Below are 57,671 nucleotides of genomic sequence, written 5' to 3' on the forward strand. Positions count from 1 at the left end.
GGCACTTTACCGGGTGGGGGGTATGCAGGCAATTGGCAGGGGAGTTTGCAGTGGTTGTACTGGCCCCATCGCGAGCAAGCTCGCTCCCACAGGTGTTGTGGCCACTGAAGATCCACTGTGGGAGCGAGCTTGCTCGCGATGACGATGTCACGGACGACACCGTTCCCATAAAAAAACCCGCACCTCTCACAAGGCACGGGCTCTTTCACAGCAGAGACCGATCAACGCTCGAGCAGAATCCGCAGCATGCGACGCAGCGGTTCGGCCGCGCCCCACAGCAACTGGTCGCCGACGGTGAAGGCACCGACGAATTGCGAGCCCATGTTCAACTTGCGCAGACGACCCACCGGTACGTTCAAGGTGCCGGTGACCTTGGTCGGGCTCAGCTCCTGCATGCTGATTTCGCGGTTGTTCGGCACCAGCTTGACCCAAGGGTTGTGCTGGCTGATCAGCCCTTCGATGTCGGCGATCGGCACGTCTTTGTTCAACTTGATGGTCAGCGCCTGGCTGTGGCAGCGCATGGCACCGATACGCACGCAGATGCCGTCCACCGGGATCGGGCTCTTGAAGCGACCGAGGATCTTGTTGGTTTCGGCCTGGGCCTTCCACTCTTCACGGCTCTGGCCGTTCGGCAGTTCCTTGTCGATCCACGGGATCAGGCTGCCGGCCAACGGCACGCCAAAGTTCTCGGTCGGGTACGCATCGCTGCGCATCGCCTCGGCGACCTTGCGATCGATGTCCAGGATGGCACTGGCCGGGTTGGCCAGGTCATCGGCGACAGCGGCGTGGGTCGCACCCATTTGCTTGATCAGTTCACGCATGTTCTGCGCGCCGGCCCCGGAGGCCGCCTGATAGGTCATGGCACTCATCCACTCCACCAGACCGGCCTCGAACAGGCCGCCCAGGCCCATCAGCATAAGGCTGACGGTGCAGTTGCCGCCAATGTAGTTCTTGGTGCCCGCGTCCAGTTGCTGGTCGATGACCTTGCGGTTCACCGGGTCGAGAATGATCACGGCGTCGTCCTGCATGCGCAGGCTGGAGGCGGCGTCGATCCAGTAACCCTGCCAGCCGGCTTCACGCAGTTTTGGGAAGACTTCGCTGGTGTAGTCGCCACCCTGACAGGTCAGGATCACGTCGAGGGTCTTGAGCTCGTCAATGCTGTAGGCATCCTTGAGCGCACCGGTGTCCTTGCCCACGGACGGGCCCTGGCCACCGACATTGGAGGTGGTGAAAAACACCGGTTCAATGAGATCGAAATCCTGCTCTTCCAGCATTCGCTGCATGAGCACGGAACCGACCATGCCGCGCCAACCGATCAGACCTACACGTTTCATCGCAACTACACCTATACAAAAGTGGGCCACCGTCGAAGCGGTGGGCCGCAAAGATTACAGATTACGCAACGCGGCGACTACTGCATCGCCCATTTGCTGCGTACCGACTTTGGTACAACCGGTCGACCAGATGTCGCCCGTGCGCAAACCTTGATCCAATACCACACTGACCGCCTTCTCGATGGCATCAGCCGCGTCATTGAGACTGAAGCTGTAGCGCAGCATCATCGACACCGACAGGATGGTTGCCAACGGGTTGGCAATGCCCTGCCCGGCAATGTCCGGCGCCGAACCGTGGCATGGCTCGTACATGCCTTTGTTGTTGGCATCCAGGGAGGCCGACGGCAGCATGCCGATGGAGCCGGTGAGCATCGAGGCTTCATCGGACAGGATGTCACCGAACATATTGTCGGTGACGATCACGTCGAACTGCTTGGGCGCGCGCACCAGTTGCATGGCAGCGTTATCGACGTACATGTGGCTCAGTTCGATGTCCGGGTAATCCTTGGCCACCTGCTCGACCACTTCGCGCCACAGTTGGCTGGAAGCCAGGACGTTGGCCTTGTCCACCGAGCACAGTTTTTTGCCGCGCACCCGCGCCATATCAAAACCGACCCGGGCGATACGGCGGATTTCGCTCTCGCTGTACGGCAAGGTGTCGTAGGCCTGACGCTCGCCATTATCCAGCTCACGGGTGCCGCGCGGGGCGCCGAAGTAGATACCGCCGGTCAGTTCACGGACGATGAGGATGTCCAGGCCCGAAACGATTTCCGGCTTCAGGCTCGAAGCGTCGGCCAGTTGCGGGTAGAGGATTGCCGGACGCAGATTGCCGAACAGGCCCAGTTGCGCACGGATCTTCAGCAGGCCGCGCTCAGGACGGATGTCGCGTTCGATCTTGTCCCATTTCGGGCCGCCCACGGCGCCCAGCAGTACGGCATCGGCGGCACGCGCGCGATCCAGGGTTTCATCGGCCAGGGGGACGCCATGCTTGTCGATCGCAGCGCCGCCGATCACATCGTGGCTGAGTTCAAAGCCCAGGCCGTACTTGTCGTTCGCCAGCTCTAGGACCTTGACCGCTTCGGCCATGATTTCCGGGCCAATACCGTCGCCTGGGAGAATCAGAATCTGCTTGCTCATGTTTTCCTCGTTTGCTCTGTCGGCCCGCGCTTGGACTGGCCGGAAAAAGTGCTATCGCTCGGCCCACAGCACCAGTACGTCTGTACTGAACGAACCATCGGCCTCAATCTCAAAATATTCACGCACCTCAACACCCATCGATCGCTGCAGCTCACGGATCGCCCCACGCATCACTTCGGGGGTGCGCATGCGCTCGACCCACGACTGGTACTCCAGGCGCAGACGCTGGCGCGTGGTGCTGCGGGTATGCAACCCCGCCTCGCTGACCTGGCGCAACCACTCGCCGGCCGAATAATCGCGAACATGGCTGGTGTCACGCAGCACCTCAACGCTTTGCAGGTACGTGTCCAACAACGGCATGCCGGGTGACAGGACATCAATGAACGCCGCCACTCCACCCGGCTTGAGCACCCGGCGCACTTCCCGCAGCGCCAAGCCCAGGTCGCTCCAATGATGCGCCGAATAGCGGCTGAACACGAAGTCGAACTCAGCGTTAGCGAACGGCAGGCGTTCGGCGGCGCCGCACACCGTGGTGATGTTACTCAGACCACGATCCGCTGCCGCCGTAGCTACAACGTCAAGCATTGGCTGGGACAGGTCGTAGGCCACCACTTCACCGGCCAGCGGCGCCACATGGAAACTCACGTGCCCAGCGCCGCAGCCCAGGTCCAGCACACGGGCCTCGCCGCGCCCGGCAAGCTCAGCCTGCAGCAGGGCGAACTCAGTGCCCTGGGCGTGCACAGCACTGCTCAGATAGGCCGAAGCCTGTTCACCGAATTGCTTTTGTACGACCTGACTGTGGGCGGTGCTGGTCATGGGATGTCCTTATGGTTTTTTATTGCCTGGGCGGACCCCATCGCGAGCAAGCTCGCTCCCACAGGGGATTTATGGTGTTCACAAAACACCTGTGGGAGCGAGCTTGCTCGCGAAGGGGCCAGCACTGACGACATCAATCTCAGATCAATCAAGCATCCCGAAACAACCAAGGCTGGCTCGCCCGGTGCTTGGCCTCGAACGTGGCAATCGCCTCGCCGTCCTGCAAGGTCAGGCCGATGTCGTCCAGACCGTTGAGCAGGCAGTGCTTACGGAATGCATCGATCTCGAAACGCAACACCTTGCCGTCAGGACGGGTCACGGTCTGGGCCGCCAGGTCGATCTGCAGTTGATAGCCGGGGTTGGCCTCGACCTGCTGGAACAACTCATCGACTTCAGCGTCGCTCAGGATGATCGGCAACAAGCCGTTCTTGAAGCTGTTGTTGAAGAAGATGTCGGCGTAGCTCGGCGCAATGATGCTGCGAAAGCCGTACTCTTCAAGGGCCCATGGCGCGTGTTCGCGACTGGAGCCGCAGCCGAAGTTTTCGCGGGCCAGCAACACGCTGGCGCCTTGGTAACGTTCGGCGTTGAGGACGAAATCCTTGTTCAACGGGCGCTTGGAGTTGTCCTGGTACGGCTGGCCCACATCCAGGTAGCGCCACTCGTCAAACAGGTTCGGGCCGAAGCCGGTGCGCTTGATCGACTTCAAAAACTGCTTGGGGATGATCTGGTCGGTGTCGACGTTGGCACGATCCAAAGGCGCGACAAGACCAGTGTGCTGGGTAAAAGCTTTCATGCTGCGCTCCTTCAGATCAATTCACGGACGTCGACGAAACGGCCGTTGACGGCGGCGGCGGCGGCCATGGCCGGGCTGACCAGATGCGTACGGCCACCGGCGCCCTGACGGCCTTCGAAGTTACGGTTGGAGGTGGAGGCGCAATGCTCGCCCGACTCCAAACGGTCCGGGTTCATCGCCAGGCACATCGAGCACCCAGGCTCACGCCATTCGAAACCGGCCTCGAGGAAAATCTTGTCCAGACCTTCGGCTTCCGCCTGGGCCTTCACCAGGCCCGAGCCTGGCACCACGATGGCCTGCTTGATGGTCGAGGCGACTTTGCGGCCCTTGGCGATCACCGCCGCTGCGCGCAGGTCTTCGATCCGCGAGTTGGTGCAGGAGCCAATGAACACACGGTCCAGCTGAATGTCGGTGATCGCCTGGTTGGCGCTCAAACCCATGTATTTCAGGGCGCGGACGATGGAGTCTCGCTTGACCAGATCCATCTCCTTGGCAGGATCGGGCACGTTCTGGTCCACGGCCAGGACCATTTCCGGGGAAGTGCCCCAGCTGACTTGCGGCTTGATTTGCGTCGCGTCGAGTTCGACCACGGTGTCGAACTGCGCGTCGGCGTCGGAAACCAGGTCTTTCCAGGCTTGCACCGCCATGTCCCACTCGGCGCCCTTGGGGGCGAACGGACGGCCCTTGACGTACTCCACGGTTTTTTCATCGGCGGCCACCAGCCCGACACGAGCGCCGGCTTCGATGGACATGTTGCAGATGGTCATGCGCCCTTCCACGGACAAATCGCGGATGGCGCTGCCGGCGAACTCGATGGCATGGCCGTTACCACCGGCGGTGCCGATCTTGCCGATCACGGCCAGGACGATGTCCTTGGCAGTCACGCCAAACGGCAGCTTGCCCTCGACGCGCACCAGCATGTTTTTCATTTTCTTGGCGACCAGGCACTGGGTAGCGAGCACGTGCTCGACCTCGGAGGTGCCGATGCCGTGGGCCAAGGCGCCAAACGCACCATGGGTGGAAGTATGGGAGTCGCCGCAGACCACGGTCATGCCGGGCAAGGTCGCGCCCTGCTCCGGGCCAATGACGTGGACGATACCCTGGCGCACGTCATTCATCTTGAATTCAACGATGCCGTATTCGTCACAGTTATCGTCAAGGGTCTGAACCTGCAAGCGCGACACCTGATCGGCAATGGCTTCGATGCCGCCCTTGCGCTCCGGCGTGGTCGGTACGTTGTGGTCCGGGGTCGCGATATTGGCATCGATGCGCCACGGCTTGCGCCCGGCCAGACGCAGGCCTTCGAAGGCTTGCGGCGAAGTCACTTCATGGATGATGTGACGGTCGATGTAGATCAGCGCCGAACCATCGTCGCGCTGCTTGACCAAATGCGAATCCCAGAGCTTGTCGTAGAGCGTTTTGCCGGCCATCAGACGGTTCCTCATCAGCTTGTTTCTATGCCCCGGGTCTTGAGTGAATCAATAACCCCTTGGCTTGTGAGGCTGATCTTATGAGGCTACATTAAATAACTCAAATTCATATTTTTCATGCTTTGCATAACCATTTGGAATTCGACCAGGACGACCATGGACCTCGCCAGCCTTAACGCCTTTATCGCCATCGCCGAGACCGGCAGTTTCTCCGGCGCCGGTGAACGCCTGCACCTGACCCAGCCGGCCATCAGCAAGCGTATCGCCGGGCTGGAGCAACAGCTCAAAGTGCGCCTGTTCGATCGGCTCGGTCGAGAAGTCGGCCTGACCGAGGCTGGACGAGCCCTTCTGCCACGGGCCTATCAGATTCTGAACGTGCTGGATGACACCCGCCGCGCCCTGACCAACCTGACCGGTGAAGTGACCGGACGCCTGACGCTCGCCACCAGCCACCACATCGGCCTGCATCGGCTGCCACCTCTATTGAGGGAGTTCACCCGACGCTACCCTGAGGTGGCGCTGGATATTCAGTTCCTCGATTCGGAAGTGGCCTACGAAGAAATTCTCCACGGCCGGGCGGAGCTGGCGGTCATCACCCTGGCCCCGGAACCGCACACGCTGGTACGCGCCACGCCGGTGTGGGACGACCCCCTGGATTTCGTGGTGGCGCCGGAACACGCGCTGTTGGACAACGGCCCGGTCAGCCTGGCAGACATCGCCTTGCATCCGGCGGTTTTCCCCGGCGGCAATACCTTTACCCACCACATTGTTCAACGCCTGTTCGAAGCCCAGGGCCTGACGCCGAACATCGCCATGAGCACGAATTATCTGGAAACCATAAAAATGATGGTCTCCATCGGCCTGGCCTGGAGCGTCCTGCCGCGCACCATGCTCGATGAACAGGTGGCACGCATTCCTTTGCCGGGCATACAGCTCAGTCGCCAGCTAGGCTATATCTTGCACACCGAACGGACGCTGTCGAATGCTGCACGGGCTTTCATGTCCTTACTGGACGCACAAATCGATCTGCCAGGGAAAAGGGCATAGGTTGTGCTACTCCTATAGAGCCGAAACGCCTGCGCCCAACGCCCAAAATTGCCCAAGGCTCGCGAGATAATGCCCAAGTCCGCTGACCAGTTCCCGCCCCTGCCGCGCATTCAGGCGCTAGACCCGAAACGGTCCGAGCAAAGCTGGGACAGTGCCCCACAGTTGCTGGCCGCCCTGAACGGCGCGCGCCTGGGAGCCTGGTCGTGGGACATTGATACCGGGCGGATCAGTTGGTCACGGGGCACCCAGGCGCTGTTCGGCTTCGATCCGCGCCAGCCATTGCCGGCGGATGTGGACTATCTGGACCTGTTACTCCCCCAAGACCGAGCAAAGGCCATCCGCGCCTTTCATGCGGCTGTGGCCGGTGCGCCGCTGGAACAGGCCATGCACCATCGCATCGTCTGGCCCGACGGCAGCCTGCACTGGCTGGAAATCAACGGCAGCGTATTACCCGACAAACACGGCCGCCCGCGGATGATCGGAGTAATCCGGGAGATCACGCACCAGCGCGAACGGGAGCAGGCACTGCGCAACTCGGAAAAACGCTTCGCCACGCTCTTTCACCTATGTCCGAACATGGTGCTGCTGACCCGCCAGGAAGACGGGCTGATCATCGAGGCCAACCAGTATTTCGAAAGTCTGTTTGGCTGGCCGCTGCACGACATCATCGGCCGCACGACGCTGGAACTGGGCCTATGGGTCGACCCCGGACAGCGGGCAAAACTGGTTGAGATCATCAAGGCCAACGGCGAAATGGCGAGCATGGAGGTGGAACTGCAGGCCAGCAATGGTCAGATCCACAGCGGCCTGCTCAGCGCCCAGAAGGTCGAGCTGGAAGGCCAGCCTTATCTGCTGAGCACCTTCCTCGATACCACCGAACGCAAACTTGCCGAACAGGCCCTCAAGGACAGCCAGGAACGCCTCGATCTGGCCCTCGATTCGGCGCAACTGGGCACCTGGGACTGGCATATTCCCAGCGGCATGCTCTACGGCTCGGCCCGGGCGGCGCAGCTGCATGGCCTGGAGCCCAAGCCGTTCCACGAGTCGTTCGATGCGTTTTTCGAAGGGGTGCCCGATGACGAGCGCAACAACATGCGCAACGCCTACCGCAGCCTGCGGGAAGGCCCGGCGGGGAATTATCAACTGACCTACCGCGTACAAATGCCGGACGGCAGCGCCCGATACCTGGAAAGCCGCGCACGTCTCTATCGTAATGACGACGGCAGCCCGCTGCGCATGGCCGGTACCTTGCTGGACATCACTGACCAGGTAGAACGCGAACAGAGCCTGGCGGCGTCGGAAGAAAAATTCGCCACCCTGTTCCAGGTCAGCCCCGACCCGATCTGCGTTACCCATCAGGAAAGTGGCCGGTTCCTCGAAATCAATTCCAGCTTCACCCAGACCTTCGGCTGGTCAGCCACCGACGTGATCGGCCTGAGCGCCGACGAAATCGGCCTGTGGGATGCCTCGGGGAGCAGCCTGCAACGCATCGAAAGGGTGATACGCGAGCGCTCCCTGAACAACGTGGCCGTCGTCGTCCACCATAAAAACGGCCAGCCGCTGACATGCGTGATTTCCAGTCGCCAGATCAACGTCGGCAACCAGCCCTGCATCGTCACCACCCTGCGGGATATCTCCCAGCAGCAGCGCTCCGAGGCGGCCCTCAAGGCCAGCGAGGAGAAATTCGCCAAGGCTTTCCATTCCAGCCCTGACGCCATCACCATCACCGAACGCGACAGCGGCCGCTACCTTGAAGTCAATGACGGCTTCTGCCGCCTGACCGGCTACCGCGCCGACGAAGTGATCGGGCACACGGTCTACGAGGTCGGTATCTGGGCTGAAGAAAAACAACGCATGGCCTTGCTGGCCGAACTGGAGCTCAAGGGCCGGGTGCATCACCAGGAAATGCTCGGGCGCAATAAACGCGGAGAGATCCTCACGGTGGAGGTCTCGGTCGAACCCATCATGCTCAATGAAACGGCCTGCCTGCTGCTGACCGCCCGGGACGTGAGCCTGTTGCGCAATGCCGAAGCACAGATCCGCCATTTGGCCTATCACGACCCGCTGACCAACCTGCCCAACCGCGCCTTACTGATGGATCGGCTGAGCCAGCAGATCGCCTTGCTCAAGCGCCATAACCTGCGGGGCGCCCTGTTGTTTCTGGACCTGGACCACTTCAAGCACATCAACGACTCCCTGGGCCACCCAGTGGGCGACACGGTGCTGAAAATCATCACCGCACGCCTGGAAGCCAGCGTGCGCCTGGAAGACACCGTGGCGAGGCTGGGCGGCGACGAATTCGTGGTGCTGCTCAGCGGCTTGGAAGGCACCCGCAGCGCAGTCAGCCAACAGGTACAGAACCTGGCCGACACTCTGCGCGAATTACTGTCGGAGCCGATGTTTCTCGATGGCCAACGGTTGCAGGTCACGCCGAGCATCGGCATGGCGCTGATTCCCGACCATGGCTCCACCCCCACCGACCTGCTCAAGCGCGCCGACATTGCGCTGTACCGCGCCAAGGATTCGGGGCGCAACACCTCGCAGATGTTCCACACCACCATGCAAAAAGCCGCCAGCGAACGGCTGCGCATGGAAACCGACCTGCGCCAGGCCTTGGCTCGCGGGGAGTTCAGCGTACATTTCCAACCTCAGGTCGACGCCCGGGACAACCGCATCATCGGCGCCGAAACGCTGGTGCGCTGGCATCACCCCGAATTGGGCGCCCAATCACCGAATGAATTCATCAAAGTGCTGGAGGACAGCGGGCTGATTCTGGAAGTTGGCACCTGGATTCTCGATGAAGCCTGCAACGGCTTCAAACAACTGATCGCCAAGGGCAAGATCGATCCGCTGCAATTCAGCCTGTGCGTGAATATCAGCCCACGGCAGTTCCGCCAGAGCGACTTCGTCGAGCGCATCGAAAGCTGCCTCGCCACCTATGGCCTGCCTTACGCCATGCTCAAGCTGGAAATCACCGAGGGCATCGTGATCCAGAACCTGGACGACACCATCGCCAAGATGCGTCGCCTGAAAAAATTGGGGGTGAGCTTCGCCATGGACGATTTCGGGACCGGTTATTCGTCGTTGACCTACCTCAAACGTCTGCCAGTGGATACCCTGAAAATCGATCAGTCATTCGTGCGCGACGCCACCAGTGCCCCCAACGATACCGAAATCATCCGCGCCATCGTCGCCATGGCCCGCAGCCTTGAGCTGGAGGTGATTGCCGAAGGTGTCGAGACGCAGGAACAACTGAGCTTCCTGCAGGGGCTGGGTTGCCATTTGTACCAGGGCTACCTGCACAGTCGGCCGTTGCCGCTAGACGCGTTTGAGCGACTGCTGCCCTGACAGAGGAGCCAGCAATGAGGGCTCCACAATGAAAAAGGGCGCCAATGGCGCCCTTCTTCATTAGTTGCGATGCATCAGTTTTGCAGCGCGGGTTGTTGCTGCGCCCCGTTGATCGGGATGCGCTTGGCTTTCGCCTCTTCCGGGATCACTCGCAACAGGTCGATGCTCAACAGACCGTTGCTCAGGCCGGCGGATTTGATCTCGATATGATCGGCCAACCGGAAGGACAGCTTGAACGCACGCTGGGCGATACCCTGGTGCAGATAGGTCACGCTGTCGTTGCTCGCTTCGCGCTTACCACCGCTGATGGTCAGCACACCTTTTTCCACTTGCAGGTCCAGGTCGTCTTCCTGGAACCCGGCGGCGGCAACCACGATGCGATACTCGTCATCGCCATGTTTTTCCACGTTGTAGGGTGGATAGCTACTGCCCGGTTCGTTGCGCAAGGCGGTTTCGAACAGGTCGTTGAAACGGTCGAAGCCCACCGAGGAACGGAACAGAGGAGCCAGGGAAAATGCAGTACTCATGATTCAAATCTCCTGAAAAGTTCAGCAAGGTTTTTTGTCTCCGCGACCCGAATTCGGCATCGCGTAATCCCTATCTAGGGACCGCCAAAAACTTTTCAAGAGGTTGTTTTGAAATTTTTTTCAGGCCGCTTCGGTGCGCTGCACGCCCAGCAAATGGCCTACCGCGTCCAGGTCGGTTTCCCGGCGCAGGGCGGTAAACAGCTCCACCGCTTCGGGATAATTGCGAGTCAGCATCGCCAGCCACTGCTTCAACCGGCCGGGCGCCTGGCGTGGGGTCAATTGCTCGACCACCTGCACCCAGAAGTCCTGGAGCATGGGTTGCAACTCGGCCCAGGACAGCTCGATCACCTCTTCACCGGCCCTGGCCGCAGCGATCTGCCGGGCCAGATCAGGACGGGAAACGAGGCCGCGACCGAGCATGATGTCTTCCACACCACTGATCTCGCGGCACCGGCGCCAGTCTTCAACGCTCCAGATATCGCCGTTGGCGAATACCGGGACCTTGACCACATCCTGAACCCGTGGGATCCACTCCCAGTGGGCCGGTGGTTTATAGCCGTCGGTCTTGGTCCGCGCATGCACCACAATGTGCGCCGCGCCACCTTCGGCCAATGCCGTGGCACAGACCAACGCCCCATCCGGGCTGTCGAAACCCAGGCGCATCTTGGCGGTAACGGGAATGTGCCTGGGCACCGCGCGGCGCACGTGCTCGACAATTTCGTTGAGCAGCTCCGGCTCTTTGAGCAACACCGCCCCACCCCGTGATTTATTCACAGTCTTGGCCGGACAGCCGAAGTTCAGGTCGATAACCTGCGAACCCAGCTCGCAGGCCAATGCGGCGTTCTCCGCCAGGCACACCGGATCGGAACCCAGCAATTGCACCCGCAGCGGTACGCCGGCAGCGGTCCGGGCACCGGTCAGCAGCTCAGGGGCAAGCTTGTGGAAATAGGCCGGTGTGAGCAGACGGTCATTGATGCGAATGAACTCGGTCACGCACCAGTCGATACCGCCAACACGGGTCAGAACGTCCCGCAGGATGTTGTCAACCAACCCCTCCATGGGCGCCAGGGCAATTTGCATGGAAAAACACACTCAACGAAAAACGTGCGGCAGTTTACCGGATTTTGCCCACAACATCGGAATTCACCACCAATCCCCTGTGGGAGTTGAGCTTGCTCGTGATAGCGCTGGGTCAGCTTGCATTGATACCGAATGTGCGGCCGTCATCGCGAGCAAGCTCGGCTCCCACACTGGATCCCGCGTGTTCACAGATTCTGCATCCACCACAGATCCCTGTGGGAGCGAGCTTGCTCGCGATAGCGCTGGGTCAGTCTATGAGAATGCCGGATGTCATCAGCGCAGGACCATAACCCTCGATGAACTCCGGCGGCATGCGCTTGGGCCTGCCGGTGGACAGTTCAATGCAGACAAATGTGGTCTGGGCCCGCAATAACGTGGTGTTGTCGCTGGGGCGAATCAGCTGGAAATGCCGATTCATCTTCAATCGCTGATCCCAGTCGACGATCCAGGTAGCCAGTTGCAACTCGTCACCTTCGTAGGCCGCCGCCAGGTAATCGATCTCATGACGCACAACCGCCATGGCCCGGTCCAGCCGCCGATACTCCACCAGATCCAGCCCCAGGCGCTGGGAATGGCGCCAGGCACAGCGCTCAAGCCAGGTGACGTATACCGCGTTATTGGCGTGGCCCAGCCCGTCGATGTCTTCAGCATTTACTTGAAGATCAATAATGAACGGCGTTGCCCGATCCCAGCCCATGCCCCTCTCCCAGTCGAATTTGGTGGGGGCCAGTGTAACGGATCCGAGCTTGACCGCCATCGCGGCCAAGCCTTGCTCCCACAGATCAAGCCGATTGCCGTGCTTGCAGACTGCGCCCGGCCAGCAGGGATAACACGCCATCAATGACGCGAGGATCGGCCAGCACCCGCTGGTGGCCGCCCTGCGGCAAGCGCAGCAAGCGGCTGTCGAACCAGGCTTCGTGAATCAGTTGCGATTCCTTGACCGAAACGAAGGTGTCGTCCTCGGCATGGACAATCAGCCCGGGCACGTCCAGTTGGTAATGGGCGACATCCATCCTCGAAGCCGGCATGCCCACATCGTTTTCCACTTGGCGAATGAAGGCCGATCGCGCCTTGGGCGGCAGCCCCATCATCCGGGCGAACCCACGCAGCACGCCAAGAATGCGCGCAGGCGCCGCAATGCTGACCAGAGTCTCGGTCCGCAACCCCAGCTGAACCGCGAGCATGGCACTGGCACCACCCATGGAATGCCCAACCACGGCTTGCAGAGGTGGTAACTCCGCCGCGGCTTCGAGCATGGCCCTGGCAAACAGCAGGACATTGGCCTCGCGCCCAGGTGAGCGGCCATGGGCCGGGCCGTCCAACGCCACCACCGTGTAGCCGGCACCTACCAGCGCCGTGATCAGCGCGGCAAATTGCGTGGGTCGCCCTTCCCAGCCATGCATCAACAAGACGGTCGGACCTTTGCCCCAACGCAAGGCGGACAGACCGAAGCGTAAGGTGATGCGCTCGGAGGTCGCCAGCAATGGCAGCTCCCAATCCCTTGGCGGCAAGTCCCGGGGACGCATGAACAGCGATCGCATCTTCTTCGCCACCAGGCCCGGAGCCACCCATCCCAGCGTGCCATTGACGCCACGAATCCAGCTAAACCTGTTCATCGCTCATCTCCAGGGCTTGCGCCTTAGCTCATCGCACCGCCGACTTGGCAGCGCGCAGCAACCGATCCGATAACTCTCCCGGGCCCAACGCTCGCGCCAAGGCCAGGCCGCCGACCATCAGGGCAATGTCAGCCAAGGCCTTGTCGGCGTCTTCCGGGCTGGCCGCCAACTGCGCAACCATCAGCTCAATATGCTCATTGAGCACCTCACGAAACTCATCCGGCAGCCGCCCGAGCTCGCCGACCGATGCCGGGATCGGGCAGGCCAGATCGGTGGTATCACGGTGCTTGCGCGACAGGTAGAACGCGGCTGCCAGGGTTCGCCGCTCCTCACCGCTCAGCTCGGCATCCATGTCAGCGATCAAGCCACGACGCTGGCTGAGCAGTTGCTTGAATGCCTCGAGCATCAAGGCATCCTTGCTTTCGAAGTGGGCATAGAAGCCGCCCACTGTCAGCCCGGCGGCGCCCATCACTTCGCCGACACTCGGCTCGGCCGGACCCCGCTGAATCAGCGCAGCACTGGCGGCCTTGAGTATGCGTTCGCGGGTTTGCGCTTTTTTATCGCTCATCGTTACCTCCGAATATTACGACTGAAATATTATCCATGTAATAATTTTCCGCAAGCGGAAATTTTGACCGCTGGTCAGAAGCATCGTTAAAGGAATTGAAGATTGGCCGAACGCCAGACAAACAAAAGGGCCATTCAAGAATTGAATGACCCTTATAAAATCCCGCAGAGCGGGTAATCGTGGCGTCCCCTAGGGGACTCGAACCCCTGTTACCGCCGTGAAAGGGCGGTGTCCTAGGCCACTAGACGAAGGGGACACAAACCTTCTAACTTGATCAGCGCTGAGAACTGATCGATTCAAGGTCGGTGTGGCCAAACCTTGAACCTGTAATTGGTGGAGCTAGACGGGATCGAACCGTCGACCTCTTGCATGCCATGCAAGCGCTCTCCCAGCTGAGCTATAGCCCCGGATTTTTCGCCTCGCGGCGGAGCGACATCTTGCAACATCGCTTCTGTAAAACTGGCGTCCCCTAGGGGACTCGAACCCCTGTTACCGCCGTGAAAGGGCGGTGTCCTAGGCCACTAGACGAAGGGGACGCAAACCCTTCTATACAACTGATCAACGCTGAGTGTTGATCGCTTCAAGACCGGTGTGGCCAGGCCTTGAAGTGTAAATTGGTGGAGCTAGACGGGATCGAACCGTCGACCTCTTGCATGCCATGCAAGCGCTCTCCCAGCTGAGCTATAGCCCCTCATCGCTGAGGACGGGGCGAATCTTAAGGGCGTATCCGAGGGCTGTCAAATTTATTTTCAACAAATTTGAAAGTTTTTTGCCGGGATAACAATCACTTACCGACAAACCCCGGAAAACCGGGGTATGTCCTGCCTCATCGAGCACTCAGGCAATCGCGCCCAGCAGTTTTTCCCACTCCTTGTTCTCCTTCTTCGACACACCACCGAGCAGATCGATGGCCTGGCGCAGACGGAAACGGGTCAGGTCCGGGCCAAGGATCTCCATGGCATCGAGCACCGACACCGAGCTGGCCTGAGCAGTAATGGCGGCGAACATCAGCGGCATGGCATCACGCAGTTTCAGCTCCAGCGATTCGACCACGGCCTGGATGGTCGCGGTGATGCTGTCCTTTTCCCACTGGCGCAGACTTTCGAGCTTCCACAGGATCAGCTGCATCAATTGGCGCACTTGATCACCGGAAAGCTTCTTGGACTCGAACAGCTTCGCATCCGGGGTCACGCCGCCGGCAAAGAAGAAGCCGGCCAGAGGGGCGATCTGGCTGAACGTCTCCACCCTGCCCTGCACATGGGGAGCGATTTTCATCATGTACTCAGGGTTGAATGCCCACTTCTGTACACGCGCAGCAAACTCCTCCACCGGCAGGTCACGCAACCACTGACCGTTGAGCCAGGAGAGTTTCTCGACATCGAAGATCGGACCACCCAGCGACACCCGCGACAGGTCGAAGTGCTCGACCATTTCCTGCAGCGAGAACTTCTCGCGCTCGTCCGGCATCGACCAGCCCATGCGCCCCAGGTAGTTGAGCATCGCCTCAGGCATGAAGCCCATGCGTTCGTAGAAGGTCACCGACGTCGGGTTCTTGCGCTTGGACAGCTTGCTCTTGTCCGGGTTACGCAGCAGTGGCATGTAGCACAGCTGCGGTTGTTCCCAGCCGAAGTATTCGTAGAGCAGGATCAGTTTCGGCGCCGACGGCAGCCACTCTTCACCGCGCAGGACGTGGGTGATGCCCATCAGGTGATCGTCGACCACGTTCGCCAGGAAATACGTCGGCAGGCCGTCGGTCTTCATCAGCACTTGCATGTCCATGCGATCCCACGGGATCTCGACATCGCCGCGCAGCATGTCCGGCACCACGCAGACGCCTTCGGTCGGCACCTTCATGCGGATCACATGGGGCTCACCGGCGGCCAGGCGACGGGCGACTTCTTCCTTGGACAGCAGCAGCGCGCGGCCGTCGTAGCGTGGGGTCTCGCCGCGAGCGATCTGCTCGGCGCGCATCTGGTCCAGCTCTTCGGCGGTACAGAAGCACGGGAAGGCGTGCCCCATGTCTACCAGTTGCTGGCAGTACTGCTGATAGATGTCACCGCGCTCGCTCTGGCGGTAAGGACCGTGCGGGCCGCCAACGTCCGGACCTTCGCTCCAGTCGATGCCCAGCCAGCGCAGGGCGTCGAAGATCTGCTGTTCGGACTCGCGGGTCGAACGCAGCTGGTCGGTGTCCTCGATCCGCAGGATGAACTCACCGCCGTGCTGCTTGGCAAAGCAATAGTTGAACAAAGCGATGTAAGCGGTGCCGACATGGGGATCGCCAGTGGGCGAAGGCGCGATGCGGGTGCGGACGGTGGTCATGGCATGTCTCGGAAAGAATATAAAAGCGAAGATGAAACAGGGGGCGAATGGTAACAGGCGATGGTGGGCGGGCTCCAGTGAGAGGGGGATTTGTGTGGCACCTGTCAGACCGAGGCACCTTCAATCGCGAGCAGGCTCGCTCCCACAGGGAACCAAGTTGTCCGGACTGGACGCGGTCCATTGTGGGAGCGAGCCTGCTCGCGATAAGGCCATTACCGTGGCCACACAACCTCAGACAGTCAGCAACCGCTCGCGCAGCTTGCCAATCTCGTCACGCAACTGCGCAGCCGCTTCGAACTCCAGGTCCCGGGCCAGCTGGTACATTTTTTCTTCCAACTGACGGATACGTTTGCTGATTTCGCTCGGCGAGCGCAGTTCGGCTTCGTAACGGGCGCTCTCTTCGGCGGCCTTGGCCATGCCCTTGCGCTTCTTGCTGCGCGAGCCGGGCACAGTGGCGCCTTCCATGATGTCGGCGACGTCCTTGAACACCCCTTTCGGCGTGATGCCGTTGGCCAGGTTGAAGGCAATCTGTTTATCGCGACGACGCTCGGTCTCGCCGATAGCCCGTTCCATGGAACCGGTGATGCGATCGGCATAAAGAATCGCCCGGCCGTTGAGGTTACGCGCCGCCCGACCGATGGTCTGGATCAACGAACGCTCGGAGCGCAGGAAACCTTCCTTGTCGGCGTCCAGAATCGCCACCAGTGACACCTCCGGCATGTCCAGGCCTTCGCGCAGCAGGTTGATCCCCACCAACACGTCGAACGTACCCAGGCGCAGGTCGCGGATGATCTCGACCCGCTCCACCGTGTCGATGTCCGAGTGCAGGTAGCGCACCCGCACACCGTGGTCGGCCAGATAATCAGTCAGGTCTTCGGCCATGCGCTTGGTCAGCGTGGTGACCAGCACCCGCTCCTCCACCGCCACACGCTTGGAGATTTCCGAGAGCAGATCATCGACCTGAGTCAGCGCCGGGCGCACTTCAACCTGCGGATCGACCAGCCCGGTGGGTCGCACCACCTGCTCGACCACCCGGCCGGCATGCTCGGCCTCGTAGTTGCCGGGGGTGGCGGAGACGAAAATCGTCTGCGGACTCACACTTTCCCATTCGTCAAAACGCATCGGCCGGTTATCCAGGGCCGAAGGCAGACGGAAGCCGTATTCCACCAGGGTTTCCTTGCGGGACCGGTCGCCTTTGTACATGGCGCCGACCTGGGGCACGCTGACGTGGGATTCGTCGATCACCAGCAAGGCATCGGCCGGCAGATAGTCATACAACGTAGGCGGTGGCGCGCCCGCCGGGCGACCCGACAGGTAGCGCGAGTAGTTTTCGATGCCGTTGCAGTAACCCAGCTCCAGGATCATCTCCAGGTCGAATCGGGTCCGCTGCTCCAGCCGCTGGGCTTCCACCAGTTTGTTGTTCGACCGCAAGTATTCCAGGCGCTCCTGCAATTCAACCTTGATCCCCTCGATAGCGCCCAGCAGGTTTTCCCGGGGCGTAACGTAGTGGCTCTTGGGGTAGAAGGTGAAGCGCGGCAGCTTGCGGATCACCTCGCCGGTCAGCGGATCGAACGCCGAAAGACTCTCCACTTCGTCATCGAACAGCTCGATGCGGATCGCCTCCAGGTCCGATTCCGCCGGGTAGATGTCGATCACGTCGCCACGGACCCGGAACGTTGCCCGGGCGAAATCCATGTCGTTGCGGGTGTACTGCAGGTCCGCCAGGCGACGCAGCAAGGCTCGCTGGTCGAGCTTGTCGCCGCGATCAACGTGCAAGACCATCTTCAGGTACGTTTCCGGGCTACCCAGACCATAGATGCACGATACCGTGGTGACGATGATCGCGTCCTTGCGTTCGAGCAATGCCTTGGTGGCCGAGAGCCGCATCTGTTCGATGTGATCGTTGATCGAAGCATCCTTCTCGATGAAGGTGTCCGAAGACGGTACGTAGGCTTCGGGTTGGTAGTAGTCGTAATAGGAGACGAAGTACTCCACCGCGTTATTGGGGAAAAACGCCTTGAACTCGCCATACAGCTGCGCCGCCAGGGTCTTGTTCGGTGCCAGCACCAGGGTCGGGCGCTGCACCTGGGCAATCACGTTGGCGATGCTGAAAGTCTTGCCCGAGCCTGTCACACCGAGCAGCGTCTGGTGCGCCAGTCCGGCCTCGATGCCTTCGACCATCTGGCGAATGGCTTCCGGCTGGTCGCCGGCGGGCTGGAATCGGGTGACTAGCTGGAATTCAGACATAACATAACCTCTGGGTTCACCCCTGTCGGCCAGCCAACAGGAACGAGAAAGACCGAAACGACTGATGTCGCCCGAGGAAAAAACTGGGATGCATACAATGTGGAGGTGAATGCCTTCGCTTTCAAGACGAACGTCCTACACGCCTTGAAGTCTTTGACGCCGCCAGGGGACTAACGGTCGAAAAAAAACGAAAATACTTACCTTAAAAACCGAATCGCCTGTCGCCGCGCCCGGTGATGGCCTCTATACTAGCTCCCCGTTTGTGCACCGCTCTAGTGCATTCGGCTGGAGCGCTACACGTCCCCTCACACTCCATTCAGAGCCGCGCAATAATGAGCCTGTTTTCCGCTGTCGAATTGGCACCACGCGACCCCATCCTGGGCCTCAACGAAGCATTCAACGCCGACACCCGTACCAATAAGGTCAACTTGGGCGTGGGTGTTTACTGCAACGAGGAGGGGCGCATTCCACTTCTGCGCGCCGTTGTCGAAGCCGAGACGATCCGCGTGGCCCAACACGTTTCCCGTGGTTACCTGCCGATCGACGGCATTGCCGCCTACGACCAGGCGGTCCAGACCCTGCTGTTCGGCAAGGACTCGCCGTTGATCGCCTCCGGCCGCGTCATCACCACCCAGGCCGTGGGCGGCACTGGCGCACTGAAGATCGGCGCCGACTTCCTCAAGCAACTGCTGCCTGACGCCGTCGTGGCCATCAGCGATCCAAGCTGGGAAAACCACCGCGCGCTGTTCGAAACCGCCGGTTTCCCGGTGCAGAACTACCGCTACTACGACGCCGCCACCCATGACGTGAACCGCAGCGGCCTGCTGGAAGACCTCAACGCCCTGCCCGACCGCTCGATCGTCGTGCTGCACGCCTGCTGCCATAACCCCACCGGCGTGGACCTGAGCCCGCAAGACTGGAAAAACGTACTGGACGTGGTCAAGGCCAAGAACCACGTTCCATTTTTGGACATGGCTTATCAGGGCTTTGGCGACGGTATCGACGAAGACGCCGCCGCCGTGCGCCTGTTCGCCGAGTCGGGCCTGACTTTCTTTGCGTCCAGCTCGTTCTCCAAATCGTTCTCGCTGTACGGCGAGCGCGTTGGCGCCCTGTCGATCGTCAGCGAATCGAAAGAGGAAAGTGCCCGGGTACTGTCCCAGGTCAAGCGTGTGATCCGCACCAACTACTCCAACCCGCCGACCCACGGCGCCAGTATTGTCGCAGCAGTGCTCAACAGCCCGGAACTGCGGGCCCAATGGGAAGCGGAACTGGCCGAAATGCGTCTGCGGATTCGCGGCATGCGCAACCAGATGGTGGATATGCTGGCTAAAGCCGCTCCGCAGCGGGATTTCAGCTTCGTCGCACGCCAGCGCGGGATGTTTTCCTACTCCGGCCTGACCGTTGAACAGGTGACGCGCCTGCGCAACGAGTTCGGCATCTATGCCCTGGACACCGGCCGCATCTGCGTGGCCGCGCTGAACCAGAACAACATCGATGCAGTGACCAAGGCGATTGTTCAGGTGATCTGAAGGTCGCCGGGATGAAAAAAGGGAAGCCAAGGCTTCCCTTTTTTTGCGTTCACGCTGACCCCGTGGCGAGGGAGCTTGCTCCCTCGCCACAAAAGCAACTCGTCGAAATTACAGCTCCGTCGCCCGCTGACTCGCGGCATCGTCGTAGATCACATACAACGACTCGGCAATCTGACTCTTGATGGCCTTGGTGCTTTCCAGCCCCAGGACAAAACCCTCGGCCTTGCCACCGGCACGGTTCAGTTCGTCAGCGGTGCTGGCCTGGGTGATGGCATCGTAGAGTTTCTCCGCGTGCGGTCCCACGCCCTTGGGCAAGCTGATCTGGGCGGTACTCATAGGCGCACCTCAGTGTGGTTGCCTGTGTGAAGCGGTAACAGATGATTCATGGCGCAAACCTTTGTTTGGCGAATGGCCGGTAGCGCGTTCAGCCACTTCCGGGGGACCATGGTAGCCCTCTCCTGCCGTTGCGGTAACCGCCAATCGCCGATTAATCGCCAACGGACCTGAGGAATGTGCCGGCCGGCAAGAGAAGCTTGACTTCTCTTTTCCAATCAGTAACATACGCGTCATTCCGCGATAGCTCAGTTGGTAGAGCAAGTGACTGTTAATCACTGGGTCCCTGGTTCGAGTCCAGGTCGTGGAGCCAGACAGCAGCAAATCAAGCCCCTGAATCGAAAGATTCAGGGGCTTTTTTGTGGGCGAAAGAAAGGGCTGATTGATTGAAAAGGCTTGCCGATGTCGCTGGCGGAACAACCAGTCAGGCCCGAACAGGCATCATGGTCTGAATCCTGCTTGAATTTGCCAGGCCCGACCGTCACGTGCACGTCATGAGGACGTCGCAAACTGGCGTTGTCCGCCAACAAACATCTCCATAACAACAAGGACGAAGACATGCCCACGCAACACCCGCACCGCAACAATGATCTGTGTACCTCCAGCAAGGTGTACACCGCGCTGACTGAACTCAAGCACCTGGAAGGCCACCGCAGCGCCAAATTCCTTTCGCTGCTGACGCAACACCTGGTGCGCAAGGGCTTGCTCAACGAGCAGGAAGTGGTGCACATGCTCGATCTGGTCGTCGATTGAGCAGCATCGATTCCTACTATTGAAGCGGTTGATTTTTCCTCCCCCCTGCTGAGTCGTAAGGTAACTCCATCGATTGATGGAGGTTCCCATGCCCAAGGTTCAAATCATGTCTGTCATTGGCAGCGCCGTGCCCGCCCCGCTCAGGGAGCGTGGTCTGTTGGCCTGCTGGTATCTGGTGCAGGACGGCGTCACCATCAGCGGTCCGCTGACTTCTCTGCCCGCCGCCCAAGCCCTGTCACAACGCATCGGCCCTTATCTGCTGACCGCCTAGGGCAATCGCACCCGCGGCTTGCTTTCGACGAACAGCGCCCAACACGACATGAACAGCGCGGCGATCAGCGGGCCGATCACAAATCCGTTCAGCCCGAACACCGCCAGCCCGCCCAAGGTCGAGACCAGGACCATGTAGTCGGGCATCTTCGTATCCTTGCCCACCAGGATGGGGCGCAGGAAATTGTCCACCAGGCCAATGACGAATATCCCGAACAGGGTCAATACCACGCCCTGCCAGATGGCCCCGGAGAGCAGGAAATACACTGCCACCGGCGCCCAGACCAGGCCCGCGCCCACCGCCGGCAACAGCGACAGAAAGGCCATCAGCACCGCCCAGAGCAATACCGTGGGAATCCCCAGGATCCAGAAAATCAGCCCACCCAACGCCCCTTGGGTGATGGCCACCAGCAGGTTTCCCTTCACGGTCGCTCGCACCACACGGTTGAACTTCAACTGCAGGCGACGTTTCTGGTACTCCGCCAGGGGAACGGCGGTACGGACCTTGCGCACCAGCTCAGGGCCGTCACGCAGGAAAAAGAACAACAGATAAATCATGACGAAGAAGCTCACCAGGAACTGAAACGTGCCCTGGCCGAAGCTGAACGCCTGGGTGGCGAAGAATTGGCTGCCTTGCATCGCGCCTTTGACGATCCGCTCTCGCAGCCCGTTCAGGTTACCCAGGCCAAAACGGTCGAGCAGGTTCTGGAAGTAAGGCGGCAAGGCATCCCGGAAGCGGGCCAGGTAATCGGCAATGTCCAACTCTCCGCTTTCCAGGCTCTTGTACAACGCCGCCCCTTCCTGGACCAGCAACGTACTGATGACGATCACCGGCAAGATCGCGATCACCACGCAAATACTCAATGTAAGCAACGAAGTGAGGTTGCGCTGCCAGCCGAGTTTCAGTTGCAGGCGGCGCTGCATCGGGGCAAAGACGATCCCCAGGATCACTGCCCAGAACACGGCGCCATAAAACGGCAGGAGGATCCAGATGAAAGCGATGGTGACCAGAATCAACATCAGCATCTGGGACTTGTCTTGCAGGGTCTTTCGGTTCATTTCTTTTCCATATCCTTGGCGCGATAAACGTTAGTCAGCCAGGATTCGCCGGAGTGCCTTTCCCTTTGCATCCGGTGTTGATCCAGATCAATTGCACGGTACCCGTCGTGGCGTACCCTCGGCGCTTTTTGCGATCCGACGCCACCATGCCCTTCGTTGCCCCCGAACTGCTCGCCCCCGCCGGCACCCTGAAAAACATGCGTTATGCCTTCGCCTACGGCGCCGACGCGGTGTACGCCGGCCAACCGCGCTACAGCCTGCGTGTGCGTAACAACGAGTTCGACCACGCCAACCTGGCCTTGGGCATTGGCGAGGCCCAGGCCATGGGCAAGCGCTTCTATGTGGTGGTGAACATCGCGCCCCACAACGCCAAGCTGCGCACCTTCCTCAAAGACCTGGAGCCTGTGATTGCCATGGCACCGGACGCGCTGATCATGTCCGACCCCGGCTTGATCATGCTGGTGCGCCGGCATTTCCCGCAGATGCCGATTCATCTGTCGGTGCAGGCCAACACCGTGAACTGGGCCAGCGTCGAGTTCTGGCAACAGCAGGGCTTGAGCCGCATCATCCTGTCCCGGGAGCTGTCCTTGGAGGAGATCGCCGAAATCCGTGAGCAGGTGCCGGCCATGGAGCTGGAAGTGTTCGTTCACGGGGCACTGTGCATGGCCTATTCCGGGCGTTGCCTGCTGTCGGGCTACCTGAACCGGCGCGACGCCAACCAGGGCAGTTGCACCAACGCCTGTCGCTGGAAATATTCGGCGCAACCGGCGCAGGAAAACGCGGTGGGCGATATCGTGCAGACCTGGCCAGCCGAACCGACCCTGGGCCTCGGCGCGCCCACCGACCAGGTGTTCCTGCTTCAGGAAGCGAACCGCCCGGAGGAATCGATGCCGGCCTTTGAGGATGAGCACGGCACCTACATCATGAACGCCAAGGATCTGCGGGCCGTACAGCATGTGGAACGGCTTGCCCGCATGGGCGTGCATTCCTTGAAGATCGAAGGCCGGACCAAGTCGCACTTTTATTGCGCACGCACCACCCAGGTCTATCGCCGGGCGATCGACGACGCCGTGGCCGGCCGGGAGTTTGACCGCAGCCTGATGACCGATCTCGAATCCCTGGCCCAGCGCGGCTACACCGAGGGTTTTCTACGCCGGCATGTTCATGATGAGTACCAGAACTATCAGAACGGCAGCTCAGTGTCGGAGCGTCAGCAGTTCGTCGGTGAATTGACCGGCCAGCGGCGCGAGCGTCTGGCCGAAGTCCGGGTCAAGAACCGCTTTGGCCTGGGCGATCACATGGAATTGATGACCCCCAAGGGCAACTTTCACTTCGACCTGCATCAACTGCAGAACGTCAACGGCCAGGGCATCGACGTGGCACCGGGAGACGGGCATGTGGTGTACGTGCCGATTCCGGATGCGGTGGATTTGCGGTTTGGGTTGTTGATGCGGGATGTGCGAGAAGCGTAGCGCCTGCACGGCCTCCCCAATCATGCAGACACCGCCAAACAATTGTGGGAGCAAGCCTGCTCGCGATAGCGCCTTCACAGTCAACATCGTTATTGACTGATCTACCGCCATCGCGAGCAGGCTCGCTCCCACAAGGTCGTGTCTGCCTGCGTCCGGCAAGAACTGCCGAAGGCTGCGATCCTCCTTTCCCGATAGGGCCCGGTTGCCCAGGCGAAACATCCGGATCGAGCACGAAAGATCGCAGCCTTCGGCAGCTCCTGCTGCACGACTCAGATGCGGAACTGCCCCACCAGTTTGCCCAGGCGTTGGCCCAGATCGGCCAAGCTGCGGGAGGTCTGGGCACCGAGTTGAGTTTCGTCGGCGACGCTGTCCACCGCCACGGCGATCTGGTGCACGCTGCGGTTGATTTCCTCGGCCACGGCGGTCTGTTCTTCAGCAGCGCTGGCGATCTGAGCGTTCATCGAATTGATGGTGCCGATCAACTGCGCCATGGTGTCCAGGGACGCCCCGGCCTCGTTGGCCTGCACCGACGTGCCATCGCCCGCTTCGCTGGAGCGGCGCATCGCTTCTACCGCCGCGTGGGTGCCCGACTGCAGACGATCAATCATGCCCTGGATTTCCTGGGTACTTTGCTGGGTCCGACTGGCCAGGGCCCGTACTTCATCAGCCACCACGGCAAAACCGCGGCCCGCTTCCCCGGCGCGAGCGGCCTCAATGGCGGCGTTCAGCGCCAACAGGTTGGTCTGCTCGGCGATCGAGCGAATCACCCCCAACACGCTGACAATCGAAGCCACGTCCTGTTGCAAACTGTCCAGGGACAAGCCGCTGCTGCGAATATCGTTCACCAGTGCATGAATCTGCTGGATGCTGCCGGCCACCACACGCTTGGCGGACTGGCCTTCTTCGTCGGTCTGCTGGGCCGCGACGGCTGCACCCTGGGCACTGCGAGCCACTTCCTGGGCGGCCGAAGACATCTCGTTGATCGCCGTTGCGACTTGGTCGGTTTCGTGACGCTGACGCTCCATGGCCTGCTCGGAGCGCTGTGCCTGCTCGGAAACCTGCGCCACCAGCCCAGTCAGCTGCGAGGTCATTTCGGTGATCTGCCGTACCAGACCGTGGATCTTGTCGACAAAACGGTTGAACGAGCCGGCCAGTTGGCCGAGTTCGTCCTGGCTGGTGATCGCCAGGCGGCGAGTCAGGTCGCCCTCGCCCGCCGCGATGTCATCGAGGTTGTCTTTCATCAGGTGCAGCGGCCGCAGGATGGCATTGGCCAGCAACATGCCCACCACCGCAATCACCAGCAATACCACCACAGCAATACCCACGATGCTCAGCAGAACGCCTTGCAGACGTTCTTGAACCTTGGCCTCAACCAGTGCTACCTGAGCTTCAATGCCGTCCAGGTTGACCGAGCTGCCGACCGCCATGTCCCACTTGGGCAAGTAGTCGGTGTAGCCGAGCTTTGGCACCAGTTCGTTGCTGTTTGGCAGTGGCGAGCTGTATTCCAGATAGTGTGTCCCGTCCTTGGCGACTTTCACCAGGTCACGGTTGACATAGACACCGTTGGGATCGCGGTTGTCCTTGAAGGTTTTGCCCACACCGTCGGGGCTGTTGGCCTTGAAGAGACGAACAGTTTCGGAGTCGTAACCGAAGAAATAGCCGTCCTTGCCGTAGGTGACGTTCGACAGTAGCTTGATAGCCTCGGCCCGCGCGGCGTTATCCCCGGGCGCCGACGCGTCGTACAACGGCTTGATGGCAGTAAGCCCCACCGCGACGTAATTCTGCAGGGTGGCCTTGGCGTCGCTGAGCAAGCGCTCGCGGGTTTGCTGAACCTCTTTGCCGGCCTGTTCCTTCAGAATGAAGGCCGTGGTCAGGCTGATAATAGCGGCGGATAGCAATACAGGCAGTATTGCCAAGGACAGAACTTTAGCCTTCAGGCTCAGGCGCATACTGTTCACTCTTATCGGTTTTATGGCGTGGTTAACTGTGTTAACGGCACGGCGCGGGAAAACTGTAGGACAAGGTGAAGGGCTTGCGCCGAGTGGTCAGCTAAAGAGGTGCTGGATTTTGGGGGCCTTATCGCGAGCAGGCTCGCTCTCACATTGGATATTCTGTGAACACCTCTGTGGGAGCGAGCCTGCTCGCGATGAAGGCGACTGGGTCCCGAATTACAACACCATCGCCGCCACCCAGCCAAACACCAGCAGCGGCAAGTTGTAATGGATGAAGGTCGGGACCACGGTGTCCCAGATGTGGTGGTGCTGGCCATCGATGTTCAACCCGGAGGTCGGGCCCAGGGTCGAGTCCGAAGCGGGCGAGCCGGCATCGCCCAGGGCTCCGGCGGTGCCGACGATGCAAACGATCGCCAGCGGGCTGAAACCCAATTGCAGGCACAGCGGCACGAAGATCGTCGCCAGGATCGGCACCGTGGAGAACGATGAACCGATGCCCATGGTCACCAGCAAGCCCACCAGCAACATCAACAGGGCGCCGATGCCCTTGTTGTGGCCGATCCAGGCCGCCGAGGTTTCCACCAGGCTCTGGACTTCACCTGTTGCCTTCATCACTTCGGCAAAGCCTGAGGCGGCGATCATGATGAAACCGATCATCGCCATCATCTTCATGCCTTCGGTGAACAGGTCGTCGGTTTCGCGCCAACGCACCACCCCCGATACCGAGAAAATCAGAAACCCGACCAGGGCACCGATGATCATCGAATCCAGCAGGAGCTGAATGGCAAACGCCGCCGCGATCGCCAGTCCCGCCACCAACAGGCTCAACGGGTTGTAGCGCACGGTCACCTGTTCGGCCCTGGCGATTGTTTTCAGGTCGTAGATGCGTTTTTTGCGATACGTGAAAAACGCCATGACCAAACCAAACACCATGCCCAGCGCCGGAATGCCCATGGCATGGGTGATGTTGATGTCACTGACGTCCACGCCGCTGCGGGCGACATTGGCCAGCAGGATCTCGTTGAGGAAGATGTTGCCAAAGCCCACCGGCAGGAACATGTAGGGCGTGATCAAGCCAAAAGTCATGACGCAGGCAATCAACCGGCGGTCCAGCTGCAGCTTGGTCAGTACATAAAGAAGCGGCGGTACCAACAGCGGGATAAAGGCGATGTGGATCGGCAGAATATTCTGGGAGGCGACCGCTACCGTTCCCAGCAAGCCGATCAGGACCCATTTGACCCCCGAGCCACCGGCGACGTCCTGGCGATCCACCATGGCCAGGGCTTTGTCGGCCAGGGCGTGAGCCATGCCGGACTTGGCAATCGCTACGGCGAAAGCACCCAGCAAAGCGTAGGACAACGCCACGGTTGCCCCGCCCCCGAGGCCGGCATTGAACGCCTTGAGCGTGGCGTCGATGCCCAGGCCGCCAGTCAGACCGCCCACCAGAGCGCCGATAATCAGCGCGATCACCACATGCACGCGGGACAGACTGAGCACCAGCATCACGCCAACCGCGGCAATTACTGCATTTATCATCATTACCTCAAAGCACAGCGATGGAGAGCCACCGGACAAAAAGGTCGCGACTTTGCAGGAAGCGGCGAGAAGCTGCAAGGGTCATGCGGCGGGTTTTAAGTTGTTCGCAATACATGAATTCGCCACATGGGCGCGATTAACGGAGTTTTTTAGATCAACCCAAACCAGTGTGGGAGCGAGCTTGCTCGCGAATGCGGTGTGCCAGTCATGAATTTTTACCTGACGGACCGCATTCGCGAGCAAGCTCGCTCCCACAGGGACTGGTACTCCATATCAGCGCTTGGGCAATCCGATCGTGACCTTCAGCCCGCCCCACTCGCTGTCGCCCAGCGCCAGCGTCCCGCCCCAGGTGTCGACGATGTCCCGCACGATGCCCAGCCCCAGGCCGTGGCCGTCGGTCTGCTCATCGAGCCGCGTGCCGCGGCTGAAGACCTGATCGCGGCGGTCTGCGGGAATGCCTGGCCCATCGTCTTCCACCGCCAGGCTGAACCCCTCGGCTGTCTCGCTCACGGTCAGGCGCACTTGCGCGTCGGCCCATTTGCAGGCGTTGTCCAGCAGGTTGCCCAGCAGTTCCAGCAGATCTTCACGATCCCAGGGTAGGTGCAGGCCGGGCGGCGCAACACAAGCCAAGTGCAAGTGCTCACCATGGATCATGTTCAGCGTGGCCAGCAACGCCGGCAGTTCCGCGTCGCAGTCAAGATGGGCACCGGGCAAGGCATCGCCGGACAGTCGGGCGCGGTTGAGTTCGCGGTTCAGGCGCTGACGGACCTGTTCCAGTTGTTCGAGCAACAGCTTGCGCAGCTCGGGGTAAGGGTCGAGTTTTTCATTCGAGGCCAGGCTTTGCAGCACCGCCAGTGGAGTTTTCAGGGCGTGACCCAGGTTGCCCAGGGCGTTGCGGGAACGTTTGAGGCTGTCCTCGGTATGGGCCAGCAGATGGTTGATCTGCGCCACCAGCGGTTCCAGTTCCCGCGGCACCTGTTCGTCGAGTTGCGAACGCTGCCCGCGCTGCAACTGGGCGATCTGCTCCCGGGCTTTGTCCAGCGGGCGCAAGGCGCGGTGCACCGTGATGCGTTGCAACAACAGAATCAACAGCAACCCCGCCAACCCAAGGCCGAGGCCGATCTGCTGCATGCGCAGGAAAGTGTCCCGCACGGGCGTGTAGTCCTGGGCCACGCTGATGGAAATCGCCTGGCCCAGACGCCGATAGTCGGTGCGCAGGACCAGCAGCTTCTGACCTTCAGGCCCCAATTGCAGGTTGCTGTGCAGCCCCGGATGGTCGAGATGGGGTAACTCCTGGTCCCAAAGGGAGCGGGAGCGCCAATGCGTATCGGCAAAATCGATGCGGAAATAATGCCCGGAAAACGGTCGCAGATAAGCCGGCGACAAGCGTCGTTCATCCAGTTGCAGGCCTTGCGGACCACGCACCAGGGCCACTAGCAGGTTCTCGCTGTCGTTGCGCAGCCCCGCCTCCAGATACCGCTGCAGACCCAGCTCGAACAACCACAGACTGGTCTGCGCCAGAACCAGGCCGACCACCACCATCACACCGATCAGGCCCAGGCTCAGACGCCGCTGGATCGATCTCACTGCGCCTGCCCGCCGAACAGGTAACCCTGGCCGCGACGGGTTTCGATCACGCTGCGGCCCAGCTTGCGCCGCAAGTGATTGACATGGACTTCCAGCACATTGGAATCGCGCTCGGTTTCACCGTCATACAGGTGTTCAGCGAGATGGCTCTTGGAAAGGATTTGCTCAGGATGAAGCATGAAGTAGCGCAGCAGGCGAAATTCGGCCGCGGTCAGTTGGATTTCGGTGCCGTCGCGGCTCACACACTGGCGACCTTCATCCAGATGCAGCCCGGCCGCCTGGAGCGTCGGCTGGTTGGCCTGGCCATGGGAGCGGCGCAGCAATGCCTGGATCCTCAGGTGCAGCTCTTCGGGATGAAAGGGTTTGGTCAGGTAATCGTCGGCCCCGGCCTTGAGGCCTTCGATGCGTTCGGCCCAGGAACCGCGGGCGGTCAGGATCAGCACAGGCGTGCTCAGGCCGCCCGCGCGCCATTGGGCCAACACTTCAAGCCCCGGCACCCCCGGCAAGCCGAGATCGAGGACGATCAGGTCATAAGGCTCGCTGCTGCCCTGATAAACCGCGTCGCGGCCATCGGCGAGCCAGTCGACGGCGTAACCCTGCCGCGTCAGCCCGGCCATCACTTCGTCGGCCAGGGGAACATGATCTTCCACCAGAAGCAGGCGCATCAGTCTTCCTCATCTTTGAGTAAACGGCCGGTCGCGGCCTCCAGGTCCAGTTCGCGCACAACGCCGTCGGTAGCCAGCAATTCGACCTCGTAAATATAGACGCCGTGTTTTTCTTCCAGCTCGGCCTCCAGCAGTTTGGCGCCGGGGTGGCGATCCAGCGCCTGTTGCAGCAAATGTTCCAGGGGCAGGATCACGCCCTGCTGCCGCAATTGCAGGGCCTCATCCTGGTCCAGGTCTCGGGCGACGGCCAGTGAACAGAACACCAGCAGCGCCAGCCCCCAACGGCTGCGGGGGCGTAAATTAAGCTTCATTACAGATCCTGATGATTCTTGAGTACCTTGCCGTCAACCGCGTCCAATTCAAGTTCCCAGTCAACGCCCTGGGCATCGCGCAAGTCCACCTGATAGATGTACTTGCCGTATTCTTGTTCCAGCTCGGTATCGGTCAAGGCGGCGCCAGGGTGTTTGGACAAGGCAGTGGCGTTGAGTTTTTCAACCGACAGAATGGTACCAGCGTCCTGCAGCTTTTGGGCTTCGTCGGCCGTGAGGTCTCGTGCGCTGGCCAGGCCACTGATGGCCATCAGGGTAACGATGAAAAAGGCAGTCAGGCGGTTCATGGGTTGTCTCCTTTTTTTGTAATCTTCACCGGGGAACTGTATCGGGGCGAACTTAACTGAAACTGAATTGCCATCATTGAACACAGATCAATGTGGGAGCGAGCCTGTTCGCTGCCACAGGGCTGACGCCGTTAAATTATCCGTTGCACCATTCGAGACCGGTATGACCGCCATCCACATCAAGTTCCCTGCCCTGACCCTCAAGGCCGGCCCTCGTGCTCTGGCACGCATTCGCCAGGCTGGCCTGAACGCTGCCGATGTCGGCATTCTGCCGGGCGCCGCTGGTGGCCCCAAGGCCTTGGGCATTCAGGGGCTGGACCTGGCGCTGTTTGGCGAGTGGCTGCCTGCCGCGCCCCGGGAGCGCTCGCTGATCGGTGCTTCGGTGGGTTCCTGGCGCTTCGCCAGCGCCTGCCTGCCGGATGCCGCCGAGGGGATCCGGCGCCTGGGCACCCTGTACAACGAGCAAAGCTTTGCCAAAGGCGTGACCATGGCCGGGGTGAGCCAGAGTTCGCAGCGCATGCTCGATGATCTGCTCCAGGGCCGCGACACGTCGATCCTCGACAACCCGCATTACCGGCTCAATATCATGGTGGTCAAAAGTCACGGCTGGCTGGCCCAGGATCATCGCGGGCGACTCGGCCTGGGATTGTCGTCGGTGATCGCCGACAACCTGCGGGGCCGAGCGCGCCTGTCGCGGCATTTCGAACGGCTGATCGTCCACGACCCACGCCGGGCGCCGCCGTTGCACCCGTTGAACGACTTTCCGTCACGCTTCGTCCCGCTGGAGGCCGGTAATCTGCGCCAGGCGCTGCTGGCATCCGGCTCGATCCCGATGGTGATGGAGGGCGTGCGCGACCTACCCGGCGCCGGCGTTGGCACCTACCGCGACGGCGGCCTGTTGGACTACCACCTGGACCTGCCCTACAGCGGCGAAGACATCGTGCTGTATCCGCACTTCACCGACCGGGTCATTCCCGGCTGGTTCGACAAGGGCCTGCCATGGCGCCGGGGGAACGTCGAGCGTCTGCAGGACGTGCTGCTACTAGCGCCGTCCCGTGAATACCTGGCGCGCCTGCCCTTCGGCAAACTGCCGGACCGTAACGACTTCAAGCGTTTCATGGGCGATGACACGAGCCGCCGCAAATACTGGCGCACGGCGATGGACGAAAGCCGCCGGCTCGGTGACGAGTTTCTTGAACTGGCGGCCATCGGTGGGCTGGGCGGGCGTTTGCTGACCCTTTAGTCAGCACGGTCGCGCAACGCCGGAACCAAACTGATAAACTCCGCCGCCTGCCTCGCGACCGCTACCTTAAAGAGCCTGAACCTGTGGAAATTTTCAAAGAATTCACCTTCGAATCCGCCCACCGCCTGCCCCACGTGCCAGACGGTCACAAGTGCGGCCGCCTGCACGGCCACTCGTTCAAAGTGGCGATTCACCTGAGCGGCGACATCGACCCGCACACCGGCTGGATTCGGGACTTCTCGGAGATCAAGGCGATCTTCAAGCCGCTCTACGAGCGCCTGGATCACAACTACCTCAACGACATTCCCGGCCTGGAAAACCCCACCAGCGAAGTCCTGGCCAAGTGGATCTGGGAACAGTTGAAGCCATTGTTGCCGGAACTCAGTGCCATTCGCATCCATGAGACCTGCACCAGCGGTTGCATCTACCGCGGCGAGTAACCGGGCCACAGGGACCTGTGGCATTGGCTTTTTTTGTGTCTATGCTTTTTGGCTCGAACATGCCAAGAGGACGCGACCATGAGCCACTGGCCCCTGGATCACGAATACAACTTCAACGGACACCGCATCCGTTACGCCGTCCACGGCGACGGCCCGCCGCTGGTGTTTGTCCACGGCACGCCCTTCTCTTCCTACGTGTGGCACCGAATCGCCCCGCTGTTCTTTGCCACTCACAAGGTGCATTACTTTGACCTGTTGGGTTACGGCCAATCCGCACAACCGGACGCAGATGTTTCCCTCGGTGTGCAAAACCAGTTGCTCGCACAGTTGCTGGACCACTGGGGCCTGGATTGCCCGGACGTGGTGGCCCACGATTTTGGCGGCGCAACCGCCCTGCGCGCTCACTTGCTCAACGGCAAGCACTACCGCAGCCTGACCCTGATCGATCCGGTGGCACTGTCGCCCTGGGGTTCGCCTTTTGTCCAGCATGTGCGCCAGTACGAAGCGGCGTTCAGCGGCCTGCCCGATTACATTCAGCGGGCCATCGTACCGACCTATATCCGGGGTGCGATCAACAGGCAGATCCCAGATGAAGAACTGGCGCCGTACGTGCAGCCCTGGCTTGGCGAGACCGGCCAGGCCGCGCTCTATCGGCAGATCGCGCAGATGGACGAACGCTATACCCGCGAGGTCGAACCGCTGTATGCAACCGTGCGCTGCCCGACGCAGATCCTTTGGGGAGAAGACGATCAGTGGATCCCCATCGAACGCGGTCGTGCGTTGCAACGGATGATACCGGGCGCACAGTTTCATCCCGTTCCCAATGCCGGGCATTTGGTCCAGGAAGACGCGCCGGAGGCCATCGTCGCGGCAGTGTTGCGGTTTCTAGCGCTGCACTCTCCCACCTGAAGAAACCGCATACGCAGTGGAAACTGTGTTCCAACTTGAACCACCGCCGCACCGCTTTCGTTCTCTTCACTCACCCAATCCCACGGATTGGCTATAAATAACCTCGCGATCACTCGCTTGGCACGGGCGCTGCACGCTTGCGACATCTTCCTCCTGCGCAAGGACCTCCACATGACTCAAAACGATCCGGGCAACGACTATCCCTTGAGCGAAGTCCCGATGGATGCCCGCAAGGGCCTGGCCTCCACGGCCATGGTGCTGCTGGGCTTCACCTTTTTCACCGCCACGATGTTTGCCGGTGGCAAGCTGGGGGTAGCGTTCGGTTTTGCCGAAATGCTCACGGTCATCGTGATCGGCAATCTGCTGTTGGGCCTGTACGCCGCCGGCCTGGGTTATATCGCCTTCAAGAGCGGGCTCAATTCGGTGCTGATGGGTCGCTTCTGTTTCGGTGAGGTGGGCAGCAAGCTCAGCGACTTGATCCTGGGTTTCACCCAGATCGGCTGGTACGCCTGGGGCACGGCGACGGCGGCGGTGGTGCTGGGCAAGTATTTTCATTTGAACGAAGGCACCGTGCTGGGGCTGATGGTGCTGTTCGGCCTGGGGTTCTGCGTCACCGCCTACATCGGTTATCGCGGGCTGGAGATCCTGTCGTACATCGCCGTGCCAGCCATGATGTTGTTGCTGATGTTGTCGATGTGGGTCGCGACGGTAAAGGTCGGTGGCCTGGATGGGTTGCTGGCGGTGGTGCCGACGGGCAGCCTCGATTGGTCCACCGCCATCACGCTGGTGTTCGGCACGTTCGTGAGCGGTGCCACCCAGGCGACCAACTGGACGCGGTTTTCCCGCTCGGCGAAGATCGCGGTGCTGGCAAGCCTGATCGGCTTTTTCATCGGCAACGGCCTGATGGTATTGATCGGCGCCTACGGAGCCATCGTCTATCAGCAGCCGGACGTAGTGGAAGTTCTGCTGTTGCAAGGCTTCGCCATGGCGGCGATGGCAATGCTGCTGCTCAACATCTGGAGCACCCAGGACAACACCATCTATAACTTTGCCGTGGCCGGCTGCAACCTGCTGCGCACCCGTCGGCGCAAAACCGTGACCCTGGGCGGCGCGGCGATCGGCACACTGCTGGCCCTGCTGGGCATGTACGATCTGCTGGTGCCTTACCTGATTTTGCTGGGCACGGTGATCCCGCCGATTGGCGGAGTGATCATGGCCGATTTCTTCTTCCGCTGGCGCGGCCGCTATCCGCGTCTGGCCCAAGCGCAGCTGCCGGCCTTCAACTGGCCGGGGCTGTTTGCGTACGGCGCAGGCACCCTCGCGGCGTTCACTTCGCCTTGGGTTGCGCCACTGGTAGGAATCGCCACCGGCGCGCTAACGTATGTGATATTGATCGGCCTATTGGGAATTCGCGCCACCGATACCCCCCTCCAAGATCTTTGAGAAGGACTCGCTTGATGCACATCATCAACGCCCGCCTGCGCAACCGCGAAGGCTTGCATGAACTGCACCTGGAAAACGGCCTGATCGCCAGCATTGCACGCCAGACCGAAGCCCCGAGCCTCGGCCCGCAAGACCTCGACGCCGGCGGTAATCTGGTGGTGCCGCCGTTCGTCGAACCGCACATTCATCTGGATGCCACCCTCACCGCCGGCGAACCCCGCTGGAACATGAGCGGGACGCTGTTCGAGGGCATCGAGTGCTGGGGCGAGCGCAAGGCCACCATCACCCAGGAAGACACCAAGACCCGCGCCAAAAAAACCATCCAGGCATTGGCCGCCCATGGCATCCAGCATGTGCGCACCCATGTCGATGTCACCGATCCTGACCTCACCGCCCTCAAAGCCATGCTTGAAGTGCGTGAGGAAAGTCGTCACCTGATCGACCTGCAGATCGTCGCGTTTCCCCAGGAAGGCATCGAGTCCTACCGCAACGGCCGCGAACTGATGGAGGAAGCAATTCGAATGGGTGCCGATGTGGTGGGCGGCATTCCGCATTTCGAGTACACCCGGGATCAAGGCGTAAGCTCGGTGAAATTCCTGATGGACCTGGCCGAGCGCACCGGTTGCCTGGTGGACGTGCATTGCGACGAGACCGACGACCCGCACTCGCGCTTTCTCGAAGTGCTGGCCGAAGAAGCCCGCAGCCGCGACATGGGCGCCCGCGTCACCGCCAGCCACACCACGGCCATGGGCTCCTATGACAATGCCTACTGCGCCAAGCTGTTTCGCCTGCTCGGGCACTCGGGCATCAGCTTCGTTTCCTGCCCCACCGAAAGCATCCACCTGCAAGGACGTTTCGATAACTTCCCTAAACGCCGCGGCGTCACCCGAGTCAACGAATTGCTCGAAGCGGGGATGAACGTGTGCTTCGGCCAGGACTCCATCGTCGACCCGTGGTACCCCCTGGGCAACGGCAATATCCTGCGGGTGCTGGAAGCTGGCCTGCACATCTGCCACATGCTGGGTTACCGCAACCTGCAAAGCGCCCTGGACCTGGTCACTGATAACAGCGCCAAGGCCATGGCCCTGGGCGAGCGCTACGGCCTGGAAACCGGGCGCCCGGCGAATCTGCTGATCCTCTCGGCCGACAGTGACTACGAAGTGATCCGTAGCCAGGGCCTACCGCTTTACTCCATTCGCAATGGCGAAGTGCTGATGAAGCGGCAGATGCCGATGGTGGAGTTTGCGGTTCAGCCAGGCTGAGGTCATCGCGATAGCGGTGGTTCAGTTGCATTGATGCTGGATGTGCCTGCGTCATCGCGAGCAGGCTCGCTCCCACAGTGGAGCGGCGCCGTACGCGCATTTTTGTGCCCGCTGAAGATCGAATGTGGGAGCGAGCCTGCTCGCGATGGCGTCATTGGCTGCGGCGCAGATCGTCTATGACACAGACCGCGCAACACCAAACAACCTGACCCGCAGCAGCTCACCCGCCTGCTCCTCCAGCAGAATCGGTGCAGTGCCACCCGGCATCACCACACTCACCGCCCCCGCCTTCACCCAACCCACTCGCCACGCGGCGCACGCCACCGCACTGGCACTGGTGCCCGAAGAAGCGGTGGGACCTTCCCCTCGTTCAAAAATCCGCGCGGCAATGCTTGCTTCGGCCTGGCGCCAAGCCCACTGCAGATTCACCCCCGCCGGGCAGGGAATCCCGGACCCACCGGGCGGCGCATAGGCAATGCGCGTCAGGCTTTGCGCCAACGCTGGGGAACGCATTTGCGGGTTACTTGGCAACGTCTCGGCGCTGTCCACCAGGGTCACGCAGTGCGGGTTGCCAATGTTCACGAACTGACTGCTGCCCCAGGCCGGATTCAAAGCATGAAGCGCAGCCACACGGCTGACTTCGCGCTGGTTGACGATCACGCTTTGCACGCCTTGAGCCGCGACAGCGCCGGGGCCGAAAAGTGGTTTTCCCAAGTCCAGCCAGAAACCCGAGAGACCTTCGAACTCCGCTACGCGGACCGCCGTTTGCAGCGGTGACACGCCTTCACGTTTGTCGTGATGAACCTGTAGCACACATTCGCCGTCGCTCGGCATCAAACCTTGCTCTTTGAGCGCCTGGGAGAAAATCGTCAGGCCATTGCCGCTGCGCTCGGCCAGGGTCCCGTCGGTGTTGACGATCAACAGGTCAAAAGGTGGCTCATTCTGGAACGGGCCGATCAGCAGACCATCGCTGCAATGGGCCTTGGCATCCGGCGGCGCCTGACCCGGCGCCCAACTACAGAAGGCCTGCACTGCGGCGCGGGTCCAGGCCTGGCGGGCCTGGGCAGCCTGGGCGGCTGTCGGCGGCAGGTCAATGCCTTGGGCACGGACCTGCTGCGGTGAGACCACGCCATAAATATTGCCCCGTGCATCATAGAACTGCGTCATGGACCAGACCCGGATTCAGCCAGCGAAAGCCGGTACTTTATTCCGGCCAAGGCTGTGCAGGCAAAGCGTGCTTGCCACCCACACACCTCTTCGGCACCTTGAGGTCGCGGCGCGGTCAGTGGATGTGCAAGCATAGGGCCCGCCCGCACCATCGCCTCGCCAAACTAAGGACGTTTCATGACTGCCATTACCCCACCGCCAACCTTCATCCCCGGACGCCTGGAACAGATGTCCACCCGCATTGCCTATCTCATCGCCGGTGTCGGGATCGCGGCCTGGGCGCCGCTGGTGCCGTACGCCAAGGTGCGGGCGAACCTGGACGAAGGCACTCTTGGGTTGCTGTTGTTGTGCCTTGGGGTGGGGTCGATTCTGGCGATGCCGATTTCCGGCGCACTGGCGGCGCGATTTGGCTGCCGGCGGGTGCTCAGTGGCGGCACGATTCTGATCTGCCTGGCCTTGCCCGCGCTGGCAACGATGACGTCTTTGCCCTGGCTGGTGGCAGCCCTGTTTTTGTTTGGCGCCGGCCTCGGCACCGTGGACTCGACCGTCAACCTGCAGGCGGTGATCGTCGAGCGGGCCAGCGGCAAGACCATGATGTCGGGTTTTCACGGCATGTTCAGCCTCGGCGGGATCATTGGCGCGGCCGGTGTGAGCGCGCTGCTCGGCCTCGGCCTTTCGCCCCTGGGGGCGACGCTGGTGGTCAATGCACTGTTGCTGGTGGCGCTGTTCAAGGCGGCGCCGCATCTGCTGCCCTATGGCAGTGAAAGTTCGGGCCCGGCGTTTGCCATTCCCCACGGCGTGGTGCTGTTTATCGGCATCTTGTGTTTCATCGTATTCCTGGCCGAAGGCGCGGTGCTGGACTGGAGCGCGGTATTTCTGACGGCCGAGCGTGGAGTGGAAACCGCCTATGCCGGGCTCGGTTATGCCGCGTTCGCGCTGACCATGACCGTCGGCCGCCTGACGGGGGATTCGGTGGTGCATCGCCTGGGCGCCAGACGCGTGATTATCTACGGCGGCGCGACCGCTGCGGCCGGGTTCCTGCTGGCGACCCTGGCACCGATGTGGCAGGCGGCGCTGTTGGGGTATGCGTTGGTCGGGGCCGGGTGTTCGAACATCGTGCCGGTGTTGTACACCGCGGTCGGCAAGCAGACGCTGATGCCTGAAGCGATCGCCGTACCGGCCATCACCACCATCGGCTACGCCGGCATCCTCGCAGGCCCGGCGCTGATCGGATTCGTCGCCCATGGCAGCAGCCTGAGCTTTGCGTTCGGGTTGATCGCGCTGTCGTTGGTGGCGGTGGCGGTCAGTGGGAAAGTGTTGAAGGTTTGAAGCCTGCCGCTGCCTCCTGTGGCGAGGGAGCTTGCTCCCGCTCGGCTGCGAAGCAGTCGTAAACCGGTGGACGCGGTGTGTCTGACGCACCGCATTCAGCAGGTTTGGGGGCCGCTTCGCGCCCCAGCGGGAGCAAGCTCCCTCGCCACAGGGTTGGGCTCAAAGCCACAGGGCTGCGTTCCAGTGTTTCAAGCACCGGAAAGTGCCTGATCCCCGATCAGAACCCTACACTCGCCTGCACAAAAAACGTACGCGGTGCGCCGACGTAGATGCCCGAGTTGTTGTCGCTGGAGCGGGTGTAGTACTGATGGTCGAACAGGTTCTTCACCCCGGCGCCGACCTTCAGGTTCGATAGTTGCGATCCGAAGTCGTAGCCAGCGCGCACGTTCCAGAGCACGTAACCCGGCATGTCACCGTAGCGTCCATCGGCGCTGCCGTCGGTGATGTAATCGTCGCTGAAGCTGCCGTCGGGGTTCACGCTGTTGCCGGGTGAGCGTTGCTTAGACTGGGCAAAGGCATCGAGGTTGTAAGTCCAGCGATTGATCTCATAACGCAACCCCAGGTTCGCCACCTGACGCGAGTAGAACGGCAGGTCACGGCCCTTGAAGCTTGGAATATCACCTTCATAAGTTGCGCGGGTGTAGGTGAAACCGGCATTGGCGCTCAGGCCTTCCAGGCGTGGGTCCAGCGCGGCCATGTCGTAGCGCACCGAGGCTTCCAGGCCCTGGTGCTTGGTGGCGCCCATGTTGGTCCAGCCCACATCGTTGCTGATGTACTGCAACTCGTCGTCGAAGTCGATGTAGAACAGCGTCACTTCCCCGCCCCACACGTCATCGTTGTAGCGGGTACCGATCTCGTAGGTCTTGGCTTTTTCCGGGTTCAGGCCGTTGGCGGTGTTGTTGCCGTCGCCGCCCTGGCCGAGCTGGAAATATTGCAGGCTGCCGAACGACGTCTCGTAGTTGGCGAACAGCTTCCAGGCATCGGACAGGTGATACATCACGCTCAAGGCCGGCAGCGGTTCGTTGCTGTCGATGCTGCGGCGTTTTTCCTGTACCGGACTGCCGTCGGTGTCGAGCACCGGGCGGTCGTGCCATTGGGTGCTGATGCGTTCGAAACGGATGCCCGGGGTGATGGTCCACTTGCCGACATCAATCTTGTCATCGATGTAGACCGCATGGGCTTCGGTGCCACCAGTGCGGTCCTGATAGACGTGACCATCGGACCCCGGCCGCACCACCGGCTGGTTATCGCGCAGCGCCAGGCGACTGGCCTCTTCGTGCATGCCTTCCTTGAGGTAGCGATAACCGACGCTGGCTTCCTGGGTGGTCGAGCCCAGGTCAAACACATGGGACACCCGCGGTTCGATGCCGAAGGTGTAGTAAGTACGCGGGTAGGACGCCAGGTTGCGCTGGTCCCGGGAGGCGATGGTGCTGCCACGGTAGCTGTCGGAATAATAGGTCAGCACTTCGGCCTGGGTGCGTTCGCTGATCTCGCGGATCCACTTGAACGACACGTCCTTGCGCCGGCCGGCAAAGTTGTCCCAGTCACGGTCGGACTGATACGGGTCCGCGTCGTATTGCGCCTGGGTCAGGCCGCCGGGCATGTCAGCCTTGGCGTCGTAGTAATGGAAGTTCAGCGAGAAATCATCCACCTCGGTGGGCGCCCAATGGGTCTTGAGGATGACGTCGTCGATGTCATTGTCGTTGTTGCTGCGGCGATAGCCATTACCGTTGACCCCCGAATACAGGAGCGCAACGCCCATGCCGTTATCGGCCGTGCCGCCGAGAAAAGCGCTGTCGATGTGCTTCCAGCCGCCGCGCTGGGAGGTTTCCAGGGTGGTGCCGATTTCACCGGTGGCTTTTTCCGGAATCGCGCGGGTCACGAAGTTGATCACGCCGCCGACGTTCTGCGGCCCGTAACGCACGGACCCGGCGCCGCGCACCACGTCGATGCTGTCCAAGTTGCCCGCAGAAATCGGCGCCATGGACAGTTGCGGCTGACCATAAGGCGCAAACGCCGCCGGCACGCCGTCGATCAGCACCGTGGAACGGGGCGACAGGCGCGAAGTGAGACCGCGCACGCCGACGTTCAGGGAGATGTCGCTGCCGCCGGTGCCATTGGCATCCTGCACCTGCACCCCCGGCACGCGCCGCAGCACATCGCCGACGTTCATGGCCCCCTGCTCCACCATCGCTTCGCGGCGGATTACCGTGCGCGCGCCGGCATGGTTCTGCACCACTTCGGCATTGGCATCGCCGAGCCAGTCACCGACCACCTGGATGTCGGTGGCCCCCAGTTCCAGCGGGCCGCCAGTGGACGCCGAGGGCGCCGGCAGCACGGTCACCGAACCTTCATTGATCTGGTATTGCAGGCCGCTGCCTTGCAGCAGTTGGCCCAGGGCCGCTTCTGGGGACAAGTTGCCGTCCACCGCCGGGGCTTGCTTGCCGGCCACCAGCTCCGGGCTGAAGAACACCTGCAAAGAAGTCTGCTGGCCGAGCTGGCTCAAGGCCTGGCCCAGCGGCTGCGCCTGGATGTGAATGGACGTGGCCGCCTGATCGGCGAAGGCCTGGGGCAATGCGGCACTGACGGCCAGGGTCAGGGCCAGCGGCAGCCAGCGGGCGGGGGCGCGGTTGTTGTTTTTGAAGGTGGTTTTCACGTCGAACCTTGTCCTGTTGAATCGCAAGAATACGCGTCTGTTAATGCAAACCAGTTGCAGTTGGACAAGAAGACGAAGAACTCGAAAAAAACCTGAATTTACCGCGCAATTATTTCCTGGCTGCCGTCATCCAGGGTGCGCACGGCCACCGGCAGGATGTTGGGCAAAGCCTTGAGCAGCGCCTCGGGGTTATCGGCACGAAACACGCTGGTCAGGCGCAAGTTGCCCACCGCCGCGCTGCCGACGCGCAGGGGTTTAGCGCGATAACGGGAAACCTCCTGGACGACTTCGCTCAAGGGAGCGTTGTTGAACACCAGTTTGCCGTGGCGCCAAGCGGTGAGTTCATCGGCGTTGATGCCATAAGGTGCGGCGACCTTGCCCTGCGCATCGATACGGGTGCCAAGGCCGGCCGTGAGGCTGACGAACTCGGCCTGCGCCGCGTCGCGCCCCTGAACCTTGACACTGCCCTGCTCCACCGCCACCCGGGTTGAGTCGGCATCGCGGCGCACATCGAAGCGCGTTCCGGTCACCGTCACCCGGCCGTTGCCCGCCTCCACCGTAAACGGCCGGCCAGCGTCATGCTCGACGCGAAACAACGCCTCGCCTTCGGCCAGCTCCACGCGCCGTTGATGGTGGGCGAACTGAACACGCACGCGGCTGCGGCTGTTGAGGTCGATCACCGAACCGTCCGGCAGCGCGATGTGCCGGCGCTCGCCCAGGGCCGTGGCAAATTCAGCGCTGTAATCGCTGGAAGCACCCAAGCCGCTGAACAACCCCAGCCCGACCGCCATCGCCAACAGCCCGGCGGCCACGGCGAAGCGCAGCAGCGGTCGACGCTGGGGACGTTTGGCGGGTGGTTCGCACAACGCTTGCAGACGTTCCTTGGGCAGCAGATCCGTGGCGCTCCAGATCCCCTGTAGAAGTAGAATTTCGTCGCGGTGATTAGGATGCTCGTCCAGCCAGGCCTCGTAACGCTGGCGCTCATCGACACCCATGACGGGAGCTTGCAAGCGTACGAACCATTGCGCCGCCTCGTCGCGAACCCGGTTCTGCCCGCACGGGCATTCACGGTTATCCATCATGGAAGGTCCTGTGGCTCAGGTGGAAGATAACGACGGATCATTGGCCAGCCCCGTCCAGACGATCGCGCAGATGCCGCAGGGTGCGGATCATATACTTTTCCACCATGTTTTTTGACAAGCCCAGGCGCTCGGCGATTTCCGCCTGGGTCAAGCCTTCGATCTTCTGCCAGACAAACACCGTACGGCAATTGGCCGGCAGCTCGGCCAGTGCCCTTTCGATGGAGTCTGCCAACTGGATCGCGTGCATGTAGTGCTCCGGGTCGCCCGAAAGCGACTGGCTGTGATCGAGCGCCGCCTCCTCCATGGCGCCCCGCCGATCTTCGCGCCGATAGCCATCCACCGCAATATTGCGCGCCGTCTGGTGCAAATAAGCCCGCGGCTGCTGGACATCAGCCGAATCGGACTCGAGCACCCGCACGAAAGTATCGTGAGCCAGGTCCTCGGCCTGCTGGCGATTGCGCAGGCGACGAGTCCAGGTGCCGATCAACTCTTCGTAATGCTCGAAAAAGCCAGGTCTGCGGGGCGGCTTGGGGGTCATCGCACTGCGCTGTAGGGACGGGGCGTGAATAGTAATGCTTCCTATTAAGCCGAAGCAAACCTATTGCAGTGCCTGTCGTCCGAAGCTTTCAAGCCGAGCATTAAATCTATGTGGGAGCAAAGCTTGCTCGCGATGGCGGTGTGTCAGTCGATGGTGCATGAACTGTCTGACCGTTATCGCGAGCAAGCTTTACTCCCACAGGTAGTGTCTGCTTTCGATTACGCCTCAGGCATCTTGCGAAAGCCCACCGCCAAGCGGTTCCAGCCATTGATGGCGTTGATTGCCACGGTCAGGTCGACCATTTCCTTGGGCGTGAAATGCTGGTTCAGCAGTTCGTAGTCGGCGTCTGGCGCATGGGTGTCGCTCAAGCGGGTCAGCGCTTCGGTCCAGGCCAGCGCGGCGCGTTCGCGAGGGGTGAAAAACGGGGCTTCGCGCCAGGCGGTCACGGCATACAGGCGACGCTCCGTCTCGCCGTCCTTGCGGGCATCGGCGGTGTGCATGTCGATGCAGAAGGCGCAACCGTTGATTTGCGAGGAACGCAGCTTGACCAGTTCCAGCAGGGATTTTTCCAGGCCCAGTTTCGAAACAGCGGTTTCGAACGCCAGCATGGCTTTGAAAGCTTCAGGGGAGGCAGTGTAGAAATCGATACGCGGTTGCATGGTGAACTCCAGAACAATTGGGTGTGGCGCTACGTTAGCCTCGCGGTGGCGCGGTACAAATAGCCAATTATTGGGAAGTTCGGGGGGCCAATGCACGCCCTTGATACTTGCTCAGGCCCGACTGCGCAACCATTGCAGGAAGCGCTTCTTGGCCACCGGTTTGGGAACGTCGCGGGTCAGGTTCTGGGCCAGGTGCATGCGCACGTCCAGCAGGTTCTTCATCGCGTCATTGATGTCGCGGCGAGCGTCCAGGCAGGGTTTGAGGTAGCTCTTCTCGATGCGATAAAGGGTGCAGAAGGTCTTGGCGGAAAAGTTCGCCAGCGCGGCCTGGTCGGAAACGATCCCGGCTTCGCCAATAACCTCTCCCGGCCCCATGCGTCCGGCCTCGAACGGCTGGCCGTTGCGAAACAAGGTCACGCTGACCACACCGGACTCGATGATGAACAAATGATCGCTGACCTCCCCGGCCGGCAGGATCATGTCGCCGGCGCGGAAGGTCTGCAGGGTCATGTTCTGGCTGAAGGTGTCTTTCTCATCCTGGCGCAAGGTGGAGAAAATGCTCGAGCTTTCCAGCAACGCACGGGGCCGCGACACGCCATTGGTGGACGCGCTTTCGCTAGTGGACAACAGGCTTACGCCCGATGCCTGCAAATGCCGGAACGCCAGGTCGAACAACTGATTGCGCACCTCGCGCTTCTGGCCCATGGACGCGACGAACCCGCTGATTTCATATTCCGCCCCGGTGCTGCCGGTGCTCTTGAGTGTCACGCAGGGAGCCGGGCTGGCAAGCAGGGAACGACAACCAATCATCGCCCGCTCCAGCGCATCGATCACGGTTTGTGGCCGTGCATGCGGGCTGACCGGGATGCTGATGGATAACCCGTGGACATCGCTGGGCCGGCTGAAGTTGACGATCTTGGCCTTGGCCGCCAAGGAGTTGGGAATCACCGCCATGCTGCCCTGGGCGGTCTGCAACCGCGTGGCGCGCCAGTCGATGTCGGTGACCCGGCCTTCGGTGCCATCGATGGAAATCCAGTCATCGACTTGATAGGGCTTGGTGGTGTTGAGCACGATCCCGGAGAACACGTCGCTGAGGGTACTCTGCAAGGCCAGGCCGACGATGATCGCCATCGCCCCGGAGGTTGCCAGGACGCCCTTGACCGGCAAGTCCAGCACATACGCCAGGGCAGCGATGACGGCGATCAGGAAGATCACCGCGCCGATCAAATCCTGCAAGAGCCGCCCGGTATGACCCACCCGTTGCATCATCACCGCGCCGATCATCACCGTCAGGGTCCGCGCAGCGAACAGCCACCAGGCAATTTGTAAACCGGTGGCCGCCAAGTGGCGTGGCACGTCGTCAACCCACTGCGCCGGTTGCAGGGGGTTGAGGCCTTCGTTGAACAGCAGCGCGCTGAACAACGAAAAAATCAGCAGCCGCCCGCCGATCTTCCAATAAGTCCGATCAGCGCTGACCAGCCGCCACAGCAGAATGTCGAGCACCAACAGCACCAAGGCACTCAGCAGTGGGTGATCGGAGATCAGAGACAGCATCGCGACAGCTCCAGGAAGGTCATGGGGCGAAGATTGGCACAAATTGAACACGGCGTAGAGAGCACCGCAGAAACTCATGTGGGAGCGAGCCTGCTCGCGATTGCGGCGTATCCGTCAATGATGCATCGACTGTCAGACCGCTATCGCGAGCAGGCTCGCTCCCACAGGACTTGTCTCTGGTCAGTCGTCCATCGCGCCAAAACGACCGGAGTGGAAATCGTTGAAGGCCTGGTGAATTTCCTGCTCGCTGTTCATCACGAACGGGCCATGACCGACGATGGGTTCGTCGATGGGCTCGCCGCTGAGCAGCAACACCACCGCGTCGTGATTGGCGTGCAGGTGCAACTGCTCGCCGGCCCGGTCGAACAACGCCAGTTGCCCGGCCTCGACCCGCTCGCGACCGTTGACCTGAACCATGCCACGCAGCACCACCAGTGCGGTGTTGTGGCCATCGTGTACGTCGAGGGTCAGGTCTTTCCCGGCATTCAAGCGCATGTCCCAGACATCGATGGGCGTGAAGGTTTTCGCCGGGCCTTGCTGCCCCTCGAAGCGGCCGGCAATCAAGCGCAGGCTGCCAGCGTTGTCCTTCAGGTCGATGCTCGGAATGTCGCTCTTGAGGATTGTCTGGTAGCCGGCCGGGGCCATTTTGTCCTTGGCGGGCAGGTTGACCCACAGCTGAACCATCTCCATGAACCCGCCTTGCCGGGCGAAGTCCTCGGAGTGGAACTCTTCATGAATGATCCCGGAAGCGGCCGTCATCCATTGCACGTCGCCAGGGCCGATCTTGCCGCCGCTGCCAGTGGAATCCCGGTGTTCCAGTTCGCCCTGGTAGACGATGGTCACGGTTTCGAAACCGCGATGAGGGTGCTGGCCAACACCGCGACGCTCGGCGGTGGGTTCGAATTGCGTGGGAGCGGCGTGGTCCAGCAGCAGGAACGGGCTGATGTGCTTGCCCAGGTTGTCGTAGGAAAACAGCGTGCGAACCGGGAAGCCGTCACCGACCCAATGGGCTCGGGGGCTGGTGTAGACGCCGATGATGTTTTTCATGCGGTGGCTCCAATCGTGTTGCGAATCAGACGTTGCGATTCGATGGACACAGATTAAAACCACGAACGCAGCCGCACTAGACTGCAAAAATCAGTCTTAGCGTTCTATAGAGAGAACGATCGACCCCCAACTTCACTGATATGCCATCGCACGGGGCTGCAATGAGCCCGCACACAGGGATCACAAATGATTGCGCTTGGCGAAATCCGACAGACCCACCAGCGTCTTGAGTCCGAGTTTTTCCAGCAGACGGGTCTTGTAGGTGCTGACGGTTTTCGGACTCAGGAACAAGGCCTCGGCGATGTCCTTGCCGCGCATTCCCATGGCCAGCATTCGCAGAATGGATAGCTCGCGGGTCGAGAGACTTTCCAGGGTCTGCTGTTCAGTGCGTTGTTGAAAATCCAGCCTGACTGGCATTTGAGGGAAATAGGAGTAGCCGGATTTCAGCGCATGAATGGCCTTGATCAGTTCTTTCAGGTCGCTTTTCTTGGTCACAAAGCCCCTGGCTCCGGCCGAGATGCAGCGGTTGCAGAAGTGCTGCGCGTCCTGGGAAGTGAATACCAGCACCCCGCACTCTGGGAACTGGGTCATGATCCAGACCAACAGATCCATGCCATCGAATCCGTTCATCACCAGGTCCAGAATCACCAGGTCTGGGGCCTTTTCCTTGATCAACGCCCTGGCGTCGGCGACACCGCTCGCGTCCCTGACTCCGGTAAACCCCTCGTTCTGGCAAATGAGCCGCAATGCCCCTCGTATGACAGGGTGGTCATCCACGATCAATACGTCTTTCAAGGCAACTCCCCACGTAAATGCAAACGGCGCCGATGCCATGACTGCTTCGGACTGTTGCACAGGCGCCGGGCCATGCCACCTGTCAGGTCTGACAGTGCCGACCAACGGTGCAGCTTCATCCTGCGTGACCTTGCCTGAGGGGGCGAAGCCAGGGTCGCGTCAACTCGCTGGCCTGGGGATCAATCCGCTCCATCAGACTTGCCAGTGACGCAAGGTCAGGCAACTGGGCCGGGCTCAAGTGCATGCCCGGCCGCCGCGCGACCGCCGCCGAGGACAGGCCGACCTGTGGTGTGTTGTAAATCATCGCGTGACGAAGCTGGGGGTTATCGAGAATGAAATCGTGCAGGTTCAGCGCGCCGTTGGCCAAGCCGGCATTGACCACGACCAGGTCGAACGGCTCGCTGCCGTATTCCACCAGCGTCAACAGCTCCTGCAGGCCACTCACGGGGGCGATCCGAAAATAACCCTGTTGATTGAACAGGTGCTCAAGCCTCATTCGATGAGCATGTTGCGTGTCGGCAATCATGATACGTAATGCTTTGTTCGGCATGACAGGCATCCCAATCGTTAAGGGGCGTCAGGCTAGAGGAAGCTTTTGAGAGGCGCTGTAGGACGAATCCCAAAAAAGGGAGGAAAAAGGTACTTCGCATGTAGCTTCGGGATGACTACGCGGCTCGCTTATCCATGAGAAGACCCGCGGGGACCACTTCGCGCCCCAGCGGGAGCAAGCTCCCCCGCCACATAGGCCTCCAGTCGTTCAGTCAGGTGCTCCATGGCTTGGCGCACGTCATCCACCGCGGCGGCGAGCAACGACCGGTCGCCGCCACGGCAGGCACTTTCCAGGGCTTCGCAAGCGGCAATCAGGCGCTGGGCCCTGATCATCAGCGCGCCACCCTTGACCCGGTGCGCCAGATCCGCCAGCCCTGGCAGGTCTTGTCGGGCGAGCAGACGCATCAATTGCGCCAGGTCTTCGGCATTGCTGTTGACCATTTCCACTAGCAGTTTTTTGATTGAGCCCGTGTCACCTGCGCTCAATAGTTCAAGGCTGCTCAAGTCGATGTCGCCGGTGGTCGGCGCAGGCACCCGCTCATCGGGCACTGCGGCGCAATCCTGCGTGACCGAAGCCAGGCAGGTGTTCAGTTCCTTGAGGCTGATGGGTTTGAACAGGCAATCGTCCATGCCGGCCTCGACACAGCGGGCCTTTTCCTCGGGCTGGGCATTGGCCGTGAAACCCAGGATCACCCCCGGCGACAAACCCTCGGCCCGCTCCGCCTCGCGAATGGCCCGGGCCAGTTCGTAGCCGCTCATCAACGGCATGTTGCAATCGGTAATGACGACATCGAATCGTTCAGCACGCCAGGCGCGCACCCCCTGGACACCGTCGTCGGCTTCCCGGACGCGATGGCCCAGATAGCTCAGTTGCTGGGACAGCAGCAGACGGTTGGCCGGGTAGTCGTCCACCACCAGAATGTTCAGCGCCCGCACCGGTGCCAGCGCCTCGACTTCAGACGACGGCGCTTGAGCCAAGGCATCGAGCGCCGGCAAGCTCAGCAGAACTTCAATCTGCGTGCCCTCCCCCGGCACGCTGCTCAACGTCAGGGTGCCGCCCATCATTTCGCAGAGCGTGCGGCTGATCACCAGCCCCAACCCGGAGCCGCTGCGGGCCGACTGGGTGTTGTTGCTGGCCTGGGTAAAGGGGCTGAACAGGCGGCGCTGATCCTCGGCCGAAATACCACAGCCGGTGTCTTCGACGCGCAGGCGGATCGGCAGGCACTGCGCGTCATCGCCCGGTGCGGCTCGCACACTCAAGCGCACCTGCCCCTGGTCGGTGAACTTGATGGCGTTGCTCAGCAGGTTCGACACGATCTGCTTGAAACGCAACGGATCAATCAATACGTCGCGGTTGATCGCGGCGTCGAGTTCAAGCTGTAAGTGCAGTTGTTTCTGCCAGGCCAGGCCTTCAAAGATCCGTGCCACCGACTCGATCAGTTCCCGCAGGTTGGCCCGCTGCGGGGTCAGCGACAACCTGCCTGACTCGATGCGGGCAATGTCGAGGATGTCACCGATCAAGTCGAGCATGCCGCGAGCGGCGCCCGACGCGACTTCGATGGCGAACCGGTCCATGACACCCTGGTCAGCTTTTTTCAGGGCCAGCTCCAGCATGCCGATCACCGCGTTCATGGGGGTGCGGATTTCATGGCTCATGGTCGCCAGGAAAGTGGTCTTGGCCCGGTTGGCATCATCGGCGCTTTGCTTGGCCACGCGCAGCTGTTCCAGCAGACGCCGCAGGTAAACGACCCACCCCAATGCCAGCAGCAACAGCAGCGCGGCGATGGCGAACCCCTGGACGATGGTGGTGCGGTTGCGCAACCAGTAGTTGTCGTCGATCACCACTTCACTGCGCCAACGATTGGTCAGCTCGTCCATTTCTTCGGGAGAAATGCTCAGCAGCGCCTTGTCCAGGATCGAATGCAGCTCCGGCGCATCACGATGAGTCGCCAGGGCCACGCTCTCCGGAAACGTTCCCACGGTGCTGGTGATTTGCAGTTTGCCGCGGTACTGGCGGGAAATCATATAGCGGGCACTGATCAGCGAATTGACCGCGCCGTCCACTGTGCCGGCGGCGACCATGGACATCGCATCCGCCGCGTTTTCAGCCGGCACCAGGTGCACCCGGGGAAACTGTTCCAGCAGATACTCACGCAGCACATTGCCCCGGATCAGCGCCAGGCGTTTGCCCTCCATCTGGTCCAACGTCAACGGGACCTTGCCCCTCAAGGGTGCCACCAGCACGAACGGATTGCTCAGGTAGGGCCGGGTAAAACGCAACGCCCCCTCAAGCTCGGTGCTCGGTGGAGCGGCGGCCAGTACGTCGGCCCGACCGCTTCTGACGCGCCCGATCACATCATGAAGCGAGTTACCCCGCTGGATATCGAACTTCAGGCCGGTGCGCAGGCTGATCCGGGCCAGCACATCGGCGCTGATACCGCGCAAATGGCCTTGTTCATCGATAAACGTGAGTGGCGGGAAGTTCTGGTTGACGGCCACTGTGATCCGCGGATGTGCATTCAGCCAACGCTGTTCCTTGACGCTGAAATGCAGGGGTTGCTGACCGGGTATGCTCGCACCGCCAGCGCTCCAGCGCCGCAGGATGCTCATGCGTTCACTGGCGGGGATAGCTTGTAGCGCGGCATTGATAATGCGCAGCAGGCGTGCGTTCTCGCGGCTGACCGCAAAGGCGAACGGCTGTACTTCCATGCGTGAGAAATCAGCCAGTTGGACGTTGTTCAGGTAGTTCTTGCTGATCAGGTAATTGGAGCTGATCGAATCCCCCAGGTAAACGTCGGCCTGCCCAAACGCCACAGCGCCGATAGCGCTCAAGGTCGAGGGGTATAACTGCAAGGCCGCATCCGGATAAAACGCCTTGACTGTCTCGGTGGGCAAATAGTGATACAGCATCGCCACGCGCATGCCCGCCAGGTCCGCGGGCAAGTCCTGGCTATCCGCGACGCGGGCCACCAGGGTGGGCAGGTCATCGGCATAGGCCTGGGACATCGCCAACGCCGGGTCGCTGGCTTCGAAGCCGTTGGCCGTGCCGAGCATATCGATCTCACCGCTGCGCAGCGCCTGGAGCGATGCCTCCCGTGACGCGTAACGCTGCACCCGCACATCAACGTGCAACATCTGCCCCAGCAACTGGGCATAGTCCGCGGTGAGGCCTTCATAGTCGCGGCCATTGCTGGTGATACCGAACGGTGCGTAATCCGGCGCCGAGGCCCCCAACAGCAACGTTCCCTTGCCGCGTAGCCAGTTCCAGTCGGCCTCCCCCAGGGACACCGAATAGTCGCTCACACTGGAGCGCCCGAGCACTTGCAGCGACTCAGGTGCCGCGCCAACCTGCGGCGTCACACTTGATAAGCCCAGCAACAGCGCCACCAGGCCTGTGCGTAAGAACAGCGTCATTTGACTCAGGTTGTTTCGTTTGGCGTAGTCGGCCCGGAACACCCCCGACTTCACGTCAAGTCAGGGAGACCGGCTGATGGGTTCAGACTGCCAAAGCGAGGGAACAGCGAACCGTCAACGCGCCTGCCTGAAAGACAGGACACGTGAGGTGAGTGTAGGAAGTTTCTGAAGAATTTCCTGGCGAGACTGCCGATTGCTTACGCCGTGGCCAGCTTCAGGTCGCGCACCGAACGGCTCTGTCCGCGATGTTTGCTGTGCTCGTACAGCGAACCAGCGATCTCATCGGCGCGTACCGGCAGGATCGACAACAAGGTATCGCTCAGGCCGTGGCTGGCCTGGCAGAAGCCCTGCATGTAGATCGCCGCTTTGCAGCGCTCGTCGGTGATCAATTTGTAGTTGCGATCTACCTCGAAATTCCCCAGGTATTGCTCAAGTGGCGCCAGCAATGTGCGGTGCATCTGCCGTTCGTAACCGGTGGCCAGCACCACCGCGTCATAACGGCGCACGCTCAACTCGCCGGTGGCGTTGTTGCGCACCGCCAGCTCCACGCCGGCATCGGTGGCCGTGGCTTTCTCCACCGTGGTGAGGGTACGGAAGGCATGACGGGCGACGCCCGAGACTTTCTGGCGATAGAAAATCCCGTAGATGCGTTCGATCAGGTCGATGTCCACCACCGAATAGTTGGTGTTGTGGTACTCGTTGACCAGCCGTTCGCGTTCGCTGTGGGGCTGCTGGAACACCAGATCGGTGAATTCCGGGGAGAACACCTCGTTGACGAACGGGCTGTCATCGGCAGGCTTGAGGGCCGAGCCGCGCAGGATCATGTCGACCTGCACCGAAGGAAAACTGTCGTTGAGGTCGATGAAGGCTTCCGCCGCGCTCTGCCCGCCGCCGATGATGGCGATGGTCATGGGCTGGCCGTTCACGCACGGCTGAGTCGCCATGCGCTCCAGGTACTGGGAATGGTGGAACACCCGAGCATCCTCCTTGAAGGCGGTGAACGCGTCGGGGATACGCGGCGTACCGCCAGCACTGACCACCACCGAGCGGGCGCTGCGCACGAGCTCTTCGCCCTGGCTGTCGCGGGAAATCACCCGCAAGGCGTCGACCTGCTGGTTGTGCAACACCGGCTCGATGCGCAGCACTTCTTCGCCGTAGCGGCTCTGCCCGGTGAACTGCCCGGCCACCCAGCGCAGGTAGTCGTTGTACTCCATGCGGCACGGGTAGAACGTGCCAAGGTTGATGAAGTCCACCAGGCGGCCGTGATGCTTGAGGTAATTGACGAACGAATACGGGCTGGTGGGGTTGCGCAGGGTTACCAGGTCCTTGAGGAAGGAAATCTGCAACTCGCTCTGGGTCACCAGGGTATTGCCATGCCAGCGGTAGTCAGCCTGCTTGTCGAGGAACAGCACATCCAGTTCGCCCTGGACCGGGCCCCGCTCCTGCAGCGCGATGGCCAGCGCCAGGTTCGAGGGGCCGAAGCCGATACCGATCAAGTCGTGAACGTTGGGCGAAGCAATTGCCTGTGTCATGTCCAGTGTCCTCTGGAGGGCCCCTCAACAGGGCGCGAAAAGCCTGGGGTGACCCGACCGATCTTTGGCAAGCCGGCAAGTCGTCTGTTGAGAGGAACGAGGACAGTGAAAAAAAATTTACCGCGATGCGACCGGCGTGGACGGATTAATGCGCGTCCCACTGCCGCATACGAGTGCGGCAATGCTTCATGGCGTTGACGATGTGCTTTTCCACCAGCGCCCGGGAAATGCCCAGGCGTTCGGCGATTTGCGGGTGGGACAGGCCTTCGAGCTTGCGCAGCAGGAAACTCTCCCGGCACAGCGGTGGCAATTCGGCCAGGGCGCGCTGGAGCATGTCCAGGCGTTGACCGTGGTCTAGGCTGGTATGGGGCGATGGCGTGAAGAAACGCTCTTCGCTGTCCAGCACCTCCAGGGATTCGACCTGGCGCAGGGTATTGCGCCGATGCCCGTCGATCACCAGGTTCAGCGCGGTGCGGTACAGGAACGCCCGGGGCTGCTCGATGGGCGTGTCACTGGCGCGCTCAAGTACCCGCACATAGGCGTCATGCACCACATCCTCGGCCGCCTGGCGGTTGCCTAGCCTGGCGTTCAGGAAACACACCAGCTCGCGATAGTAGTTTTCCAACATGACTCCCCTGCGCAATGGCTGCGACAGCTATCCCTGTGCCAGATCGGCGTGCCTGAAATCGGCAATGGCACGATAGTGGCAGATTTCATCGCGTAATTTATAGTAATTCTCATATAGATTTAAAGCTTTGGTTTGTATCAAGGCTGATTCGTTCATTTCTACTGGCACCAGGTATTGCTTTTGTGGCGAGGGAGCTTGCTCCCGCTGGACTGCGCAGCAGGCCCAAGGCCGGCGACACCATTGAATCTGACATAACCGGGACGCAGGTTTTAGGGCCGCTTCGCGCCCCAGCGGGAGCAAGCTCCCTCGCCACAGGGGGGCAGTGGCGCTTCAACTGATTTTTCCAACCTGCTACCAAGTGTTTCACACAGTAAATTCCCGTCCGAAGCGCTCGTTTACCAAGACAGCCTCCCGTCCCTGCCCCTCATGGAACGGGCCCGACACCACCGGCCGGAACCCTGCATGAAACGTCCCCGCCCTACCCGACGCGCCTGGCTTTTAACCTTCGCCCTGCTTCCAGCCGTGGCCTTTGCCGCCTGGCAAGCGGTGGCCCCGAGCCGTGAATCGCTTATTACCGCCCCCGTCACCCGTGGCGATATCGAAAACAGCGTCACCGCCCTGGGCACCCTGCAACCGCGGCGTTACGTGGACGTCGGCGCCCAGGCGTCCGGGCAGATCCGCAAGATTCATGTAGAAGCCGGCGACGAAGTTCGCGAAGGCCAATTGCTGGTTGAGATCGATCCCTCCACACAAAAGGCCAAGCTGGACGCCGGACGCTTCTCCATTGAAAACCTCAAGGCCCAGCTCCAGGAACAACGAGCCCAGCACGATCTGGCCCAGCAGAAATTCCGCCGCCAGCAGCAACTCAAGGCCGGCGGCGCCACCCGCGAGGAAGACGTGCAGACTGCCCAGGCCGAAGTGCGGGCGACCCAGGCGCGCATCGACATGTTCCAGGCCCAGATCCGCCAGGCCCAGGCCAACCTGCGCAGTGACGAGGCCGAGCTGGGTTACACGCGCATTTTCGCGCCCATGAGCGGCACCGTGGTCGCCGTCGGTGCCCGGGAAGGCCAGACTCTTAACGCCCAGCAGCAAACCCCGTTGATTCTGCGCATCGCACGCCTGTCGCCAATGACGGTCTGGGCCGAAGTTTCGGAAGCGGACATCGGCCACGTCAAACCGGGCATGACCGCCTACTTCACCACCCTGGCCGGCGGCGCCCGCCGCTGGAGCAGCACCGTGCGCCAGATCCTGCCGGTGCCGCCGCGCCCGCTGGAAGCGAGCCAGGGCGGCAGCCTCACGGGCGGGCGCAGTGGCAGCGAACGGGTGGTGCTCTATACCGTGTTGCTGGATGTGGATAACGCCGACCGCGCCCTGATGACGGAAATGACCGCCCAGGTGTTTTTTGTTGCCGCCCAGGCACGCGATGTCCTGACCGTGCCCAGCGCTGCGTTGCAGGCCAACGCCAGGCAAGTGCAGGTGGTGGTCGACAATGGCGATGTCCAGCCGCGCACTGTTCGCACCGGCGTCAGCGATCGGCTGCGTACCGAAATTCTCGACGGCCTGAGCGAAGGCGACCGGGTGCTGATCGGTCCGGCCGTCGGCAGTGGAGGCTGAATGGACGCGCCCCTGATCGAACTGCGGGACATTCGCAAGGTTTACGGCGGTGGCGACAGCCCTCGGGTGGAGGTACTGCGCGGCATCGACTTGTCCATTCACGCCGGGGAATTCCTGGCGATTGTCGGAGCGTCCGGCTCCGGCAAGTCCACCTTGATGAACATCCTCGGCTGCCTCGACCGCCCCACCAGCGGCGATTACTGGTTTGCCGGCGAAGACGTCGCCGGCCTGGGCAGTGACGAACTGGCCTGGCTGCGGCGCGAAGCCTTCGGCTTCGTGTTCCAGGGCTATCACCTGATCCCGTCCGGCACTGCCCAGGAAAACGTCGAGATGCCGGCCATCTACGCCGGTACTTCGGCCGCCGAACGCCACGCCCGGGCCAGCGCCCTGCTCGAACGCCTGGGTCTGGCCAGCCGCACCGGCAATCGCCCTCATCAACTGTCCGGCGGCCAGCAGCAACGGGTGTCGATTGCCCGGGCATTGATGAACGGCGGCCACATCATCCTCGCCGACGAACCCACCGGCGCCCTCGACAGCCAGAGCGGCATCGAGGTCATGGCGTTGCTCGATGAACTGGCGAGCCAGGGTCATGTGGTGATCCTGATCACCCACGACCGCGAGGTGGCGGCGCGGGCCAAGCGCATCATTGAGATTCGCGACGGGCTGATCATCAGCGACAGCGCCGGCGCTTTGCCGCACAACGTGCAAGCCAATCCGAAGGCACTGCAAGCGGTGGACCTGCGCCAGCGCCTGAGCGCCGGCAGCGAACACAACGGTGCATGGAAAGGCGAACTGCTCGACGCCGTGCAAGCGGCGTGGCGGGTGATGTGGATCAACCGCTTCCGCACCGCCCTGACGCTGCTGGGCATTGTCATCGGCGTGGCCTCGGTGGTGGTGATGCTGGCCGTGGGCGAAGGCAGCAAACGCCAGGTCATGGCCCAGATGGGCGCCTTCGGCTCCAACATCATCTACCTCAACGGCACCGCGCCCACCCCGCGCGCCGCCAAGGGCATCATCAGCGAACACGACCTGGCGGCCCTCGCCGCCCTGCCCGAGGTGCAGCGCATCATGCCGGTCAACGGCGCCGACGCCAGCGTGCGTTTCGGCAACCTCGACCACACCAGCTACGTCGGCGGCAACGATACGAACTTCCCGACCATCTTCAATTGGCCGGTGGCCCAGGGCAGCTACTTCACCGATGCCGATGAACGCAGCGCGGCGGCAGTGGCGGTGATCGGTCACAAGGTCCGGCACAAGCTGCTCAAGGAGGTCGACGACCCCATCGGCCGCTACATCCTGATTGAGAACGTGCCCTTTCAGGTGGTCGGCGTGCTGGCGGAAAAAGGTGCCAGCTCCGGGGATTCGGACGCCGACAACCGCATCGCCGTGCCCTACTCCGCCGCCAGCGTGCGTTTGTTCGGCAGCCGGCATCCCGAGTACGTGGTGATCGCCGCCCGGGACGCGGGCAAGGTCAGGGAGGCCGAACAGGCCATCTCCCGCGCCCTGTTGCGCCTGCATGACGGCAAGCAGGATTTCGAACTGACCAACAACGCCGCGATGATCCAGGCCGAGGCGCGCACCCAGGGCACACTGTCGCTGATGCTCGGGGCCATTGCCGCGATTTCGCTGCTAGTGGGTGGCATCGGCGTGATGAACATCATGCTCATGACCGTGCGCGAGCGAACCCGCGAGATCGGCATTCGCATGGCCACCGGCGCGCGCCAGCGGGACATCCTGCGCCAGTTCCTCACCGAAGCAGTGATGCTCTCGGTGGTCGGTGGGCTGGCCGGGATCGGCCTGGCCTTGCTGGTGGGCGGTGCGTTGCTGCTAGGCAAGATCGCCGTGGCCTTCGAATGGCTGGCGGTGTTCGGCGCTTTCGGCTGCGCCCTGGTCACCGGCGTTGTCTTCGGTTTCATGCCGGCCCGCAAGGCGGCTCGCCTCGACCCGGTCGCGGCCCTCACCAGTGAATGAACCTCACCTTATGAAAGCGCACCTGACCCTCCTGGCCGCAGGCCTGTTACTGGCGGCCTGCGGCACCCCCGCGCCGACGCCGGACAGCGGCATCCAGCCGCCACCGGCCTGGCAAAGTTTCGACACCGCCACCGCTCGAACCGATAACCAGCAATGGTGGACGCACTTTGGTAGTCCGCAATTGAACCGTTTGATCGAGCAGGCGCGCCGGGAAAGTTACGACCTCGCTGCCGCCATGGCCCGGGTGCGCCAGGCCCAGGCCAGCGCAGTGATCGCCGGCGCGCCGTTGCTGCCGGCGGTCACGGCCGGACTCAACGGCACTCGTCAAGAGTTGTTGCGGGGCAAGGGTTACAGCCAACTGGACGTCAATCGGGACAACCGCACCATCGACTACTACGACGCCCACCTCAGCGCCAGCTATGAGCTGGACTTCTGGGGCGGCAAACGGGCGGCCCGGAACAGCGCGCTGAGCAGTCTGTCAGCCAGCCAGTTCGATCGGGCGACCGTGGAATTGACCCTGCTCAGCGGCGTCGCCAACAGCTACACCCAGGCGTTGTCCCTGCGCGAGCAACAGCGCATCGCCGAACAGAACCTGGACAACGCCCAACGTGTACTCGATCTGGTGCAGACCCGCTACGACGCCGGCAGTGCCACGGCCCTGGAGTTGTCCCAGCAAAAAAGCCTGGTGGCGGCGCAACAGCGCAGGTTGCCTCAAGTGCAGCAGCAGGCCCGGGAAGCCTTGATCAGCCTGGCGGCGCTGCTGGGGCAACCGGTGCAGTCGGTCACACTCGACGATGAAAATTTCGACCGATTGCACTGGCCCGCCATCGACGCCGGGGTGCCCAGCGACCTGCTCAGTCGCCGCCCCGACATCGCCGCCGCCGAAGCCCGCCTCGCCGCCGCCCAGGCCGACATCAGCGTAGCCCGCGCGGCGATGTTGCCGTCCGTGACCCTGGGCCTGAGCCTCGCCACCGGCGCCGACATTGCCGAGCAGTTGCTGCGCAACAACGTCTACAACCTCACCGCAGGTTTGGCCGCGCCGATCTTCAACAACGGCCGCCTGAGCGCCGAACGCGACCGAGCCACCGCGCGCCAGGAAGAACTGCTGGAGCTCTACCGCGCCGCCATCATCAACGGCTTCGCCGACGTCGAAAAAGCCCTGAACGGCATCCACGGGCTCGACCAGCAGCGACAATGGCAAAGCGAAGAACTGCACCAGGCCCAGAGCGCCTTCGACATCGCCCAGAGCCGTTATCAGGCCGGCGCCGAAGACCTGCTCACCGTACTGGAAACCCAACGCACGCTGTACGACGCCCAGGACATGAACGTGCAACTGAGGCTGGCGCGGGTGCAGGCGAGCGTGGCGTTGTACAGGGCGCTGGGTGGGGGTTGGCGGGTGATGTAAACCTTCGCCCGCCTTATCAAGCCAAGTGACACCCGTGGCGAGGGAGCAAGCTCCCTCGCCACAGATAATTCTCCACGTTTCATTAAAGGGGGTTCGGCTTAGGTTCTGTTTATCCGGCCATGTAGGACGTCCGAGCAAGGCTACGCTGCCTTGCGCCATTGCCTACAACTGCGCCAGAATCCGTCGGCTTGTGCGCTTGGTCCCCTGCCGATAACTTGTTCCCCGTCACTGCTCATCAGTGATCGGGTCTGCAAGCCCGCCGAATACCAGGCGCATAGCCGAAGCCAATCGACACGTTCGTGTTCGTTTTATGGCGGCTGTGTGCGGGAGACCTTCGGGTCTGCCGGGTTCCTGGTTTCCCGGTCTTGCAGACCCGCGCATAGCTGCCACCCCATCATCT

Annotated in this window: 47 protein-coding genes, 5 tRNA genes and 1 pseudogene; 16 read left to right on the forward strand and 37 right to left on the reverse strand. The window is 61.6% G+C overall.

Annotation, left to right across the window (positions count from 1 at the left end; translation table 11 throughout):
• Positions 1-221: 221 nt before the first annotated feature.
• From asd to leuC, 5 genes are all read right to left on the reverse strand, one after another.
• Entirely contained in the window at positions 222-1,334 is a 1,113-nt protein-coding gene (gene asd, locus QOM08_RS19110; protein ID WP_047229242.1) for an aspartate-semialdehyde dehydrogenase, read from the reverse strand.
• Positions 1,335-1,388: 54 nt separating this feature from the next.
• Positions 1,389-2,471, reverse strand: coding sequence for a 3-isopropylmalate dehydrogenase (gene leuB / locus QOM08_RS19115; RefSeq protein ID WP_047229243.1), 1,083 nt, complete (start codon positions 2,469-2,471; stop codon positions 1,389-1,391).
• A gap of 51 nt (positions 2,472-2,522) precedes the next feature.
• Positions 2,523-3,287: a class I SAM-dependent methyltransferase gene (locus QOM08_RS19120; RefSeq protein WP_139049560.1), complete on the reverse strand. Its 765-nt coding sequence runs from the start codon at positions 3,285-3,287 to the stop codon at positions 2,523-2,525.
• Positions 3,288-3,435: 148 nt separating this feature from the next.
• Positions 3,436-4,080: a 3-isopropylmalate dehydratase small subunit gene (leuD, locus tag QOM08_RS19125; RefSeq protein ID WP_047229245.1), complete on the reverse strand. Its 645-nt coding sequence runs from the start codon at positions 4,078-4,080 to the stop codon at positions 3,436-3,438.
• 11 nt (positions 4,081-4,091) lie between these two features.
• A complete protein-coding gene (gene leuC / locus QOM08_RS19130) occupies positions 4,092-5,510 on the reverse strand; it encodes a 3-isopropylmalate dehydratase large subunit (protein WP_076383915.1) in 1,419 nt (472 codons plus the stop codon).
• Positions 5,511-5,666: 156 nt separating this feature from the next.
• Between leuC and QOM08_RS19135 the strand changes: the two genes are divergently transcribed.
• Together QOM08_RS19135 and QOM08_RS19140 are read left to right on the forward strand one after the other, a co-directional pair.
• Positions 5,667-6,557, forward strand: coding sequence for a LysR family transcriptional regulator (locus tag QOM08_RS19135; protein ID WP_047229247.1), 891 nt, complete (start codon positions 5,667-5,669; stop codon positions 6,555-6,557).
• Between the two features lie 69 nt (positions 6,558-6,626).
• Positions 6,627-9,905, forward strand: a complete 3,279-nt coding sequence (locus QOM08_RS19140; RefSeq protein WP_316911995.1) for an EAL domain-containing protein — start codon at positions 6,627-6,629, stop codon at positions 9,903-9,905.
• 74 nt (positions 9,906-9,979) lie between these two features.
• Here the strand turns inward: QOM08_RS19140 and QOM08_RS19145 are convergent, their stop codons facing one another.
• The 11 genes from QOM08_RS19145 to uvrB all read right to left on the reverse strand — a co-directional run bounded on the left by QOM08_RS19145 (position 9,980) and on the right by uvrB (position 18,262).
• Complete coding sequence (locus QOM08_RS19145; protein WP_047229249.1) at positions 9,980-10,432, reverse strand: Hsp20 family protein; 453 nt, start codon at positions 10,430-10,432, stop codon at positions 9,980-9,982.
• Positions 10,433-10,552: 120 nt separating this feature from the next.
• Complete coding sequence (locus QOM08_RS19150; RefSeq protein ID WP_076383914.1) at positions 10,553-11,512, reverse strand: tRNA dihydrouridine synthase; 960 nt, start codon at positions 11,510-11,512, stop codon at positions 10,553-10,555.
• A gap of 247 nt (positions 11,513-11,759) precedes the next feature.
• Entirely contained in the window at positions 11,760-12,209 is a 450-nt protein-coding gene (locus QOM08_RS19155; protein WP_047229251.1) for an acyl-CoA thioesterase, read from the reverse strand.
• 85 nt (positions 12,210-12,294) lie between these two features.
• A complete protein-coding gene (locus tag QOM08_RS19160) occupies positions 12,295-13,128 on the reverse strand; it encodes an alpha/beta fold hydrolase (RefSeq protein ID WP_047229252.1) in 834 nt (277 codons plus the stop codon).
• Positions 13,129-13,156: 28 nt separating this feature from the next.
• Positions 13,157-13,696 carry a TetR/AcrR family transcriptional regulator gene (locus tag QOM08_RS19165; RefSeq protein WP_076383913.1) on the reverse strand — a complete coding sequence of 180 codons (540 nt, stop codon included), beginning with the start codon at positions 13,694-13,696 and terminating at the stop codon, positions 13,157-13,159.
• Between the two features lie 180 nt (positions 13,697-13,876).
• Positions 13,877-13,952 (reverse strand) — tRNA-Glu (locus tag QOM08_RS19170).
• Between the two features lie 75 nt (positions 13,953-14,027).
• Positions 14,028-14,103, reverse strand: a tRNA-Ala gene (locus QOM08_RS19175).
• 53 nt (positions 14,104-14,156) lie between these two features.
• A tRNA-Glu gene (locus tag QOM08_RS19180) sits at positions 14,157-14,232 on the reverse strand.
• Between the two features lie 79 nt (positions 14,233-14,311).
• Positions 14,312-14,387, reverse strand: a tRNA-Ala gene (locus tag QOM08_RS19185).
• A 146-nt stretch (positions 14,388-14,533) separates the two neighbouring features.
• Positions 14,534-16,015 carry a glutamate--tRNA ligase gene (gltX, locus tag QOM08_RS19190; RefSeq protein ID WP_316911996.1) on the reverse strand — a complete coding sequence of 494 codons (1,482 nt, stop codon included), beginning with the start codon at positions 16,013-16,015 and terminating at the stop codon, positions 14,534-14,536.
• A 231-nt stretch (positions 16,016-16,246) separates the two neighbouring features.
• Complete coding sequence (gene uvrB / locus QOM08_RS19195; protein WP_316911997.1) at positions 16,247-18,262, reverse strand: excinuclease ABC subunit UvrB; 2,016 nt, start codon at positions 18,260-18,262, stop codon at positions 16,247-16,249.
• Between the two features lie 332 nt (positions 18,263-18,594).
• Here uvrB and QOM08_RS19200 point away from each other — a divergent pair, with 332 nt between their 5' ends.
• Entirely contained in the window at positions 18,595-19,791 is a 1,197-nt protein-coding gene (locus QOM08_RS19200; RefSeq protein ID WP_107322238.1) for an amino acid aminotransferase, read from the forward strand.
• A 108-nt stretch (positions 19,792-19,899) separates the two neighbouring features.
• On the opposite strand, the gene QOM08_RS19205 is transcribed toward QOM08_RS19200, so the two are convergent.
• On the reverse strand, positions 19,900-20,127 hold the full coding sequence (locus QOM08_RS19205; protein ID WP_047229257.1) for a hypothetical protein: 228 nt from the start codon (positions 20,125-20,127) through the stop codon (positions 19,900-19,902).
• A 234-nt stretch (positions 20,128-20,361) separates the two neighbouring features.
• Between QOM08_RS19205 and QOM08_RS19210 the strand changes: the two genes are divergently transcribed.
• The 3 genes from QOM08_RS19210 (at position 20,362) to QOM08_RS19220 (ending at position 21,148) form a co-directional block, all read left to right on the forward strand.
• Positions 20,362-20,437: transfer RNA gene (locus QOM08_RS19210), tRNA-Asn, on the forward strand.
• A gap of 245 nt (positions 20,438-20,682) precedes the next feature.
• On the forward strand, positions 20,683-20,877 hold the full coding sequence (locus QOM08_RS19215) for a hypothetical protein (RefSeq protein WP_047229259.1): 195 nt from the start codon (positions 20,683-20,685) through the stop codon (positions 20,875-20,877).
• An 88-nt stretch (positions 20,878-20,965) separates the two neighbouring features.
• Positions 20,966-21,148, forward strand: coding sequence for a hypothetical protein (locus QOM08_RS19220; protein ID WP_047229260.1), 183 nt, complete (start codon positions 20,966-20,968; stop codon positions 21,146-21,148).
• Here the strand turns inward: QOM08_RS19220 and QOM08_RS19225 are convergent.
• A complete protein-coding gene (locus QOM08_RS19225; RefSeq protein ID WP_047229261.1) occupies positions 21,145-22,206 on the reverse strand; it encodes an AI-2E family transporter in 1,062 nt (353 codons plus the stop codon). The genes QOM08_RS19220 and QOM08_RS19225 overlap by 4 nt on opposite strands.
• A 146-nt stretch (positions 22,207-22,352) precedes the next feature.
• On the opposite strand from QOM08_RS19225, the gene yegQ reads away from it, so the two are divergent.
• Positions 22,353-23,678 carry a tRNA 5-hydroxyuridine modification protein YegQ gene (yegQ, locus tag QOM08_RS19230; protein WP_076386590.1) on the forward strand — a complete coding sequence of 442 codons (1,326 nt, stop codon included), beginning with the start codon at positions 22,353-22,355 and terminating at the stop codon, positions 23,676-23,678.
• A 269-nt stretch (positions 23,679-23,947) separates the two neighbouring features.
• On the opposite strand, the gene QOM08_RS29175 is transcribed toward yegQ, so the two are convergent.
• The 7 genes and pseudogenes from QOM08_RS29175 to QOM08_RS19260 all read right to left on the reverse strand — a co-directional run bounded on the left by QOM08_RS29175 (position 23,948) and on the right by QOM08_RS19260 (position 30,034).
• Entirely contained in the window at positions 23,948-24,769 is an 822-nt protein-coding gene (locus tag QOM08_RS29175) for a methyl-accepting chemotaxis protein (protein WP_370695204.1), read from the reverse strand.
• Positions 24,770-24,805: 36 nt separating this feature from the next.
• Positions 24,806-25,627 (reverse strand): annotated as a pseudogene (locus QOM08_RS29180) (cache domain-containing protein); the annotation flags it as partial.
• 219 nt (positions 25,628-25,846) lie between these two features.
• Positions 25,847-27,163, reverse strand: coding sequence for a Na+/H+ antiporter family protein (locus QOM08_RS19240; RefSeq protein WP_160891366.1), 1,317 nt, complete (start codon positions 27,161-27,163; stop codon positions 25,847-25,849).
• A 276-nt stretch (positions 27,164-27,439) separates the two neighbouring features.
• Entirely contained in the window at positions 27,440-28,753 is a 1,314-nt protein-coding gene (locus QOM08_RS19245) for a sensor histidine kinase (RefSeq protein ID WP_316911998.1), read from the reverse strand.
• A complete protein-coding gene (locus QOM08_RS19250) occupies positions 28,750-29,418 on the reverse strand; it encodes a response regulator transcription factor (RefSeq protein WP_076383909.1) in 669 nt (222 codons plus the stop codon). The genes QOM08_RS19245 and QOM08_RS19250 overlap by 4 nt, the downstream gene beginning before the upstream one ends.
• Complete coding sequence (locus tag QOM08_RS19255) at positions 29,418-29,729, reverse strand: PepSY domain-containing protein (RefSeq protein WP_047229266.1); 312 nt, start codon at positions 29,727-29,729, stop codon at positions 29,418-29,420. Before QOM08_RS19255 ends, QOM08_RS19250 begins: the two co-directional genes overlap by 1 nt.
• Positions 29,729-30,034 (reverse strand): PepSY domain-containing protein, encoded by a 306-nt coding sequence (locus QOM08_RS19260; protein WP_316911999.1) that lies wholly within the window; start codon positions 30,032-30,034, stop codon positions 29,729-29,731. The genes QOM08_RS19255 and QOM08_RS19260 overlap by 1 nt, the downstream gene beginning before the upstream one ends.
• Before the next feature lie 163 nt (positions 30,035-30,197).
• Here QOM08_RS19260 and QOM08_RS19265 point away from each other — a divergent pair, with 163 nt between their 5' ends.
• The 5 genes from QOM08_RS19265 (at position 30,198) to codA (ending at position 35,331) form a co-directional block, all read left to right on the forward strand.
• Entirely contained in the window at positions 30,198-31,277 is a 1,080-nt protein-coding gene (locus tag QOM08_RS19265; RefSeq protein ID WP_316912000.1) for a patatin-like phospholipase family protein, read from the forward strand.
• Positions 31,278-31,360: 83 nt separating this feature from the next.
• Positions 31,361-31,717 (forward strand): 6-carboxytetrahydropterin synthase QueD, encoded by a 357-nt coding sequence (queD, locus tag QOM08_RS19270; RefSeq protein WP_047229269.1) that lies wholly within the window; start codon positions 31,361-31,363, stop codon positions 31,715-31,717.
• 78 nt (positions 31,718-31,795) lie between these two features.
• Entirely contained in the window at positions 31,796-32,626 is an 831-nt protein-coding gene (locus tag QOM08_RS19275) for an alpha/beta hydrolase (protein ID WP_316912001.1), read from the forward strand.
• A 171-nt stretch (positions 32,627-32,797) separates the two neighbouring features.
• Positions 32,798-34,069: a cytosine permease gene (codB, locus tag QOM08_RS19280; protein ID WP_316912002.1), complete on the forward strand. Its 1,272-nt coding sequence runs from the start codon at positions 32,798-32,800 to the stop codon at positions 34,067-34,069.
• A 14-nt stretch (positions 34,070-34,083) separates the two neighbouring features.
• Positions 34,084-35,331: a cytosine deaminase gene (codA, locus tag QOM08_RS19285; RefSeq protein WP_107322224.1), complete on the forward strand. Its 1,248-nt coding sequence runs from the start codon at positions 34,084-34,086 to the stop codon at positions 35,329-35,331.
• A 174-nt stretch (positions 35,332-35,505) separates the two neighbouring features.
• On the opposite strand, the gene QOM08_RS19290 is transcribed toward codA, so the two are convergent.
• Entirely contained in the window at positions 35,506-36,498 is a 993-nt protein-coding gene (locus QOM08_RS19290) for a diaminopimelate epimerase (protein ID WP_316912003.1), read from the reverse strand.
• A gap of 177 nt (positions 36,499-36,675) precedes the next feature.
• Between QOM08_RS19290 and QOM08_RS19295 the strand changes: the two genes are divergently transcribed.
• The gene (locus QOM08_RS19295) at positions 36,676-37,827 is read left to right on the forward strand and encodes an MFS transporter (RefSeq protein WP_047229274.1); all 1,152 of its coding nucleotides are present in this window, start codon (positions 36,676-36,678) and stop codon (positions 37,825-37,827) included.
• Between the two features lie 217 nt (positions 37,828-38,044).
• Here QOM08_RS19295 and QOM08_RS19300 read toward each other — a convergent pair whose 3' ends face one another.
• From QOM08_RS19300 to QOM08_RS19350, 11 genes are all read right to left on the reverse strand, one after another.
• Positions 38,045-40,483, reverse strand: a complete 2,439-nt coding sequence (locus tag QOM08_RS19300; RefSeq protein WP_047229275.1) for a TonB-dependent siderophore receptor — start codon at positions 40,481-40,483, stop codon at positions 38,045-38,047.
• A 98-nt stretch (positions 40,484-40,581) separates the two neighbouring features.
• A complete protein-coding gene (locus QOM08_RS19305) occupies positions 40,582-41,565 on the reverse strand; it encodes a FecR family protein (RefSeq protein WP_160891263.1) in 984 nt (327 codons plus the stop codon).
• A gap of 37 nt (positions 41,566-41,602) precedes the next feature.
• Complete coding sequence (locus tag QOM08_RS19310; protein ID WP_107322221.1) at positions 41,603-42,103, reverse strand: sigma-70 family RNA polymerase sigma factor; 501 nt, start codon at positions 42,101-42,103, stop codon at positions 41,603-41,605.
• A gap of 218 nt (positions 42,104-42,321) precedes the next feature.
• The gene (locus QOM08_RS19315; RefSeq protein ID WP_047229280.1) at positions 42,322-42,762 is read right to left on the reverse strand and encodes a carboxymuconolactone decarboxylase family protein; all 441 of its coding nucleotides are present in this window, start codon (positions 42,760-42,762) and stop codon (positions 42,322-42,324) included.
• A gap of 111 nt (positions 42,763-42,873) precedes the next feature.
• Positions 42,874-44,316 (reverse strand): mechanosensitive ion channel family protein, encoded by a 1,443-nt coding sequence (locus tag QOM08_RS19320; RefSeq protein WP_047229281.1) that lies wholly within the window; start codon positions 44,314-44,316, stop codon positions 42,874-42,876.
• 180 nt (positions 44,317-44,496) lie between these two features.
• Positions 44,497-45,363: a pirin family protein gene (locus QOM08_RS19325; protein WP_316912004.1), complete on the reverse strand. Its 867-nt coding sequence runs from the start codon at positions 45,361-45,363 to the stop codon at positions 44,497-44,499.
• 180 nt (positions 45,364-45,543) lie between these two features.
• A complete protein-coding gene (locus tag QOM08_RS19330; RefSeq protein WP_047229283.1) occupies positions 45,544-46,158 on the reverse strand; it encodes a response regulator transcription factor in 615 nt (204 codons plus the stop codon).
• A gap of 115 nt (positions 46,159-46,273) precedes the next feature.
• Positions 46,274-46,708, reverse strand: coding sequence for a chemotaxis protein CheY (locus tag QOM08_RS19335; protein ID WP_047229284.1), 435 nt, complete (start codon positions 46,706-46,708; stop codon positions 46,274-46,276).
• A gap of 128 nt (positions 46,709-46,836) precedes the next feature.
• Positions 46,837-50,121: a transporter substrate-binding domain-containing protein gene (locus QOM08_RS19340; RefSeq protein WP_316912005.1), complete on the reverse strand. Its 3,285-nt coding sequence runs from the start codon at positions 50,119-50,121 to the stop codon at positions 46,837-46,839.
• A gap of 197 nt (positions 50,122-50,318) precedes the next feature.
• A complete protein-coding gene (locus QOM08_RS19345; RefSeq protein WP_107322217.1) occupies positions 50,319-51,653 on the reverse strand; it encodes a lysine N(6)-hydroxylase/L-ornithine N(5)-oxygenase family protein in 1,335 nt (444 codons plus the stop codon).
• Between the two features lie 145 nt (positions 51,654-51,798).
• Complete coding sequence (locus QOM08_RS19350) at positions 51,799-52,281, reverse strand: sigma-70 family RNA polymerase sigma factor (protein ID WP_173406737.1); 483 nt, start codon at positions 52,279-52,281, stop codon at positions 51,799-51,801.
• Positions 52,282-52,743: 462 nt separating this feature from the next.
• Here QOM08_RS19350 and QOM08_RS19355 point away from each other — a divergent pair, with 462 nt between their 5' ends.
• Genes QOM08_RS19355 through QOM08_RS19365 form a run of 3 tightly spaced genes read left to right on the forward strand, consistent with a single transcriptional unit; the run spans position 52,744 to position 57,271 of the window.
• On the forward strand, positions 52,744-53,895 hold the full coding sequence (locus tag QOM08_RS19355) for an efflux RND transporter periplasmic adaptor subunit (protein ID WP_288913681.1): 1,152 nt from the start codon (positions 52,744-52,746) through the stop codon (positions 53,893-53,895).
• A complete protein-coding gene (locus tag QOM08_RS19360; protein ID WP_173406736.1) occupies positions 53,896-55,866 on the forward strand; it encodes a MacB family efflux pump subunit in 1,971 nt (656 codons plus the stop codon).
• 10 nt (positions 55,867-55,876) lie between these two features.
• Entirely contained in the window at positions 55,877-57,271 is a 1,395-nt protein-coding gene (locus QOM08_RS19365) for an efflux transporter outer membrane subunit (RefSeq protein WP_316912006.1), read from the forward strand.
• Positions 57,272-57,671: the final 400 nt, after the last annotated feature.

Source organism: Pseudomonas sp. P105 (assembly GCF_032614175.1).
GTDB classification, from domain to species: domain Bacteria; phylum Pseudomonadota; class Gammaproteobacteria; order Pseudomonadales; family Pseudomonadaceae; genus Aquipseudomonas; species Aquipseudomonas rhizophila.

Excerpts from the sequence above, each read along its gene's own strand:
- QOM08_RS19250 (WP_076383909.1), bottom strand. The coding sequence starts at position 29,418 with ATGCGCCTGCTTCTGGTGGAAGATCATGTTCCCCTGGCCGACGAAGTG.
- QOM08_RS19160 (WP_047229252.1), bottom strand. The coding sequence starts at position 13,128 with ATGAACAGGTTTAGCTGGATTCGTGGCGTCAATGGCACGCTGGGATGG.
- QOM08_RS19360 (WP_173406736.1), top strand. The coding sequence starts at position 53,896 with ATGGACGCGCCCCTGATCGAACTGCGGGACATTCGCAAGGTTTACGGC.
- QOM08_RS29175 (WP_370695204.1), bottom strand. The coding sequence starts at position 24,769 with ATGACCTCGCAGCTGACTGGGCTGGTGGCGCAGGTTTCCGAGCAGGCA.
- QOM08_RS19335 (WP_047229284.1), bottom strand. The coding sequence starts at position 46,708 with ATGCCGAACAAAGCATTACGTATCATGATTGCCGACACGCAACATGCT.
- leuD (WP_047229245.1), bottom strand. The coding sequence starts at position 4,080 with ATGAAAGCTTTTACCCAGCACACTGGTCTTGTCGCGCCTTTGGATCGT.
- leuB (WP_047229243.1), bottom strand. The coding sequence starts at position 2,471 with ATGAGCAAGCAGATTCTGATTCTCCCAGGCGACGGTATTGGCCCGGAA.
- QOM08_RS19260 (WP_316911999.1), bottom strand. The coding sequence starts at position 30,034 with ATGAACCGCCTGACTGCCTTTTTCATCGTTACCCTGATGGCCATCAGT.
- QOM08_RS19305 (WP_160891263.1), bottom strand. The coding sequence starts at position 41,565 with ATGATGGATAACCGTGAATGCCCGTGCGGGCAGAACCGGGTTCGCGAC.
- QOM08_RS19120 (WP_139049560.1), bottom strand. The coding sequence starts at position 3,287 with ATGACCAGCACCGCCCACAGTCAGGTCGTACAAAAGCAATTCGGTGAA.
- QOM08_RS19295 (WP_047229274.1), top strand. The coding sequence starts at position 36,676 with ATGACTGCCATTACCCCACCGCCAACCTTCATCCCCGGACGCCTGGAA.
- QOM08_RS19225 (WP_047229261.1), bottom strand. The coding sequence starts at position 22,206 with ATGAACCGAAAGACCCTGCAAGACAAGTCCCAGATGCTGATGTTGATT.
- QOM08_RS19355 (WP_288913681.1), top strand. The coding sequence starts at position 52,744 with ATGAAACGTCCCCGCCCTACCCGACGCGCCTGGCTTTTAACCTTCGCC.
- QOM08_RS19265 (WP_316912000.1), top strand. The coding sequence starts at position 30,198 with ATGACCGCCATCCACATCAAGTTCCCTGCCCTGACCCTCAAGGCCGGC.
- QOM08_RS19255 (WP_047229266.1), bottom strand. The coding sequence starts at position 29,729 with ATGAAGCTTAATTTACGCCCCCGCAGCCGTTGGGGGCTGGCGCTGCTG.
- QOM08_RS19215 (WP_047229259.1), top strand. The coding sequence starts at position 20,683 with ATGCCCACGCAACACCCGCACCGCAACAATGATCTGTGTACCTCCAGC.
- QOM08_RS19155 (WP_047229251.1), bottom strand. The coding sequence starts at position 12,209 with ATGGGCTGGGATCGGGCAACGCCGTTCATTATTGATCTTCAAGTAAAT.
- QOM08_RS19275 (WP_316912001.1), top strand. The coding sequence starts at position 31,796 with ATGAGCCACTGGCCCCTGGATCACGAATACAACTTCAACGGACACCGC.
- QOM08_RS19145 (WP_047229249.1), bottom strand. The coding sequence starts at position 10,432 with ATGAGTACTGCATTTTCCCTGGCTCCTCTGTTCCGTTCCTCGGTGGGC.
- QOM08_RS19340 (WP_316912005.1), bottom strand. The coding sequence starts at position 50,121 with ATGACGCTGTTCTTACGCACAGGCCTGGTGGCGCTGTTGCTGGGCTTA.
- QOM08_RS19150 (WP_076383914.1), bottom strand. The coding sequence starts at position 11,512 with ATGCAAATTGCCCTGGCGCCCATGGAGGGGTTGGTTGACAACATCCTG.
- QOM08_RS19135 (WP_047229247.1), top strand. The coding sequence starts at position 5,667 with ATGGACCTCGCCAGCCTTAACGCCTTTATCGCCATCGCCGAGACCGGC.
- QOM08_RS19325 (WP_316912004.1), bottom strand. The coding sequence starts at position 45,363 with ATGAAAAACATCATCGGCGTCTACACCAGCCCCCGAGCCCATTGGGTC.
- QOM08_RS19220 (WP_047229260.1), top strand. The coding sequence starts at position 20,966 with ATGCCCAAGGTTCAAATCATGTCTGTCATTGGCAGCGCCGTGCCCGCC.
- yegQ (WP_076386590.1), top strand. The coding sequence starts at position 22,353 with ATGCCCTTCGTTGCCCCCGAACTGCTCGCCCCCGCCGGCACCCTGAAA.
- QOM08_RS19290 (WP_316912003.1), bottom strand. The coding sequence starts at position 36,498 with ATGACGCAGTTCTATGATGCACGGGGCAATATTTATGGCGTGGTCTCA.
- QOM08_RS19365 (WP_316912006.1), top strand. The coding sequence starts at position 55,877 with ATGAAAGCGCACCTGACCCTCCTGGCCGCAGGCCTGTTACTGGCGGCC.
- QOM08_RS19320 (WP_047229281.1), bottom strand. The coding sequence starts at position 44,316 with ATGCTGTCTCTGATCTCCGATCACCCACTGCTGAGTGCCTTGGTGCTG.
- gltX (WP_316911996.1), bottom strand. The coding sequence starts at position 16,015 with ATGACCACCGTCCGCACCCGCATCGCGCCTTCGCCCACTGGCGATCCC.
- asd (WP_047229242.1), bottom strand. The coding sequence starts at position 1,334 with ATGAAACGTGTAGGTCTGATCGGTTGGCGCGGCATGGTCGGTTCCGTG.
- QOM08_RS19140 (WP_316911995.1), top strand. The coding sequence starts at position 6,627 with ATGCCCAAGTCCGCTGACCAGTTCCCGCCCCTGCCGCGCATTCAGGCG.
- codB (WP_316912002.1), top strand. The coding sequence starts at position 32,798 with ATGACTCAAAACGATCCGGGCAACGACTATCCCTTGAGCGAAGTCCCG.
- codA (WP_107322224.1), top strand. The coding sequence starts at position 34,084 with ATGCACATCATCAACGCCCGCCTGCGCAACCGCGAAGGCTTGCATGAA.
- QOM08_RS19165 (WP_076383913.1), bottom strand. The coding sequence starts at position 13,696 with ATGAGCGATAAAAAAGCGCAAACCCGCGAACGCATACTCAAGGCCGCC.
- QOM08_RS19350 (WP_173406737.1), bottom strand. The coding sequence starts at position 52,281 with ATGTTGGAAAACTACTATCGCGAGCTGGTGTGTTTCCTGAACGCCAGG.
- leuC (WP_076383915.1), bottom strand. The coding sequence starts at position 5,510 with ATGGCCGGCAAAACGCTCTACGACAAGCTCTGGGATTCGCATTTGGTC.
- QOM08_RS19205 (WP_047229257.1), bottom strand. The coding sequence starts at position 20,127 with ATGAGTACCGCCCAGATCAGCTTGCCCAAGGGCGTGGGACCGCACGCG.
- QOM08_RS19315 (WP_047229280.1), bottom strand. The coding sequence starts at position 42,762 with ATGCAACCGCGTATCGATTTCTACACTGCCTCCCCTGAAGCTTTCAAA.
- QOM08_RS19200 (WP_107322238.1), top strand. The coding sequence starts at position 18,595 with ATGAGCCTGTTTTCCGCTGTCGAATTGGCACCACGCGACCCCATCCTG.
- QOM08_RS19345 (WP_107322217.1), bottom strand. The coding sequence starts at position 51,653 with ATGACACAGGCAATTGCTTCGCCCAACGTTCACGACTTGATCGGTATC.
- uvrB (WP_316911997.1), bottom strand. The coding sequence starts at position 18,262 with ATGTCTGAATTCCAGCTAGTCACCCGATTCCAGCCCGCCGGCGACCAG.
- QOM08_RS19310 (WP_107322221.1), bottom strand. The coding sequence starts at position 42,103 with ATGACCCCCAAGCCGCCCCGCAGACCTGGCTTTTTCGAGCATTACGAA.